This window comes from Actinomadura formosensis NBRC 14204 (genome assembly GCF_001552155.1).
GTDB lineage: Bacteria > Actinomycetota > Actinomycetes > Streptosporangiales > Streptosporangiaceae > Spirillospora > Spirillospora formosensis.
In genome coordinates, this window is the sequence record NZ_BCQQ01000040.1 from 1 (window position 1) to 51,845 (window position 51,845).

The 51,845-nt window shown below is 69.5% G+C and carries 52 protein-coding genes, 2 tRNA genes and 1 pseudogene; 33 read left to right on the forward strand and 22 right to left on the reverse strand.

Annotated features, from left to right (window positions below; genetic code table 11):
* The 3 genes and pseudogenes from AF1_RS35130 to AF1_RS13210 all read left to right on the forward strand — a co-directional run.
* A pseudogene (locus AF1_RS35130) lies at positions 1-292 on the forward strand (hypothetical protein); the annotation flags it as partial.
* Between the two features lie 294 nt (positions 293-586).
* Positions 587-1,210, forward strand: coding sequence for an RNA polymerase sigma factor SigM (gene sigM / locus AF1_RS13205; RefSeq protein ID WP_174548851.1), 624 nt, complete (start codon positions 587-589; stop codon positions 1,208-1,210).
* Positions 1,207-1,980: an anti-sigma factor family protein gene (locus tag AF1_RS13210; RefSeq protein ID WP_067797443.1), complete on the forward strand. Its 774-nt coding sequence runs from the start codon at positions 1,207-1,209 to the stop codon at positions 1,978-1,980. Before sigM ends, AF1_RS13210 begins: the two co-directional genes overlap by 4 nt.
* Before the next feature lie 191 nt (positions 1,981-2,171).
* Here AF1_RS13210 and AF1_RS37030 read toward each other — a convergent pair whose 3' ends face one another.
* Positions 2,172-2,402, reverse strand: a complete 231-nt coding sequence (locus AF1_RS37030) for a hypothetical protein (RefSeq protein ID WP_067797446.1) — start codon at positions 2,400-2,402, stop codon at positions 2,172-2,174.
* Positions 2,403-2,476: 74 nt separating this feature from the next.
* Positions 2,477-3,049 (reverse strand): dienelactone hydrolase family protein, encoded by a 573-nt coding sequence (locus AF1_RS13220; protein WP_067797448.1) that lies wholly within the window; start codon positions 3,047-3,049, stop codon positions 2,477-2,479.
* 141 nt (positions 3,050-3,190) lie between these two features.
* On the opposite strand from AF1_RS13220, the gene trxB reads away from it, so the two are divergent.
* Positions 3,191-4,144, forward strand: coding sequence for a thioredoxin-disulfide reductase (trxB, locus tag AF1_RS13225; RefSeq protein ID WP_067797450.1), 954 nt, complete (start codon positions 3,191-3,193; stop codon positions 4,142-4,144).
* Between the two features lie 253 nt (positions 4,145-4,397).
* The gene (gene trxA / locus AF1_RS13230; RefSeq protein WP_067797453.1) at positions 4,398-4,712 is read left to right on the forward strand and encodes a thioredoxin; all 315 of its coding nucleotides are present in this window, start codon (positions 4,398-4,400) and stop codon (positions 4,710-4,712) included.
* Between the two features lie 94 nt (positions 4,713-4,806).
* Here the strand turns inward: trxA and AF1_RS13235 are convergent, their stop codons facing one another.
* A complete protein-coding gene (locus tag AF1_RS13235) occupies positions 4,807-5,424 on the reverse strand; it encodes a GCN5 family acetyltransferase (protein WP_067797455.1) in 618 nt (205 codons plus the stop codon).
* Between the two features lie 263 nt (positions 5,425-5,687).
* Between AF1_RS13235 and AF1_RS13240 the strand changes: the two genes are divergently transcribed.
* On the forward strand, positions 5,688-6,920 hold the full coding sequence (locus AF1_RS13240; RefSeq protein ID WP_174548852.1) for an aminotransferase-like domain-containing protein: 1,233 nt from the start codon (positions 5,688-5,690) through the stop codon (positions 6,918-6,920).
* Positions 6,921-6,980: 60 nt separating this feature from the next.
* On the forward strand, positions 6,981-7,922 hold the full coding sequence (locus tag AF1_RS13245) for a D-alanine--D-alanine ligase family protein (RefSeq protein ID WP_067797463.1): 942 nt from the start codon (positions 6,981-6,983) through the stop codon (positions 7,920-7,922).
* A 661-nt stretch (positions 7,923-8,583) separates the two neighbouring features.
* Here the strand turns inward: AF1_RS13245 and AF1_RS13250 are convergent.
* From AF1_RS13250 to rsmG, 3 genes are all read right to left on the reverse strand, one after another.
* The gene (locus tag AF1_RS13250) at positions 8,584-9,561 is read right to left on the reverse strand and encodes a ParB/RepB/Spo0J family partition protein (RefSeq protein WP_067797466.1); all 978 of its coding nucleotides are present in this window, start codon (positions 9,559-9,561) and stop codon (positions 8,584-8,586) included.
* The gene (locus tag AF1_RS13255; RefSeq protein WP_067797555.1) at positions 9,558-10,373 is read right to left on the reverse strand and encodes a ParA family protein; all 816 of its coding nucleotides are present in this window, start codon (positions 10,371-10,373) and stop codon (positions 9,558-9,560) included. The genes AF1_RS13250 and AF1_RS13255 overlap by 4 nt, the downstream gene beginning before the upstream one ends.
* A gap of 323 nt (positions 10,374-10,696) precedes the next feature.
* A complete protein-coding gene (gene rsmG / locus AF1_RS13260; RefSeq protein ID WP_067797468.1) occupies positions 10,697-11,374 on the reverse strand; it encodes a 16S rRNA (guanine(527)-N(7))-methyltransferase RsmG in 678 nt (225 codons plus the stop codon).
* Positions 11,375-11,559: 185 nt separating this feature from the next.
* Between rsmG and AF1_RS13265 the strand changes: the two genes are divergently transcribed.
* Entirely contained in the window at positions 11,560-12,024 is a 465-nt protein-coding gene (locus tag AF1_RS13265; RefSeq protein WP_067797470.1) for a DUF6458 family protein, read from the forward strand.
* Positions 12,025-12,394: 370 nt separating this feature from the next.
* Here AF1_RS13265 and AF1_RS13270 read toward each other — a convergent pair whose 3' ends face one another.
* Genes AF1_RS13270 through rpmH form a run of 5 tightly spaced genes read right to left on the reverse strand, consistent with a single transcriptional unit; the run spans position 12,395 to position 14,822 of the window.
* Positions 12,395-12,880, reverse strand: coding sequence for a Jag family protein (locus tag AF1_RS13270; protein WP_067797558.1), 486 nt, complete (start codon positions 12,878-12,880; stop codon positions 12,395-12,397).
* 37 nt (positions 12,881-12,917) lie between these two features.
* Positions 12,918-13,907 carry a membrane protein insertase YidC gene (gene yidC, locus AF1_RS13275; RefSeq protein ID WP_067797471.1) on the reverse strand — a complete coding sequence of 330 codons (990 nt, stop codon included), beginning with the start codon at positions 13,905-13,907 and terminating at the stop codon, positions 12,918-12,920.
* Positions 13,900-14,307: a membrane protein insertion efficiency factor YidD gene (gene yidD, locus AF1_RS13280; RefSeq protein ID WP_067797473.1), complete on the reverse strand. Its 408-nt coding sequence runs from the start codon at positions 14,305-14,307 to the stop codon at positions 13,900-13,902. Before yidD ends, yidC begins: the two co-directional genes overlap by 8 nt.
* Positions 14,304-14,672: a ribonuclease P protein component gene (rnpA, locus tag AF1_RS13285; RefSeq protein WP_067797476.1), complete on the reverse strand. Its 369-nt coding sequence runs from the start codon at positions 14,670-14,672 to the stop codon at positions 14,304-14,306. Before rnpA ends, yidD begins: the two co-directional genes overlap by 4 nt.
* 12 nt (positions 14,673-14,684) lie before the next feature.
* The gene (rpmH, locus tag AF1_RS13290; RefSeq protein WP_067797480.1) at positions 14,685-14,822 is read right to left on the reverse strand and encodes a 50S ribosomal protein L34; all 138 of its coding nucleotides are present in this window, start codon (positions 14,820-14,822) and stop codon (positions 14,685-14,687) included.
* 247 nt (positions 14,823-15,069) lie between these two features.
* Here rpmH and AF1_RS34320 point away from each other — a divergent pair, with 247 nt between their 5' ends.
* The 13 genes from AF1_RS34320 to AF1_RS13350 all read left to right on the forward strand — a co-directional run bounded on the left by AF1_RS34320 (position 15,070) and on the right by AF1_RS13350 (position 30,422).
* On the forward strand, positions 15,070-15,321 hold the full coding sequence (locus AF1_RS34320) for a hypothetical protein (protein ID WP_131732681.1): 252 nt from the start codon (positions 15,070-15,072) through the stop codon (positions 15,319-15,321).
* A gap of 113 nt (positions 15,322-15,434) precedes the next feature.
* On the forward strand, positions 15,435-17,426 hold the full coding sequence (gene dnaA / locus AF1_RS13295) for a chromosomal replication initiator protein DnaA (protein WP_067797484.1): 1,992 nt from the start codon (positions 15,435-15,437) through the stop codon (positions 17,424-17,426).
* A 652-nt stretch (positions 17,427-18,078) separates the two neighbouring features.
* A complete protein-coding gene (dnaN, locus tag AF1_RS13300) occupies positions 18,079-19,221 on the forward strand; it encodes a DNA polymerase III subunit beta (RefSeq protein WP_067797487.1) in 1,143 nt (380 codons plus the stop codon).
* A 154-nt stretch (positions 19,222-19,375) separates the two neighbouring features.
* Positions 19,376-20,296, forward strand: coding sequence for a phosphogluconate dehydrogenase (NAD(+)-dependent, decarboxylating) (gene gnd / locus AF1_RS13305; RefSeq protein ID WP_067797490.1), 921 nt, complete (start codon positions 19,376-19,378; stop codon positions 20,294-20,296).
* Positions 20,297-20,414: 118 nt separating this feature from the next.
* A complete protein-coding gene (gene recF / locus AF1_RS13310) occupies positions 20,415-21,545 on the forward strand; it encodes a DNA replication/repair protein RecF (protein ID WP_067797493.1) in 1,131 nt (376 codons plus the stop codon).
* Between the two features lie 17 nt (positions 21,546-21,562).
* On the forward strand, positions 21,563-22,084 hold the full coding sequence (locus AF1_RS13315) for a DUF721 domain-containing protein (protein ID WP_067797496.1): 522 nt from the start codon (positions 21,563-21,565) through the stop codon (positions 22,082-22,084).
* Positions 22,085-22,441: 357 nt separating this feature from the next.
* Positions 22,442-24,379, forward strand: a complete 1,938-nt coding sequence (gene gyrB, locus AF1_RS13320) for a DNA topoisomerase (ATP-hydrolyzing) subunit B (RefSeq protein WP_084262848.1) — start codon at positions 22,442-22,444, stop codon at positions 24,377-24,379.
* An 85-nt stretch (positions 24,380-24,464) separates the two neighbouring features.
* A complete protein-coding gene (gyrA, locus tag AF1_RS13325) occupies positions 24,465-26,969 on the forward strand; it encodes a DNA gyrase subunit A (RefSeq protein ID WP_067797503.1) in 2,505 nt (834 codons plus the stop codon).
* Between the two features lie 42 nt (positions 26,970-27,011).
* Positions 27,012-27,983 (forward strand): DUF3566 domain-containing protein, encoded by a 972-nt coding sequence (locus tag AF1_RS36310; RefSeq protein WP_242608848.1) that lies wholly within the window; start codon positions 27,012-27,014, stop codon positions 27,981-27,983.
* 91 nt (positions 27,984-28,074) lie between these two features.
* Positions 28,075-28,151: transfer RNA gene (locus AF1_RS13335), tRNA-Ile, on the forward strand.
* 158 nt (positions 28,152-28,309) lie between these two features.
* Positions 28,310-28,792, forward strand: a complete 483-nt coding sequence (locus AF1_RS13340) for a hypothetical protein (RefSeq protein WP_067797506.1) — start codon at positions 28,310-28,312, stop codon at positions 28,790-28,792.
* A gap of 150 nt (positions 28,793-28,942) precedes the next feature.
* Positions 28,943-29,818, forward strand: coding sequence for an aminoglycoside phosphotransferase family protein (locus AF1_RS13345; RefSeq protein WP_067797510.1), 876 nt, complete (start codon positions 28,943-28,945; stop codon positions 29,816-29,818).
* A 244-nt stretch (positions 29,819-30,062) separates the two neighbouring features.
* Positions 30,063-30,422, forward strand: a complete 360-nt coding sequence (locus AF1_RS13350; protein WP_067797513.1) for a 5-carboxymethyl-2-hydroxymuconate Delta-isomerase — start codon at positions 30,063-30,065, stop codon at positions 30,420-30,422.
* A 167-nt stretch (positions 30,423-30,589) separates the two neighbouring features.
* Here AF1_RS13350 and AF1_RS36315 read toward each other — a convergent pair whose 3' ends face one another.
* The gene (locus AF1_RS36315) at positions 30,590-30,937 is read right to left on the reverse strand and encodes a hypothetical protein (protein WP_242608847.1); all 348 of its coding nucleotides are present in this window, start codon (positions 30,935-30,937) and stop codon (positions 30,590-30,592) included.
* A 259-nt stretch (positions 30,938-31,196) separates the two neighbouring features.
* Here AF1_RS36315 and AF1_RS13355 point away from each other — a divergent pair, with 259 nt between their 5' ends.
* The 5 genes from AF1_RS13355 (at position 31,197) to AF1_RS13375 (ending at position 35,485) form a co-directional block, all read left to right on the forward strand.
* Positions 31,197-31,901 (forward strand): bleomycin resistance protein, encoded by a 705-nt coding sequence (locus AF1_RS13355; RefSeq protein ID WP_067797516.1) that lies wholly within the window; start codon positions 31,197-31,199, stop codon positions 31,899-31,901.
* A gap of 557 nt (positions 31,902-32,458) precedes the next feature.
* Positions 32,459-32,692: a hypothetical protein gene (locus AF1_RS13360; protein WP_067797568.1), complete on the forward strand. Its 234-nt coding sequence runs from the start codon at positions 32,459-32,461 to the stop codon at positions 32,690-32,692.
* On the forward strand, positions 32,649-33,569 hold the full coding sequence (locus AF1_RS13365) for a helix-turn-helix transcriptional regulator (RefSeq protein WP_084262849.1): 921 nt from the start codon (positions 32,649-32,651) through the stop codon (positions 33,567-33,569). The genes AF1_RS13360 and AF1_RS13365 overlap by 44 nt, the downstream gene beginning before the upstream one ends.
* A gap of 94 nt (positions 33,570-33,663) precedes the next feature.
* Positions 33,664-34,599: a DMT family transporter gene (locus tag AF1_RS13370; RefSeq protein ID WP_242608846.1), complete on the forward strand. Its 936-nt coding sequence runs from the start codon at positions 33,664-33,666 to the stop codon at positions 34,597-34,599.
* Positions 34,600-34,840: 241 nt separating this feature from the next.
* Entirely contained in the window at positions 34,841-35,485 is a 645-nt protein-coding gene (locus tag AF1_RS13375; RefSeq protein ID WP_067797519.1) for a GNAT family N-acetyltransferase, read from the forward strand.
* 222 nt (positions 35,486-35,707) lie between these two features.
* Here AF1_RS13375 and AF1_RS13380 read toward each other — a convergent pair whose 3' ends face one another.
* Together AF1_RS13380 and AF1_RS13385 are read right to left on the reverse strand one after the other, a co-directional pair.
* Positions 35,708-36,499, reverse strand: a complete 792-nt coding sequence (locus tag AF1_RS13380; RefSeq protein WP_067797574.1) for an SDR family NAD(P)-dependent oxidoreductase — start codon at positions 36,497-36,499, stop codon at positions 35,708-35,710.
* 17 nt (positions 36,500-36,516) lie between these two features.
* A complete protein-coding gene (locus tag AF1_RS13385) occupies positions 36,517-36,726 on the reverse strand; it encodes a hypothetical protein (RefSeq protein WP_067797522.1) in 210 nt (69 codons plus the stop codon).
* Positions 36,727-36,932: 206 nt separating this feature from the next.
* Here AF1_RS13385 and AF1_RS35815 point away from each other — a divergent pair, with 206 nt between their 5' ends.
* Entirely contained in the window at positions 36,933-37,052 is a 120-nt protein-coding gene (locus AF1_RS35815; RefSeq protein WP_217999819.1) for a DLW-39 family protein, read from the forward strand.
* Positions 37,053-37,952: 900 nt separating this feature from the next.
* Positions 37,953-38,025, forward strand: a tRNA-Ala gene (locus AF1_RS13390).
* Positions 38,026-38,084: 59 nt separating this feature from the next.
* Here AF1_RS13390 and AF1_RS35135 read toward each other — a convergent pair.
* Positions 38,085-38,237 carry a hypothetical protein gene (locus AF1_RS35135; protein WP_169804032.1) on the reverse strand — a complete coding sequence of 51 codons (153 nt, stop codon included), beginning with the start codon at positions 38,235-38,237 and terminating at the stop codon, positions 38,085-38,087.
* Between the two features lie 126 nt (positions 38,238-38,363).
* Here AF1_RS35135 and AF1_RS13395 point away from each other — a divergent pair, with 126 nt between their 5' ends.
* The gene (locus AF1_RS13395; RefSeq protein WP_067797525.1) at positions 38,364-38,600 is read left to right on the forward strand and encodes a recombinase family protein; all 237 of its coding nucleotides are present in this window, start codon (positions 38,364-38,366) and stop codon (positions 38,598-38,600) included.
* Here the strand turns inward: AF1_RS13395 and AF1_RS13400 are convergent.
* On the reverse strand, positions 38,572-39,054 hold the full coding sequence (locus tag AF1_RS13400; protein WP_084262853.1) for a GNAT family N-acetyltransferase: 483 nt from the start codon (positions 39,052-39,054) through the stop codon (positions 38,572-38,574). The genes AF1_RS13395 and AF1_RS13400 overlap by 29 nt on opposite strands.
* Positions 39,055-39,880: 826 nt before the next feature.
* On the opposite strand from AF1_RS13400, the gene rsgA reads away from it, so the two are divergent.
* Together rsgA and AF1_RS13410 are read left to right on the forward strand one after the other, a co-directional pair.
* A complete protein-coding gene (gene rsgA, locus AF1_RS13405; RefSeq protein WP_255218800.1) occupies positions 39,881-40,729 on the forward strand; it encodes a ribosome small subunit-dependent GTPase A in 849 nt (282 codons plus the stop codon).
* An 80-nt stretch (positions 40,730-40,809) separates the two neighbouring features.
* Complete coding sequence (locus tag AF1_RS13410) at positions 40,810-41,322, forward strand: GNAT family N-acetyltransferase (protein ID WP_067797535.1); 513 nt, start codon at positions 40,810-40,812, stop codon at positions 41,320-41,322.
* 671 nt (positions 41,323-41,993) lie between these two features.
* Here the strand turns inward: AF1_RS13410 and AF1_RS13415 are convergent.
* From AF1_RS13415 to AF1_RS13435, 6 genes are all read right to left on the reverse strand, one after another.
* Entirely contained in the window at positions 41,994-42,536 is a 543-nt protein-coding gene (locus AF1_RS13415) for a DUF1707 SHOCT-like domain-containing protein (protein ID WP_067797538.1), read from the reverse strand.
* Between the two features lie 322 nt (positions 42,537-42,858).
* Positions 42,859-44,649: a thiol reductant ABC exporter subunit CydC gene (gene cydC, locus AF1_RS35820; RefSeq protein ID WP_207394071.1), complete on the reverse strand. Its 1,791-nt coding sequence runs from the start codon at positions 44,647-44,649 to the stop codon at positions 42,859-42,861.
* A complete protein-coding gene (gene cydD / locus AF1_RS35825) occupies positions 44,646-46,301 on the reverse strand; it encodes a thiol reductant ABC exporter subunit CydD (RefSeq protein ID WP_207394070.1) in 1,656 nt (551 codons plus the stop codon). Before cydD ends, cydC begins: the two co-directional genes overlap by 4 nt.
* Positions 46,298-47,314, reverse strand: coding sequence for a cytochrome d ubiquinol oxidase subunit II (cydB, locus tag AF1_RS13425; RefSeq protein ID WP_067797541.1), 1,017 nt, complete (start codon positions 47,312-47,314; stop codon positions 46,298-46,300). Before cydB ends, cydD begins: the two co-directional genes overlap by 4 nt.
* Positions 47,315-47,325: 11 nt before the next feature.
* Positions 47,326-48,744: a cytochrome ubiquinol oxidase subunit I gene (locus AF1_RS13430; RefSeq protein WP_067797544.1), complete on the reverse strand. Its 1,419-nt coding sequence runs from the start codon at positions 48,742-48,744 to the stop codon at positions 47,326-47,328.
* A gap of 177 nt (positions 48,745-48,921) precedes the next feature.
* Positions 48,922-49,797, reverse strand: coding sequence for a S1 family peptidase (locus AF1_RS13435; RefSeq protein WP_067797547.1), 876 nt, complete (start codon positions 49,795-49,797; stop codon positions 48,922-48,924).
* A 231-nt stretch (positions 49,798-50,028) separates the two neighbouring features.
* Between AF1_RS13435 and AF1_RS13440 the strand changes: the two genes are divergently transcribed.
* Both AF1_RS13440 and AF1_RS13445 read left to right on the forward strand, forming a co-directional pair.
* Positions 50,029-50,292, forward strand: coding sequence for a hypothetical protein (locus AF1_RS13440; protein ID WP_067797549.1), 264 nt, complete (start codon positions 50,029-50,031; stop codon positions 50,290-50,292).
* Positions 50,293-50,525: 233 nt separating this feature from the next.
* A partial coding sequence (locus AF1_RS13445) for a DEAD/DEAH box helicase (RefSeq protein ID WP_084262850.1) occupies positions 50,526-51,845 on the forward strand: 1,320 nt, incomplete at its 3' end.

Below are 51,845 nucleotides of genomic sequence, written 5' to 3' on the forward strand. Positions count from 1 at the left end.
AGTGACCGTCTGGACCTTCTGCAAGGCGGTCACGGTCAATGAGGTCAAGGCTCAGGTCCCCGTGGCCGCCGGGGCCACGATCCAGCTGAAGATCGGCGACACGGCCGCTCCGAACGCGATGCAGAAGGTCCAGACGGTCACTACTTCGGGGGGCAGCTTCGTCTCGTTCCAGCTCCCCAGCCCGCAGACCGCGCGATACGTGCTGCTCTGGTTCACCAGGATCTCCAACGGTTCGGACGGGCAGTTGCGCGCCGAGGTCAGCGAGGTCTCCGTCCTCGGTTCGTCGAACTGATCCGGCTTCGCACCCGCTGCGGGCCGGCGCGCCGGCTCCGCCGCGGCAGGCCGGTTCCCGCGCGGGCGGCGGGAGCGGGATCTCGGGGCGGCCGAGGCAGTCCCGGCTACCGGGTTACATCTTCGCGGCGGTTGGGGCGACGCCGAAGCGGCTGTGACGTGGAGTCTCGCTTGTCTGTATCGTGCCTCTGAGCAGAATGTCCCCTCGCCCCCAGGAATCTGTGGTGCAAACCCCAGCAGCCGGTCGCGGACGTCCGGCACCCACAGGGCGTCCCGAAGGAGAAAGCGGTCGCTCATGGCGTCGGTGAGCATGCATCGCGTCGGCGAGGTGCCCGACAAGGAACTCCTCGCCCGCCATGCCCAAGGGGACCCGCACGCGTTCGCCGAACTGGTCCACCGGCACCGCGACCGCATGTGGGCGGTCGCGCTGCGGACGCTCGGCGATCCGGAGGAGGCGGCCGACGCGCTGCAGGACGCGTGCCTTTCGGCGTTCCGCGCCGCCGCACGGTTCCGCGGGGACGCCGCCGTCACGACCTGGCTGCACCGCATCGTGGTGAACGCGTGCCTGGACCGCGTCAGGCGCAAGTCCGTCCGGCCGGCGACGCCGATGGGCGACGACGCGACGTTCGACGCCGTCGCCCCCAGGATGCCGGACCCGACCGACGCGCACGGGGTGTCGCTCGACGTCCGCACCGCGCTCGCGGAGCTTCCGTACGAGCAGCGGGCCGCCCTCGTCCTCGTCGACATGATGGGCTACTCCGTCGACGACGCCGCCCAGGTCATGGACGTCCCACCTGGGACGATCAAGAGCCGCTGCGCGCGGGGACGGGCCCGGCTCGCCCCCCTTCTCCGCCACCACCGGAACCGACGGGATCGCAAAAACGTCGGAGGTGTGGAAGGAGGTGGCATGCCCAAGTGAACCCCGCACACTATGACTACGACGTCCTGGCCGATCTGGCCGAGGGATTGCTCGAAGACGACGAAGCCGCCTCCGTCAACGCGCACCTCGACACCTGCGCTGAATGCCGGGAGCTGTCCGCCGACCTTGCGGACGTCTCCCGGATCCTGGCGGAGGCCCCCGTCCCGTCCATGCCCGCCGAGCTGGCAGAGCGCATCGATACCGCCATCGCCGCGGAATCGTTGAACAACGCCACCGTCGTGAGCATGGAACAGCGGCGCGGAAGGCGGCATTGGCGGATACTGTCGGCGGCCGCGGCGGCGGTGATCGTCGTCGGCGGCGGCGCGGCGGTCGGCTCGACGGCATTGGACGGGGTGAGCGGCGACCACGGCAAGGCCGCGACCCCCGCACAGGACAACCCCGACCAGTCCGGTTCGGGGCACGGGATGGCGCCGAACTCCGCCCCGGCCCCGGCGGCGACCTTCACGGTCACCCGCAGCGGTGCCTCGTACCGTGCCGGGACGCTGGGCCCGCAGGTCGGCCGGATGCTGGCCGACGCGCAGGAACTCCGGGGCCGGTCCGGCTCCCCGTCCGCTCGGCTCCAGGGGTGCGTCCGCGGCGTCACCCACGGCCAGACGCCCGCCCTCGTCGATCAGGCGACCTACGAGGGGAACCCGGCGACCGTCATCGCCACCCATGGGGACGGGTCGGGCAAGTGGAACATCTGGGTCGTCGGCCCGGACTGCTCAGCCCAGAACCAGCACGTCCTGAAGAAGCTGACCAACGCCTGACACGCGGCACACCGCTCATTTCCGCTCGCAGGCCCCGGCGCCATACCGCCACGCCGCTCCGGCGGCGCAGGCGCCGGGCCCGCGGCGAGACGAACACTCCCCGGGTCGCGAAACCCCACGGCCGACGCCGATCCCCCGCTCATCGACCCCGTACGGCCGACGATAAGACCGAGTCGAGAAGACCGGCGCCATCACCCAAGCGCACTCACCGGCGCCGGGCGCGCTCGGCCGTGCTGGGCAGCGAGGAAGACGCGTTGGAAGGCCGAGCGCCTGGTCTGGGTGCCCGCGTCCCTGGTGAAGGGCTTGGAGTTCGAGACGGTCGTCGTGACCGAACCGCCCACATCGTCCGCGGCGAACCGCGCGGACTGCACCGGCTGTACACCGTGCTCACCCGCGCCGTCAGCGCGCTGCAGATCGTCCATGCCGAGCCGCTCCCCCCACCGCCGAGCGGAGGGTGACGTGCCATCGGCGAACCTGGGCGACAGTGACGCCGCCCTTAGAGGGAGTCGAGGAAGGCGAGGGCGGTCGTCCAGGCGCGTTCGGCGGCGTCGGCGTCGTAGTCGGGCAGGTCGGGGTCGGTGAACAGGTGGCCGGCACCCCGGTAGCGGAAGACCTCGACGTCCGCGCCGGCATTGCGCATCCGCAGGTACCACGCGTTCAGCCAGTCGACGGGCTCCCAGGTGTCGGGGTCGGCGACGTGCAGCTGCACCGGGATTTCGGTGGACGCGTCGTCCGCCATGTCGGACGTGCCGTGCATCAGCAGCAGCCCGGCGGCCTTGTCGTCGGCCAGCGCGAGGTTCTGCGCGATGGAACCGCCGAGCGAGAACCCCGCGTACACGAGCCCGCCGTCGCCCGTCAGGGGGGCGGCGGCCGTGACGGCGCGGCGCAGCAGCTCGTCCCGGCCGATCTCGTCCTTGATCTCGATGCCCGCCTCGGGCGTGTCGACCACCCGCCCGTCGTACAGGTCGGGGACGTGGACCTCGTGGCCTGCCGCGCGAAGCCGGTCCGCCGCCTGGTGCACCGCCGGGCGCAGCCCGTACATCGAGTGGAGGAGCAGAATGCGTGCCATGTCCCACACCCTAGAGGGGTAGACCTGGGGGACGGCCGGTCGCGCGTGTCCCGGGGAATCATCCGGGCCTAGGATCGGTTGACGCGACTGGCAGGCCGAATCGTGCGGCCACCGGCGGCCAACGAGGAGAGGCACAGAACAGTGAGCGACGTCCGCAACGTCATCGTCATCGGGTCCGGGCCCGCGGGTTACACGGCCGCGGTCTACGCGGCTCGCGGTGACCTGAAGCCGCTGGTGTTCGAGGGGTCGGTGACGGCCGGGGGTGCGCTGATGAACACCACCGACGTGGAGAACTTCCCCGGGTTCCCGGACGGGATCATGGGGCCGGACCTGATGGACAACATGCGCAAGCAGGCCGAACGGTTCGGCGCCGAGCTGATCACCGACGACGTCACCGAGGTCGACCTCACCGCCGACCCGAAGGTCGTCAAGGCGGGTGACGACACCTATCTCGCCAAGACCGTCATCATCGCGACCGGCTCCGGGTACCGGGAGCTCGGCCTGCCGGACGAGAAGCGGCTGTCGGGACGCGGCGTGTCGTGGTGCGCGACCTGCGACGGGTTCTTCTTCCGCGAGCAGGACATCGCGGTCGTCGGCGGCGGCGACACCTCGATGGAGGAGGCGATCTTCCTGACGAAGTTCGCCCGCTCGGTCACGGTGATCCACCGGCGGGACGAGCTGCGCGCCTCCAAGATCATGCAGGACCGCGCGTTCGCCAACGAGAAGATCAAGTTCCTGTGGGACAGCGAGGTCACGTCCATTCAGGGCGACGACCGGGTGACGGGCGTGACCGTCCGGAACACCAAGACCGGTGCCGAGTCCTCACTGGAGATCACCGGGCTGTTCATCGCGATCGGCCACGACCCGCGCAGCGAGCTGTTCGCCGGCCAGCTGGAGACCGACGCCGACGGCTACCTGATCGTCGACGCCCCGAGCACCCGGACCAAGCTCCCCGGCGTGTTCGCCTGCGGCGACGTCGTCGACCACATCTACCGGCAGGCCATCACCGCCGCGGGCAGCGGCTGCTCGGCCGCCATCGACGCCGAGCGCTGGCTCCAGGACCACAACGCCGCCGAAACCGTCCCGCAGGCCTGACCGCCGCGAGCGGCGTCCACGGCCCGCATCCCGCCGATCCGCGGATCGGCCGCCACCCTCCGCCGGCCGGTCGCCGCGCGGCGACCGGCGGGCCGAGCGATCAAGTCGGCGTCGCCCCGCGGATGATCTCGTCGTCCGCGCCGCGGGAGCGACACACGAGGTGGCCGTTGCGCGGCGGGCGGCGGACACGTAGGAACGAACGACGGTATCGGGTGAAAGAGCGCCCCGGCCGAGTGAGAACAGAAGGAGAACCATGAAAGCCGTGACCGACGCCGACTTCGTGTCCGAGGTCCTCGACAGCGACAAGCCCGTCCTGGTCGACTTCTGGGCCGAGTGGTGCGGCCCGTGCCGGATGGTGGCGCCGATCCTGGAGGAGATCGCCAAGGAGCACGGCGACAAGATCGACATCGTGAAGCTGAACATCGACCAGAACCCGGTGGTGCCGCAGAAGTACGGCATCATGCAGATCCCGACGATGAACGTCTACAAGGGCGGAGAGGTCGTCAAGCAGATCATGGGCGCCAAGCCGAAGGCCGCCCTGCTGCGGGATCTCGCCGAGTTCATCTGATCCGCCTCCCGTCTCCCGCGGCGAGCGCGAAAGCGTGTGGCCCGCACTCCGGAATGGAGTGCGGGCCACACGCGTCATACCGCCTCAGAACGTCTCAGACGGGTCGTAGCGCCCCTTCCGGGGTCATGGACCCCAGCAGCCGCTCCAGGGCCACCTCGACGTCCTCACGCCACGACAGGGCCGACTTCAGTTCCAGCCGCAGCCGCGGATACCGGTGATGCGGCCGGACGGTCTTGAACCCCACCGACAGCAGATAGTCGGCGGGCACCATGCATCCGCCCTCTTCGTCCTTCAGGTCGCCGAACGCCTCGATCGCCTTCACCGCGCGGCGCGTCAGGTCTTTCGCGACGCCCTGGACGAGCATGCGGCCGAGCCCGCCGCCCGCGAACTCCGGCAGGATGTGCGCGGTCATCAGCAGCACCGCGTCCGCGCTGACCGGGCTCGTCGGGAACGCCACCGAACGCGGCACGTACAGCGGCGGCGCGTACATCACGAATCCCGCCGGGACATTGTCCACATAGGCGATCTTGCCGCAGCTGCCCCATTCGAGCAGCGTCGAGGAGATCCACGCCTCCTTCTCCAGACCCGGGTCGCCGCTCTCCAGCGCCCGGTCGCGGCTCACGGGGTCCAGCTCCCAGAACACGCAGCCGCGGCAGCGGTGCGGCAGATCATCGAGATTGTCCAGCGTGATGTTGACGAGACGACGCGACACCGGGCCGGCACCCCCTGCCTCGATCCTCGCCCGCCGGGCCTGGAACCCGTGCCGGCGGAAGTCCCGGCAACCGACCGGGCCCCGCAGGCATCGTATCGGACAGGAGTTTCTCCGGGCGGCACGGCGCGCCCCACCCGGGGGGTTCCGCCGCAGAGCTCATGTCGTACTTTGCAGGGAAGCCCATTTCACCTCGGAGGTGCCACGTGGAACAGCACTCGCGTACGGACGTCTACGCCGATCGCTACGCCGCCCGCGCCGCCGGCATGGTGCCGTCCGAGATCCGGGCGCTGTTCGCAATGGCCGCCCGGCCCGAGGTCGTCTCGCTCGCGGGCGGCATGCCCAACGTCTCGGCGCTCCCCCTCGACGCCGTCGGCCAGATGATCGGCGACCTCGTGGCGGGCAGGGGCGCCGAGGCACTGCAGTACGGCTCCGCGCAGGGGGACGGGCAGCTCCGCGAGCACATCTGCGAGGTGATGGCCCTCGAAGGCGTCCACGCCTCGCCGGACGACGTGGTCGTCACCGTCGGCGCGCAGCAGGCACTCGACCTCATCACCAAGATCTTCGTGGACCCGGGGGACGTCGTCCTCGCCGAGGCGCCGTCCTACGTCGGCGCGCTCGGCACGTTCGCGTCCTACCAGGCCGACGTCGTGCATGTGCCGCTGGACGAGGGCGGGCTCATCCCGTCCGCGCTCCGCGAGACGCTCTCCTCGCTCCGCCGGCAGGGGCGCAGCGTCAAGTTCCTCTACTCGGTCCCGACGTTCCAGAACCCGGCGGGCGTCACGCTCACTCCCGCGCGCCGCGCCCAGATCCTGGAGATCTGCGCCGAGTACGACGTCCTGATCGTCGAGGACAACCCGTACGGGCTTCTCGGTTTCGACGGCGAGCCCATGCGGGCCATGCGCGCGGACGACGCCGAGCGCGTCATCTACCTCGGCTCGTTCTCCAAGACGATCGCGTCCGGGCTCCGCGTCGGCTGGGTGCTCGCACCGCACGCGGTGCGGGCCAAGCTCGTCCTGGCCGCCGAGTCGGCGATCCTGTGCCCGTCGAACTTCTCGCAGCTCGCCGTCCGCGAGTACCTCGCCACGCAGCCGTGGCGGGAGCAGATCAAGAACTTCCGCGAGCTGTACCGGACCCGCCGTGACGCGATGCTGGAGTCCCTTGACCAGCTGATGCCGGACGGTTGCACGTGGACGCGTCCCGCCGGCGGTTTCTTTGTCTGGCTCACACTTCCCGAGGGGCTCGACTCGAAGGCGATGGCACCGCGCGCGATCGCCGAACGCGTCGCCTACGTCCCCGGCACCGGCTTCTACGCGGACGGCACCGGACACCGGCACATGCGTCTGTCGTACTGCTTCCCCGAGCCGCACCGGATCCGCGAGGGCGTCCGGCGGCTCGCGACGGTGGTCGAGCAGGAGATCCGGCTGCGGGACATGTTCGGCGGCGCGATCGGCGGCGCCTCCACGGGCGTCCAGGCTCCGGGGCCGGACGTCGTCTGAATGTTTCACGTGAAACGCGCGTCGGCCGACGCGCGCGACATCCTTGGAGAGGCACCTGCGTTGGAACTCGGACATGTCATCGTCCTCGCCGGAGGACTGTCCTACGAGCGCGAGGTGTCGCTCCGGTCCGGGCGGCGCGTCACCGACGCGCTGCGCGCCCGCGACATCCCGGTCGAGCTGCGCGACGCCGACGCGACACTTCTGGACTCGCTGACCGACGACCCGCCGGACGTCGTGTTCCCCGTCCTGCACGGCGCCGCGGGGGAGGACGGGGCAATCCGCGACGTCCTCGAACTCCTGGACGTGCCCTATGTCGGCGCCCGCCCGGACGCATGTCGCGTCGCGTGGGACAAGCCGACCGCCAAGTCCGTCGTCCGCCGTGCGGGCCTCCGCACGCCCGAGTCGGTCGCCCTCCCGAAGGAGGTCTTCCACGACCTCGGCGCCGCGTCCGTCCTCGACAAGATCGTCCGCGCTCTCGGCCTGCCGCTGTTCGTCAAGCCGACCCGTGGCGGCTCGGCCCTGGGCGCCTCCGCCGTCCATGAGGCGTCCGAGTTGTCCGCCGCGATGGTCGGCTGCTTCGCCTACGGCGACGCGGCACTCGTCGAGCGGTACATCTCGGGGATCGAAGTGTCCGTCAGCGTCATCGAACGCGACGGCGTACCCACGGCGCTTCCCGCCGTGGAGATCGTCGCCCCCGGCGGCCTCTACGACTACACGGCGCGCTACGACGCCGGCGACACCGAGTTCATCACCCCGGCCCGCCTCACCCCCGACGCGACGGCCCGCGCCACGTCCGCCGCCGTCACCGCCCACCGCGCCCTGGGCCTCCGCGACCTCTCCCGGACCGACCTCATCGTCTCCCCTGACGGCGAGGTCCACTTCCTGGAGGTGAACGTCGCCCCCGGCATGACCGAGACAAGCCTCCTCCCCCGCGCCGTCAGCGTCGCCGACCTGGACCTGGGCGAGGTCTGCGAGTCCCTTCTCCAGGCCCGCGTCTCCTAGAGTCATGATCACTGGGTGGCGAGGTCTCCGGTGTTGGAGGTCCAGCCGCCATGCCACGGCGCCTCCCCTGCCGGGGGCGCCCGGCATGAAGACGAGCGCCGCCGTGCTCCTCGCCCCGGCGTCTTCAATGGCCGGGAAGCTCGCCGATCACCGCACCTGACGGTCGGCCCACGGCGTGATGGCGGCGCCGCCCTGGGGGACGCGGCGGCTGTCGAGCACCTGGCTTCCCGGAGACCAACGATGCCGGTTGCCCAGGGGCATCGCCCGCAAGCTGCCCGGGGCGACCCGGCCGGCCGCCTCTGTTTCACGTGAAACAGAGGCGGCTCGGCTGCCCTCTCCCGCGCAGCACAAGGGCAAGCCTGCTCCAGGCACCCGCAGCTAGCGGCGGCGGATTGCATCGGACCGGACGGCGTTTCACGTGAAACCGATGCCGGGGCGAGCGAGGAGTGGCCCCAGGGCCACCGCTCCTTCCCCGGCTCGGCAATGGGGGGTGCGTCGGCCGGGAAGGAGAGCTCCCTCTCCCGGCAGGGGAACGCGCCCCGGCCTTGGGACGACTCGACCGGCCGCCCGATGTTTCACGGGAAACATCGGGGGAGCGGACCGCACAGAGAAGCGCCCCGGAAGCCGGCCGGCTTCCGGGGCGCTCCATACGAGGCGGACGTCAGAGCTCGCCTGGCCCCTCATCCGGGGCCATCGACTTGATGATGCGATCCAGATCTTCGAGCGTGGCGAACTCCACCACGATCTTGCCCTTGTTGCGGCCCATGTCGACGCGGACCCTCGTGTCGTACCGGTCGGAAAGGCGCTCGGCCAGTGCCTGGAGGCCCGGGGCGACCGGCTGCTTACGGCGGCCCTGCCGGGGCGCCTTGGGCTCGTCCTCGACCTCGCGGAGCGCGATCATCTCTTCGAGGGCACGGACGGAAAGGCCCTCCTGGACGATCCGCTGCGCCAGATGCTCCTGAGCCTCGACGCTGTCGAGGGAGAGGAGGGCGCGGGCGTGACCGGCGGACAGTACGCCGGCGGCCACCCGTCGCTGGACGGCGGGCGGCAGGTTCAGCAGCCGGAGCGTGTTCGTGATGTGCGGACGCGACCGGCCGATGCGTGCGGCGAGTTGCTCGTGGGTGGCGCCGAAGTCCTGCAGCAACTGCTGGTACGCGGCCGCCTCCTCCAGCGGGTTGAGCTGCTGGCGGTGGAGGTTCTCCATGAGCGCGTCACGGAGCAGATCGTTGTCGCCGGTGTCCCGGACGATCGCCGGAATGACCCCCAGGCCGGCCATCTTGGACGCGCGCAAGCGGCGTTCGCCCATGATCAGCTCGTAGTCGTGCTCACCCGACGCGGACTTGCGGACGACGATCGGCTGCAGAAGGCCGACGATGGCGATCGAGTCCGCGAGCTCCTGGAGCGCCTCGTCGTCGAAGTGCTCGCGCGGCTGCCGCGGGTTGACCGTGATGGAGCCGACGGGCAGCTCCGCGAAGTGGGCGCCGGCCACCGGTTCGGGGGCGGCGGTGCCGTTCGATACGGGGCCGCCCGGGAATCCGGGCTCGCGTGCGCCGCCCGGTTCGTCCGGGGCAGGGGAGGGCGGGGCGGTGGGGATGAGGGCGCCGAGCCCCTTGCCCAGACCGCGTCGCTGCTGGCTCACTGAACAGTTCCTCCGTGCGCCATTTCCGAGGCGGCTTCCCTGTAGGCGAGCGCGCCACTCGAACCGGGGTCGTAGGTGATCACGGACTGCCCGTAGCTCGGGGCCTCGGACACCCGGACACTGCGGGGGATCACCGTGTTCAGGACGACGTCCCCGAAGTGGCTCCGGACGTCCTCGGCGACCTGCGCGGCAAGGCGCGTCCGAGCGTCGTACATCGTGAGCAGGATCGTGGACACCTTCAGTTTCGGGTTGAGGTGCGCCTTGACGAGGTCGACGGTGCGGATCAGCTGCCCGAGCCCCTCCAGCGCGTAGTACTCGCACTGGATCGGGATGAGGAGTTCGTCCCCGCCGACGAGGGCGTTCACCGTGAGCAGGCCGAGCGACGGGGGGCAGTCGATCAGCACGTAGTCGAACTTCTCGATCTCGTAGGAGTCGAGTGCCCGCCGCAGCCGCGACTCGCGGGCCACCTTGGAGACGAGTTCGATCTCGGCGCCGGCGAGGTTGAGGGTCGCGGGCGCGCAGTACAGGTTGGGGATCTCCGGCGCCGGGACGACGATGTCGCCGAGCGGCATGTCCTCGATCAGCACCTCGTAGATCGACGGGACCTCCGCGTGGTGCTCGACGCCGAGCGCCGTGGACGCGTTGCCCTGCGGGTCGAGGTCGACCACGAGGACCTGTGCCCCGTGCAGGGCGAGGGACGCGGCGAGATTCACCGAGCTGGTGGTCTTGCCCACGCCGCCCTTCTGGTTGGCGATGGTGATGACGCGGCACTTGTCCGGCCGCGGCCACTCCCGGTCCCCTCGGCCCGGCACCGTCCTGACTCCGGTGGCCGATGTTTCATGTGAAACCTTGGCGTCCTTGAGCGCCTCGCGCACGAGTTCCGACTCCCCCTGTTTGCGTCCCTTGCGCGGTTCCGGCGGCTGTGCCCCGGTGTTCGTCGGTACGTATCCGACATTCTCCGCGGTACCGGACGTCGTGTTCCCCCACATCGCGTGCCCGGAAGGCATCGTCCCCTGGCCCGCACTCCCCTGCGTCCCACCGGCGGACGGCGGCTGCGCGTTCTCGTCCCTGCCGGACGGCTGCTCGTCGGGGGTTTCGGCGGCGCGGTCAGGCCGGCCCAGTCCTGGTCCCGTGCTCATGAAGACCTCTTCCTCGACCCTCTGGCACGCCGGGGCGCGCGCTGTCGTCGTTCGACAACCTCTCCTCGGCCGGCGACCACACGGACGAGTGTTGTCGGCGGATCGACCATACCGCGCCCAACTTGCAGCAGTTCCGCGGAGCGCGCCCCGAACCGCTTCAGGACGGGCTCCGCCTCGTCCAGTTCCACCTGGGCACGCTCCCCTTTGAGCGCGAGGAGTTCGCCGCCCGGACGCAGCAGCGGCAGGGCCCACTTCGCGAGGCGTTCGAGAGGTGCGACGGCCCGCGCGGTGACCACGTCCACCGAGAACTCCTTCGCCACCTCCTCGGCACGGGCACGGCGCACCTCGACGTTCCGCAGGCCGAGCATCCCGACGCACTCGTCCAGGAAGGCGGTGCGTCGCAGCAGCGGTTCGAGCAGGGTGACCCGCAGGTCGGGCCGGACGATCGCGAGGACGATGCCGGGGAGTCCCGCGCCCGAGCCGATGTCCACGACGTGCGCGTCCGCCGGGACGGCCTCGGACACCACCGCACAGTTGATCAGGTGGCGTTCCCAGAGCCGGTCGACCTCGCGGGGCCCGATGAGCCCCCGTTCGACCCCGGCCTCCGCCAGGAACGCCGCGTACCGCTCCGCGATCGGCAGCGCGTCACCGAATACCTCACGTGCTATCCCCACCAGACGAATCGTTCCACATGAACGGGCGGCGCCGTACACGCGGAACGTCCCCGCGCAGCGTCCGGGTCCCGGGGGTGGATGACCCTTGCGTTATGGCAAGAACCACATGACCCCCTGCATATTCGTGATCGGGCGGGTAGGGGTGCGGTGTCGCCCGACCGTCCCCCCGGAAGGAGCTCCGACACATGGGAATCGGAGTCAGTCTCGCATTCATCGCCGTGGGCGCGATCCTCGCGTTCGCCCTACGCGTCGACCTCAGTGGTATCGACATTCACCTGGTCGGCTGGATCCTGATCCTGGTGGGGCTTGTCAGCATGGGCTTCACCCTCAAGTACACGCGGCCCCGGCGCCGTGCCGGCCGAATCGTCGGCGTCGACCCCGCCTACGGGGATGAGCCGGGCACCATCGTCCGCGAGGAGCACATCATCGAGGAGCCCGCGCCCATGGGCCGGCCGGCCGAGCGTGTCGAACGTGTGATCGAGCATCCGGCGGACGAGGGTGTGACGCACGGGCACCTCGCGCAGGACCCGGCGTACGCCCAGGACCCCGCGCACGCACAGGATCCGGCGGAGGAGAACAGGCCGTCCGTCGTCGGCTCCGGCGATCGCATTCCGGAGCGCCGCAGATGGCGGCGTACCGCCCGCAGGTGATCACACGGACACGGATGCCTGCTCGGTGTGCCTGGGCGGCGGTGCACACCGAGCAACCGGGCCCCGCGCCGATCAAGGCGCGGGGCCCTTTCCGTCTCCGGAGGGGGTTGTCCACAGTTGCCCGTTCGTCTTCCCCTGAGCATGTGGGGGCTTGACCCTGGAGGTAAGCGGTCCGCCCCCGGGCGGGAGGGGCCTGCTTTTCAACGGGCGGCTCTTCCACGGCCCGGCGAACGTCTTCCGCGGCCCGGCGAAGGTTTTCCGCGGCCATGCGAATGGCCCCGGTGCGGGTGTGCACCGGGGCCATTCGGAGGTTCGGACGGGACGTCCCCTGTGGAGGGCTCGTCCACGCTCAACGCGACGAGAACGAACGTCAGGCGGGGTAGACGACGACGTAGCGGTCGGGTTCTTCGCCCTCGGACTCGCTGCGGAGACCGGCGGCGGCCACCGCATCGTGGACGATCTTGCGTTCGAACGGCGTCATCGGGGCGAGCGGCTTCGGCTCGCCGGCCTGCTTGACCTCGTCGGCGACGTCCGTGCCGAGCTTGGTGAGTTCGGCGCGGCGGCGCTCGCGGTAGCCGCCGATGTCGAGCATGAGGCGGGTCCGGTCGCCGGTCTGCCGGTGGACGGCCAGCCGGGTCAGTTCCTGCAGCGCCTCCAGCACCTCGCCGCGCTTGCCGACCAGTTCGTCCAGGGAGGCACCGACGACGGCGACGATGGCGCGCTCGCCCTCGACGTCCATGTCGATGTCGCCGTCAAAGTCACCGATGTCCAGCAGACCCTCGATGTAGTCGGCGGCGATCTCGCCTTCCTGTTCGAGCGCCTGGACGTCGACCTCGGTCGTGTCGGTCTGGCTCAACGGGGTCTCCTTCTCCGGCACATGCTCGGGATTCAAACTAGCGCTTCTGGGTGCCGCTGCGCTTGCTGCGCGGCTTGCGGGTCGGCTGGTTGCGCGCGGCCTTCGGCTTGGCCTCGGCCTCGGGCTCGGGGACCGGCTCCGCTTCCTTCTTCAGCTTCGCCTTCATGCCAGAGGGGGACTGGCCGTTCTTGGACAGCGCCGCCTTCGCACCGCCCGCCTTGGCGCCGACCTTGGCGGTGGTGGTCGGTGCGGCCTCGCCGTTCGTGCCGGGCGGCGGGTACTTCTTGTAGATGTAGTGCTGCTGCGCCAGCGTCCAGCTGTTGGACGTGACCCAGTACATGAGGACGCCCAGGGGGAAACCGAGGCCGAACAGGCCGAACAGCGGCGCGAGGAAGACCATCATCTTCTGCGCCTGCATCATCGGGTTGGCGTCGTCGGTGACGGGCTGCCGCTTCATGCTGGCCCGGACGGTGAAGAACGTCGTGATGGAGCTGATCACGACGGCGATGCCGGTGACGACGATCGCGCTCCAGACCTTGGGGTTGGCGCCCCAGGCGTTCAGGAACGTGTCCGGGATGTGGGCGCCGAAGATGTTGGCGTTCTGGGCGCTCTGCACCAGATCCCACTTCATCGCGAAGACGTCGTGGCCTTCCTCGGCGTCCGAGATCCGCTTGAGGGTCTGGAACAGCCCGATGAAGATCGGCATCTGCACCAGGAGCGGCAGGCAGCCCGACAGCGGGTTGGCGCCGTTCTCCTGGTAGAGCTTCATGACCTCCTGGTTGAGGCGCTGCTTGTCGTTCTTGTACTTCTTGCGCAGCGCCTGGACCTTGGGGTTCAGCTCCTGCATCTTCCGCGAGGCGTGAATCTGCTTCACGAAGAGCGGAACGAGCAGAAGCCGCAGCAGGACGGTCAGCAGGATGATGGAGCCACCCCAGGCCCATCCGCTGTCCTCGGGGACGACGACGCTCAGCCCCGTGTGAATCCACACGATGAGCTGAGAGACGATCTCGTACAACCAATCAAGCACCGGGCAGCTCCTTGGACTCTGCTAGGGCGTGGCCGCTCTCCTCGCGGCCGGAGTTCGAGGACGCCGCGGATCGCCGCTGAGGGGGCGTCCCCTCAGCTCCCCCGGAGAAGCCCGCCGCGGCGGGCTTCTTCGGCGGCACCGGGTCGTAACCCCCGGGATGGAAGGGATGGCACCGCGCGATCCGGCGGGCCGTCAGCCATGTGCCGCGCGGCGCCCCGTGCACCTGGAGCGCCTCCAGGCCGTAGGCGCTGCAGGTCGGGTGGAAACGGCACTGCTGCCCGAGCAGGGGACTCAAGAAGCGGCGATAGGCGCGGATGAGAAGGATCAGCACGGCCGCGACGGGACCTGGGCGGCCCGTCCTGTGCTGCGCGGGGGACTGCGCCCCCTGCCGACTTCTCATCTTCGCCCCTTGGACGCGGGCCGCAGCAGCCGGTCGAGTGCCGACTCCAGATCCGCGGCCAGTTCGTCTGGACGCGCTTCACCCGCGCGGGGATTGGCGCGCACTACGAGCAGGCTACCCGCTGGGAGCCGGTCGAGGTGCGGGCGCACCAGGTGGCGGAGCCGGCGCCGCACCCTGTTGCGGACGACGGCGTTGCCGACGGGACGCGCCACGATGAACCCGACCAGCGGCGGCGCGGCCGCCGCGGGGGGCTCGTCCGGGTGAAGCAGGTGAACCACGACGGTTGGCCGTCCGGTGCGGCGACCGCGCCGGACGGCCAGCGTGAAGTCGTCCCGCCGCCGCATCCGGTTACCGGACGGCAGCACGGTGCGGGAGGCTCAGACCGCGATGCGGGTGCGGCCCTTGGTGCGCCGGTTGGCCAGGATCGCGCGGCCGGCACGTGTGCGCATGCGCAGCCGGAAGCCGTGCTTCTTGTGGCGACGACGGTTGTTCGGCTGGAAAGTACGCTTGCTCACTTGGGGCTCCAGTGCTGCGGTCGGTTCGTCTTCAGGCGTCAGGCTCGAAAGCTCGCATCGAGGTCCGCGTCCGGTCCCCCGCAGCGGGGGCCCACCCGGACTCGCCTGAGGGGCTGCCGGCGGGCACGCGGCATCTCCGTCGATGCGACTCGACCTCAGCACGTTACGGGCTCCCCGGGTACCCGGTCAAACGGAGGCCCCCACCGCCGCCGGGCCGGAGAAGCACGCCTGTGGACGGAGCCGGTTCGTGTTGCGGGTGATGGCGGCAGCGATTAAGGTCGTCTGGGCGAGCCGACGCTCCTTCGACCGATTCGACGACTTCGACGACCTGATGTCGGCACTCCGCCCCCTCAAGCCCCCCGTTCCAGAGCGCCCCAGTACCGGCCGAGAAAAGGCCGGGGTCTTCCCGACCTCGTTTCCAGAAACCCGCCTCACGGGTTTTACACAGGTGCCGCATGTCTATGCACAGCATGTGGACAACTCTGTGGACAACTCGTGAGAGAGTAAGTCTTCCGCGTCGCGGCGTGCCCCCTGAGGCGGGCCGTATCCCGTGGGAGAGCCGGGCAGTCAGGTACTCCGTACGGCGGAGTCGGTGGGAGGGGGACCTTGCGCATGGACGGTCAGGAGCTCGGATCGGTCTGGGCCCGCACCCTCACCAAACTGTCCGAGAGCGATCTGTCTCCGAGCTACCGCGCATGGCTGCCGATGGTCCGCCCGCTGGCGCTCGTCGAGGGGACGGCGCTGCTGGCCGCACCGAACGAGTTCGCCAAGGACGCCCTGGAGACCCGGCTCCGCAACCTCATCACGCAGGCCCTTTCCCATGAGCTGGGCAGGGAGATCCGTGTCGCGGTGACCGTCCAGCCAGAACCGCCTGGAGGGCCGGCCGCGGGACCTGGCGCAGGCCCCGGTTCGCGGTCGGGGGAGCCGCTTTCCGCGCCGGTTCCTGGGCCCGGTGCGGGGCTCGGCAGGCACGAGTCTCCTTCTTCTTATGGCGAGTCTTACGGTGAACGGCCGCATGACGACCGTGACCGGGATCGTCCCTACAACACGGACCAGTCCTACGGTGACTCGTCCTATGTGGAGAGGTCCGACCGTCCGTATCCGGAGCAGCCGTACAACGACCAGGGATACCGGCCGCAGTCGGGAGTTACCCACAGTCCCGGCCCGCCCGGAGGTTATCCACAGGCTCAGGATGATGAGCGCGGTACATATCCACCCGCGTCCCGTCCACCGTCCTATGGGTCGGGCCCCGGAGGCCGCCCGTTCGAGGGGCGCGCCTATCCCGGCTACGGGGGTCAGGAAGGTTTCGGTGGCGAGGGCCAGGGACGGCCGCCGCACTCTCATCTGAACGACCGCACGCTCGGCCCGCTGAGGGGCCGCTCAGAGCAGCAGGGTCATGAATCCCAGCACGGTGGGAATGAGCCACCGCTCGGGCACGCGGACGACTTCCAGAACGGGGAGTCCTCCTTCTCCGGTGGAGAACAGCAGTACCGCGGCGAGGGCGCCTACCGGGACGAAGAGGGCTCCGACCCCCGCGCCCCCGCCCAGGGAGCGGGCGCCTCCGAGCACGCCCGCCTCAACCCCAAGTACACGTTCGAGACGTTCGTCATCGGCTCGTCGAACCGGTTCGCGCACGCGGCGGCCGTCGCGGTCGCCGAGCAGCCGGCCAAGGCGTACAACCCGCTGTTCGTCTACGGCGACTCCGGTCTCGGCAAGACGCACCTCCTCCACGCGATCGGGCATTACGCGCAAAGCCTCTTCAATGGGGCGCGTGTGCGTTATGTGAGCTCCGAGGAGTTCACGAACGACTTCATCAACTCGATCCGGGACGGCAAGGCCGACGGGTTCCGCCGCCGCTACCGGGATGTGGACATCCTCCTCGTCGACGACATCCAGTTCCTTGAGGGCAAGGAGCAGACGCAGGAGGAGTTCTTCCACACCTTCAACACCCTGCACAACGCCAGCAAGCAGATCGTGATCTCCAGTGACCGTCCGCCCAAGGAGCTGGTCACGCTGGAGGACCGGCTGCGCAACCGGTTCGAGTGGGGGCTGACGACCGACGTCCAGCCGCCCGAGCTGGAGACGCGGATCGCGATCCTGCAGAAGAAGGCGCGCCAGGAGGGCCTCGCCGCGCCGCCGGACGTGCTGGAGTTCATCGCCTCGCAGATCGCGACGAACATCCGCGAGCTGGAGGGCGCGCTGATCCGGGTGACGGCGTTCGCGAGCCTGAACCGGCAGTCGGTGGACATGAAGCTCGCCGAGATCGTCCTCAAGGACCTGATCCCCAACGACTCCGGCCCCGAGATCACCGCCGCGATGATCATGGCGCAGACCGTCGAGTACTTCGGGACGACGATCGAGGACCTGTGCGGGCCGTCCCGGTCCCGGATGCTCGTCACCGCCCGGCAGATCGCGATGTACCTGTGCCGGGAGCTGACGGACCTGTCCCTCCCCAAGATCGGCCAGCAGTTCGGGGGGCGCGACCACACCACGGTCATGCACGCCGAACGCAAGATCCGGTCGCTGATGGCCGAGCGCCGTGCCATATACAACCAGGTCACCGAGCTGACCGGGCGCATCAAGCACCAGGTCCGCAAGCGCTGACCGGCGCTTTGTACACACTGTGGGCAGACCTATGCCAGCCCTGTGGACAAGACGCCTCCCGGTCATCCACAGCCTGTGCAAGGCAAAGAACCGACAAAATGCGCGCTTCCCCAGAGAACCGAAGCCGCTACTCACAGGTTGTGGAAAACCCTGGGGATTTTCGTGGATAACCCGGTGGACGACCGTTGGAAAAGCTGAGGATGAAGGGTGGACGGATGTGGACCGGCTGTGCACCCGTGGCGTCCTCCTGGGGAAAACCGGTGGACGACCTGGGGACGGACCTGTGGGCGGAGGCCGGTGATCATGCCCGCTCTGTACACAGGCCGCCGAACCGCGGGACATACCCGTGGACAACTCGTGGAAAACCTGGGGATGGCATGGGGATGAGGTGTGGGGACAGTTTCGCCGTCCCCAGGCGTTCCCGCTCCGTCCACCGTCCATGCACAGCCCCGGTGGATAGAGAAACGGGGTCTGACCTGCGAAAACAGGGTCTGTCCACACTATCCACCGCCCCTATTACTAGTACTGCACTACTTCTCTATCCAAGAAAAGATCCATCTCAAGTCAGGGCCTGGGGACAACGCGCCCCGAGCTCCCGGCCCCGGCCGAGATCACCGCACCCTTGTCCGACACCTGCAGGAGGCTGGTCCCTGTGAAGTTCCGCATCGACAGAGATGCCCTGGCCGACGCCGTCGCGTGGACGGCGCGCACGCTGCCCGTCCGTCCCCCGGTGCCCGTCCTCGCGGGCATGCACCTCGTCGCCGGCGGCGAGGGCAACGACGACCGGCTGAAGCTGTCCGCGTTCGACTACGAGGTCTCCGCCCAGGTGTCCACGGAGATCGACGTCGAGGAGGCCGGGACGGCGCTGGTGTCCGGGCGGCTCCTGGCCGAGATCTCGCGCAGCCTTCCCCCCCACCCCGTGGAGGTGACGACGGACGGCGCGAAGGTGATGCTCCGCTGCGGCAGCGCGAAGTTCACACTCCTCACCATGCCTGTGGAGGACTACCCGACGCTGCCGGAGATGCCGCCGGCCGCGGGCTCGGTGGGCAGTGACGAGTTCGCCGCCGCCGTCTCCCAGGTCGCGATCGCCGCGGGCAAGGACGACACGATCCCCATGCTCACCGGCGTCCGGGTGGAGATCGAGGGCGAGACGGTCACGCTGGCGTCCACCGACCGCTACCGGCTGGCCGTCCGGGAACTGCACTGGAAGCCCGAGCGTCCCGACTTCTCCTCGGTCGCGCTCGTCCCGGCGCGGACGCTCGCCGACACCGCCAAGTCGCTGACCGCCGGCGCCGAGGTGTCGATCGCGCTCGGCGGGACGGGCGGCACCGGCGAGGGCATGATCGGTTTCGAGGGCGGCGGGCGCCGCACCACGTCCCGCCTGCTGGACGGTGACTTCGTCAAGTACCGGTCGCTGCTGCCGAGCGAGTACGCCGGCCTCGCCGAGATCCAGACCGCCCCGTTCATCGAGGCCGTCAAGCGCGTCTCCCTGGTCGCCGAGCGGAACACGCCCGTCCGGCTCTCGTTCAGCCAGGGCGAGGTCGTCCTGGAGGCGGGGACCGGGGACGAGGCTCAGGCCGTGGAGGCCTTGGAGGCGTCCCTGGAGGGCGAGGACATCGACATCGCGTTCAACCCCGCGTTCCTCCTGGACGGGCTCTCAGCGATCGGCTCGGACGTGGCGCGGCTGTCGTTCACGACGCCGACGAAGCCGGCCGTCCTCACCGGGAAGCCGCCGCAGGACGGGGAGAACCCGAACTACCGTTACCTGATCATGCCCGTCCGGCTGTCCGGGTGAGGTGCGCGCTCTGGGGCATGCCCCAGGGCGCGCCGGGGACGATCACCCGTGGGGTGCCGCTCTCGTGCGGCCGCACACGCGCGCGGTCGGCCGCGTAGTAAGGCACGGGCAGTCGCGTAGTAAGGCAGTTACGCACAGGGGAGAGTGAGCTTTCATGGAGCTTGGGATCATCGGCCTGGGCAAGATGGGCGGCAACATGGCCGAACGGCTGCGCCGCGGCGGCCACACGGTCGTCGGCTATGACCGCGACCCGCAGGTCACCGACGTGGGGTCGGTGGAGGAACTGGTGGAGCGGCTGTCCCCGCCGCGCGCGGTGTGGGTGATGGTGCCCGCCGGCAAGCCCACCAAGGACACCGTCCACAAGCTGGGGGAGGTCCTCCAGCCGGGGGACATCGTCGTTGACGGCGGTAATTCACACTATGTGGACGACCAGAGGCACGGCGAGGAACTCGCGGCCAAGGGCATCGGGTTCATCGACTGCGGAGTGAGCGGCGGGGTGTGGGGCCTGGAGAACGGCTACGCGCTCATGGTCGGCGGCGACGACGACAACGTGAAGCGGCTGATGCCGATCTTCGAGACGCTGAAGCCGGAGGGGGAGTACGGCTTCGTCCACGCCGGCAAGGTCGGCGCCGGGCACTACGTGAAGATGGTCCACAACGGCATCGAGTACGCGATGATGCAGGCGTTCGGCGAGGGCTACGAGCTGATCGAGGCCAGCGACCTGGTGACCCGCGTGCCGGAGACGTTCCTGAGCTGGCAGGAGGGCACGGTCATCCGGTCCTGGCTGCTGGACCTGCTGAACCGCGCCCTCGCCGAGGACCCGGAGCTGGACGACCTGCGCGGCTACGCCAACGACTCGGGCGAGGGCCGCTGGACGGTCCAGGCGGCCGTCGAGCACGCCGTCCCCCTGCCCGCGATCAGCGCCTCCCTGTTCGCCCGTTTCGCCTCCCGCCAGGACGACTCCCCCGCCATGCGCGTCGTCGCCGCCCTCCGCAAGCAGTTCGGCGGCCACGCCGTGGAAGCCGTCGGCGACGGCGACTCCCCCGGTGCCGACGTGATCCCTCCCAAGGTCTGATCGCGAAGTTATCCACAGAAGTGGGTGCCGGCCCCGGCTCTCGGCGGCCTGTTGGATGCTGGGAGTGGGGTCGGCCCCCCGGGCGGGTGGGGGCCGGGAGGCTCTACGCTCGGATCTCGTGCATGTCGCCCACCTTTCGTTGCAGGACTTCCGCTCCTACCCGGCCGCCGAGGTCGCGTTGGAGCCGGGGGTCACGGCGTTCGTGGGGCCCAACGGGCAGGGGAAGACGAACCTGGTCGAGGCCATCGGGTACGTCGCCTCGCATGGGAGCCACCGGGCGGCGACCGATGCGCCGCTCGTCCGGCATGGGGCGCCGCGTGCGATCGTCCGGGCGGGGGTCGTGAAGGACGACCGTAAGGCGCTCATCGAGCTTGAGATCAACCCGGGTAAGGCGAACCGGGCACGGCTCAACCGGGCACCCGTCCCCAGGCCACGCGAGATTCTGGGAATGTTGCGGACGGTCTTGTTCGCCCCAGAAGACCTGGCGCTCGTGAAGGGCGACCCGGGGGAGCGCCGTAGGTTCATGGACGAGCTGCTGACCACGCGGGCTCCCCGCTTCGCCGGTGTGCGTTCCGACTATGACCGCGTCCTCAAGCAACGCAACGCCCTGTTGAAATCGGCGGCCGCGCATAGGCGCTCCCCCGGGCCGGAGGTACTCGCGACCCTGGACGTCTGGGATTCGCATCTGGCGCGCACTGGAGCCGAGCTACTGGCGGGCCGGTTGAACCTGGTTGAAGCTCTACGGCCGCTTGTAGCGCGGGCCTATGCGGCGCTTGCGCCGCACAGCGGCGCGGCCGACCTCGTCTACAAGAGTTCGCTGGGGGACGTCGAGTTGTCCACAGACCGTGGACAACTCGCCGAGCAACTGATGGCCGCTGTCGGTGAGTCACGTAAGCAGGAGCTGGAGCGGGGTGTGAGCCTCGTCGGCCCGCATAGGGACGACCTCGTCCTGCGCCTGGGGGAGCTGCCGGCGCGCGGTTATGCCAGCCATGGCGAGTCGTGGTCGTTCGCGCTCTCGCTGAGGCTCGCCGCCTTCGAGTTGCTGCGCGCCGACGGGGACGATCCCGTCCTCATCCTGGACGACGTGTTCGCCGAGCTCGACACCGGGCGCCGCCGCCGGCTCGCCGAGATGGTCGCGCCCGCCGAGCAGGTCCTGATCACGGCGGCGGTCCCCGCCGATGTGCCGGCCGAACTGACGGGGGGCTCGTATACCGTCTCCGACGGCCGGGTCGTCCGGGACCAGCGGTGACGGGGAGGGGCGAGCGCGTGAGTGATGATCCACAGGATGTGCACGACTCCCCCGGGGCAGGGGAAGGCCCGGCCAAGTCGGGGATCGAGCTGGCGCGCGAAGCTCTCGCCCAGGCGAAGGCGGACGCTCTCAAACGCGGCACGCTGCCCGGCCGGAAGGACAGGCGCAAAGGCACCGGACGTGTCGTCCGGGTCAGCGAACCCGGGCGCGGCGGCGACCCCAAGCTGTTCGGCGCGGCGATCCGCGACCTGCTGGCGTCCCGCGGCTGGGAGCAGCGGGCGGCCGTCGGCGGTGTGTTCGGCAACTGGGCGGGCATCGTCGGCGACGAGCTGGCCGAGCACACCCGCCCCGAACGCTTCGAGGACGGCGAGCTCACCGTCGCCGCCGATTCGACGACGTGGGCGACGCAGCTGCGGCTGCTGTCGTCCACGCTCGTCCGCCGGCTGAACGAGGAACTCGGGCACGGCACCGTCCGCCGGGTGAAGGTGGTGGGCCCGTCGTCCGGGCCGCGCCGCACGGGCGCCTGGCGGGTGCGGTGAGCGGTGCGGCGAGGGGCCGCGGAGTGTCGGTGGCGGGTGGGAACATCTGTTCGGGACACGGGGACCCCGGTTCAGCGGCCAGCGCCACGTAGGCCAGAGAACCCCCCGGGACCTATGGGGGGATGTGGCTCCAGGCCCGAGCGGCCGCCACACGCGCACACAGCGCTCGTGAGTACCACTTTCCGTCGCGTCACCCGGTAGAATGAATCCGGGTTCAGGATGCTGCGCCGCCATGGGGTGCCCGGGGCTCTGAGCAACGTGAACAGAGCACGACCGGGTGCCCTGATGTGTGTTACGGGGCACACCGCGCCTCCTTCGGGCGCGGAGCGGCAGACATCCCCGGCAGGAGGATCTCCTTTGGCGTACGACGCTAGTTCGATCACTGTCCTTGAAGGGCTTGAGGCGGTTCGCAAGCGCCCCGGCATGTACATCGGATCGACCGGTGAGCGCGGCCTGCACCACCTCGTCTACGAGATCGTGGACAACGCGGTCGACGAGGCCCTCGCCGGCTACGCCGACGACATCGTGGTGACGCTGATGGCCGACGGCGGCGTGAGCGTCCTCGACAACGGCCGCGGTATCCCGGTCGGCGAGCATCCGGTGGAGAAACGCCCGGCCATCGAGCTGGTGCTCACCACGCTGCACGCGGGCGGCAAGTTCGACGGCAAGTCCTATGCCGTCTCCGGCGGCCTGCACGGTGTCGGCTCCGCCGTGGTGAACGCGCTGTCCACCCGGATGGAGGCCGAGGTCCGCACCGACGGCCACGTGTGGCGCCAGTCGTACACGTGGCGCGGCCCCGAGACCGAGCTCCGCCAGGGCGAGGAGACCGACGAGACCGGCACCCTCATCAGCTTCTGGCCGGACCCCGGGATCTTCGAGACCACCGAGTGGAACTTCGAGACCCTCTCCCGCCGCATGCAGGAGATGGCGTTCCTCAACCGCGGCCTGTCCATCACGCTGCGGGACGAGCGTCCCGACCACTCCAACGGCGAGCCGCACATCGTCCGGTACCACTACGAGGGCGGCATCGAGGACTTCGTCCGCTACATCAACGCGCGCAAGGACGCCGCGCACGAGTCGGTCATCTACTTCAGCGACGACACCACGGGCATGTCGATCGAGATCGCCATGCAGTGGAACTCGTCCTACGCCGAGTCCGTCCACACCTTCGCCAACACCATCAACACGGCGGAGGGCGGCACCCACGAGGAGGGCTTCCGGGCGGCGCTCACCACGATCGTCAACCGGTACGCCCGCGACAAGGGCCTGCTCCGCGACAAGGACGACAACCTCACCGGCGAGGACGTGCGCGAGGGCCTCACCGCCATCATCTCCATCAAGCTGGCCGACCCGCAGTTCGAGGGCCAGACCAAGACCAAGCTCGGCAACACCGAGGCCAAGTCGTTCGTGCAGCGGGCCTGCAACGTCTACCTGCGCGACTGGTTCGAGGAGAACCCGGGCGAGGCCAAGGAGATCATCAGCAAGGCGTCGCAGGCGGCGCGCGCGCGGGTCGCGGCCAGGCAGGCCCGTGACCTGACCCGCCGCAAGAGCCTGCTGGAGTCGACGTCCCTGCCGGGCAAGCTGTCGGACTGCCAGTCCACCGACCCGGCCAAGTCGGAGCTGTACATCGTCGAGGGCGACTCGGCGGGCGGCTCGGCGAAGGGCGGCCGCAACCCGCACTTCCAGGCGATCCTCCCGATCCGCGGCAAGATCCTGAACGTGGAGAAGGCCAGGATCGACAAGATCCTGAAGAACAACGAGGTGCAGGCGATCATCACGGCGCTCGGCACCGGCGTGCACGACGAGTTCGACATCACCAAGCTCCGCTACCACAAGATCATCCTGATGTCGGACGCCGACGTCGACGGCCACCACATCAACACCCTGCTGATGACGCTGCTGTTCCGGTTCATGAAGCCGCTGATCGAGGCCGGGCACGTGTACCTGTCCCAGCCCCCGCTCTACAAGATCAAGTGGGATGCGCGCGGCAGCGACGCCGACTACGCCTACTCCGACGCCGAACGCGACGCGATCATCGAGGCCGGCATCGCGGCGGGCAGGCGCGACCCCCGTCCCCGCGACCAGGTGCAGCGCTTCAAGGGACTCGGCGAGATGAACGCCAACGAACTCTGGGACACCACCATGGACCCCGACAACCGGGTCCTGCTCCAGGTCCAGCTGGACGACGCCGCCCAGGCGGACGAGCTGTTCAGCGTGCTCATGGGCGAGGAGGTCGAGCCCCGCAGGGAGTTCATCCAGCGCAACGCCAAGGACGTGCGCTTCCTCGACATCTGAGGTACGCCCCTGGGCAGGGCTCCCATCGGCCTGACTCCCGCAGGCGGCAGTACTTCCTTCCCACCGAGCAGAAGAGGTCTTCAGAGTGACTGACCTGACCACAGAGGGCGGCCACCAGGGCGAACGGATCGAACCGGTCGACATCCAGGTCGAGATGCAGAAGAGCTATCTCGACTACGCGATGTCGGTCATCGTCGCCCGCGCGCTGCCCGAGGTACGCGACGGCCTCAAGCCCGTCCACCGCCGCGTCCTGTACGCCATGTACGACGGCGGCTACCGGCCCGACCGCGGCTACTTCAAGTGCGCCCGCGTCGTCGGCGACGTCATGGGGAACTACCACCCGCACGGCGACAGCGCCATCTACGACGCGCTCGTCCGGCTCGCGCAGCCCTGGTCGATGCGGTACCCGCTGGTCGACGGCAACGGCAACTTCGGCTCGCGCGGCAACGACCCCGCCGCGGCCATGCGGTACACCGAGTGCCGTATGGCGCCCCTCGCGATGGAGCTTCTGCGCGACATCGACAAGGAGACCGTCGACTTCTCCCCCAACTACGACGGCCGCTCGCAGGAGCCGGACGTCCTGCCGTCCCGGTACCCGAACCTGCTGGTCAACGGGTCCGCGGGCATCGCGGTCGGGATGGCGACGAACATCCCGCCGCACAACCTGCGCGAGGTCGCCGACGGCGTCAGGTGGTATCTGGAGAACTACGGCGCCTCCGACGAGGAACTGCTCGAAGCGCTGGTCGAGCGGGTCAAGGGCCCCGACTTCCCGACCGCCGGCCTCATCGTCGGACGCAAGGGCATCGAGGACGCGTACCGCACCGGCCGCGGCTCCATCACCATGCGGGCCGTCGTCGAGGTCGAGGAGATCCAGGGCCGCACCTGCCTCGTCGTCACCGAACTCCCGTACCAGGTCAACCCGGACAACCTCGCCCTCAAGATCGCGGACGGGGTCAAGGACGGGAAGCTCGACGGCATCGCCGACGTCCGCGACGAGACGTCCGGCCGGACCGGGCAGCGGCTCGTCATCGTCCTCAAGCGGGACGCCGTCGCCAAGGTCGTCCTGAACAACCTGTACAAGCACACCCAGCTGCAGGAGACGTTCGGCGCGAACATGCTCGCGCTGGTGGACGGTGTGCCGCGCACCCTGCGCATCGACCAGTTCGTCCGGCACTGGGTCGCGCACCAGATCGACGTCATCATCCGCCGCACCCGGTTCCTGCTCCGCAAGGCCGAGGAGCGCGCCCACATCCTGCGTGCGCTGCTCAAGGCGCTCGACCGGATCGACGAGGTCATCGCGCTGATCCGGCGTTCGCCGTCCGCGCAGGAGGCGCAGCGGGGCCTGATGGGGCTGCTGGAGATCGACGAGATCCAGGCGCAGGCCATCCTCGACATGCAGCTGCGCAAGCTCGCCGCCCTGGAACGCCAGCAGATCACCGACGAGTACGACAAGCTCATGGCGGAGATCGCCGACTACAACGACATCCTCGCCTCGCCCGAGCGGCAGCGGCGGATCGTCGGTGAGGAGCTCGACCCGATCGTCGAGAAGTACGGCGACGACCGGCGCACCCAGATCATCCCGTTCGACGGGGACGTGTCGTACGAGGACCTCATCGCCGAAGAGGACGTCGTCGTCACCATCACCCGCGGCGGCTACACCAAGCGCACCCGAACCGACCAGTACCGGGCGCAGCGGCGCGGCGGCAAGGGCGTCCGCGGCGCGCAGCTCAAGCAGGACGACATCGTCGACCAGTTCTTCGTCACCTCGACGCACAACTGGATCCTGTTCTTCACCAACAAGGGCCGTGTCTACCGCGCCAAGGCCTACGAGCTGCCCGACTCCGGCCGTGACGCGCGCGGCCAGCACGTCGCGAACCTGCTGGCCTTCCAGCCGGACGAGCACATCGCCCAGGTCCTGGCCCTGCGCGACTACGACGTCGCCCCCTACCTGGTGCTCGGCACGAAGAAGGGCCGGGTCAAGAAGACCGCGCTGCGCGACTTCGACTCGCCCCGCACCGGCGGCATCATCGCCATCAACCTCGTCGAGGGCGACGAGGTGATCGCGGCGCGGCTCGTGTCGGCCGACGACAACCTGCTGATGGTCTCGACGGGCGCGCAGGCGATCCGGTTCCACGCCGACGACGAGTCGCTGCGGCCGATGGGCCGCGCCACCTCCGGTGTCATCGGCATGCGGTTCGACGGCGACCAGGAGGTCCTCAACATGCTCGTCGTGCGGGACACCTCGCACGACGTCCTGGTGGCCACCGAAGGCGGCTACGCCAAGCGCACTCCCGTGGACCAATATCCGCTGCAGGGGCGTGGGGGTAAGGGGGTCCTCACCGCTAAGATCGTGCAATCTCGCGGGATGTTGGTAGGGGCTCTGATGGTCGGCCCGGACGACGAGGTGTTCGCGATGACGTCCAACGGGGGCGTCATCCGTACCACCGCCGCCGAGATCAAGCAGTCCGGTAGGCAGACCATGGGCGTCCGCCTGATGAACCTCGCCGACGGGGACAGCGTGGTGGCCATCGCGAGGAACGTAGAGTCCATGGAGGACTCAGACGATGCCGAAGGGGACGACGGTGAGTGACGTATCCTGCATCGTCACCGAGCCGCTAGGCCAGGAGGACACGTGAGCACCGAGCCCGGCAAGAGCAAGGGCGGGTCCGGCGAGGCTGCTTCGGGGGCGGGTGGCACCGGCAGGAAACCCGGCGCCAAGCAGGGCAAGACCGGGGGCAAACCGGCCAAGATCGTCTCCGCCGCGTCCGCCAGGTCCGGACGGGACGAGACGACCGTCGACATCGAGTCCGCCAAGCCCGATTCGGACGGTGCCGACAGCACCAGGATCGACCTGGCGAAGATCGAGGAGAAGCCGGCCGAGGACGCCGCCCTGCCCGAGATCGCCCCGGCCGAGGACACCGCGGACGACAAGCCCGCGGGCGGCTCGCCGTCTTCGTCGTCGCCCTCCGGCTCGGCGGGCTGGGCCAAGCCCGCCGAGCCGTCCAGGTCGGTCTCGGCAGGACGTACGGAGAACGCCGGCGCATCGTTCAACGCGTCGAGCGCGGCATCCGGGAACTCGCCGTCGGTGCCGCCCCCGTCCCCGTCTTCGTCCCCGTCTTCGTCCTCGTCCTCGGGCGGTTCGGGCCGGGGCTTCGCCGGTACCGTCCTGAAGGACCGCCCGTCCACCGCGGTGGCACCGGCGAACTCGGCCAAGCCCACCGGCAAACCGGCGCGCAAGGCCCAGCTCCAGCTCGCCCGGCTCGAACCGTGGTCGGTGATGAAGTTCAGCTTCGTGATGTCGCTGGTCTGCTTCGTCGTCCTGCTCGTCGCCGTGATCGTCCTGTACACGATCCTCGCCGGCCTCGGCGTGTTCGACGCCATCAGCGACACGATCAACAGCCTCACCAAGGAACAGGGCGAAACGACCGGCAGTGTCGATGCGGGCAGCTGGTTCTCCTTCATCCGTATCTTCGGCTACACCGTCCTCGTGGGCGCCCTGAACGTCATGCTCATCACCGCCCTCTCCACGGTCGGCTCCGTCATCTACAACCTGGCCGCGGACCTGGTCGGCGGCGTCGAGGTCACCCTCAAGGAGGCCGAGTAGCCCCCTCCCGCCGCCGCCCGGCAATCGATTTCCGGTTGCCCGCCCAGATGGGGTAACCTCTCGTTGCGCCGCCAGGGCGGCGGCACACTCCGGGCCTATAGCTCAGTCGGTTAGAGCGCATCCCTGATAAGGATGAGGCCGGTGGTTCAAGTCCACCTAGGCCCACCAGACCAAAGACCCCCGCCGGGTACCGGCGGGGGTCTTTTGGTGGCGGCAGTGACGGCAGCGGCCCTGGCCTTCCGAGTCGCCGAACAGTTCCCCGGCCCCCGGCGGCGCACTCGTGCCGGGTGCGGGAACCGGCGATCGGCATCCACCGTCTCAGCGGCATGAGCGTGTCGACGACCATCCTGCCGCTGGCAGGAGTGGCTCTCGGTTCCGCCGGAACCCTGATCGGTCAATACCTCTCCACACGTGTGGAGGCACGACGCGCGCGGTTCGAGCAGGCCAGCGCGGAACGCGCGGAGCGCAAGGAAGCGCTCATGGAGTTCCTGTCCGCGGCCCAACAGGTAGAACTGTGCTTGGATCGCCTCTCCATGGGAGAGCGGCTTGAGGAGTCCGAGAAGTGGCAGCACCTGCACACGCTTTGGCTCGCCAAGAAGGTCCCGGAACTCGTGTGCACCCCTCCAGTCGCCCAGGCAGCCCACGACTACACTCTCGCCCTCCACGCGCTGCTTCGGGGACAAGCCACCGAAGAGGGCGCACTGCCCAAGCGTGAACTCCGCTTCGCGTTCATAGAGGCCGCTCGCCAAGAACTCGGTATGGCAGGCGAGCCCATGAGGAGGGATCCCCCCATACGAGAACTCAGCTAGTAGCCACCCCCGGTTGAGTCGTCGGCGGCAGTGAGGGCAACGCTGACGGCAGCACCAGCGGACGCGTGGCCGGGGCCATGACCCGTGCCGCGCAGACCGTGGTCGGGGTGGTCCATTGCCAAGGCCGGCTGCGCATGGAGACTGGGCCATGTGATCGAGATAACCGCCGGCGTGGTCCACGCTTTGATCCGCGAGCAGTTTCCCGAGTGGAGCGACCTTCCGATCCAGCCCGTTGCCCGTCAGGGCTGGGACAACCGGACCTTCCGGCTCGGCGATGAACTCGCCGTCCGCTTGCCCAGCGCCGAAGGTTACGTGGCCGGCATCGAGAAGGAGGACGGCTGCCTGCCGATCCTGGCCGGGTATCTGCCGTTGCCGGTGCCGTCGCCGGTCGCGACCGGCCGACCGACCGCCGACTACCCTTTTCCGTGGTCGGTCCGACGCTGGATACCCGGGCGAACGGTCGAAAGCGCCGCCGACGTCGATCGGCGCCGGCTGGCACGCGACCTTGGCGCCTTCTTGGCCGCACTTCGCCAGGTCCCGGTCGGGTCGGGGCCGGTCGGCGGTCCTCACTCCTTCTTCCGGGGCTGCCACCCGAGCGTCTACGGCCACCAAGTCCAGGCCGCGCTCGACATGCTCGCCGGCGTGGTCGATGTCGCCGCCTGCCAGGCCGTCTGGGCGGACGCACTGACCTCGGCGTGGCCGGCGGCGCCGGTGTGGTTCCACGGCGACATCGCCACCGGCAACCTCCTCACCACCGATGGGGTGTTGTCCGCGGTCATCGACTTCGGCACCTGCGGTGTCGGAGACCCCGCCTGCGACCTGGTCATGGCGTGGACCTACTTCGCCGATGACGAGCGGAAGGTCTTCCACGAGGCGATCGGCCTGCCCGGCGACACATGGCGGCGGGCGCGCGGATGGGCGCTGTGGAAAGCACTCGTCACCATGGCCGGCCTTTCCAGTCCAGCCTCCGCGGACTTCCAAAACCAGGTCCTGGCCCGTGTCCTCGCCGACCCGGTCGCACACTGACACCCCACGTGCTCTGCGTATTCACGTGGTCATCACCAGCTGAACGTCCGGCCACACCTGGGCCGTCCGAGACGCGGCGCCGTCACGACCTCGGGGAGGGGCACCTCCTTCGCCCGAAACCCGAGACCGGCTGTTCCTCGCTGTCTGCGACGAGACGATCCGGTTCGACATCACGTTTCACCACCCACAAGCGGGGCGGCGGTGGGTTTGCCCCGCCCTGCGGGCAGCCTCGACAATGCGCGGTATGCCGCAGATCACCGTGGAGTATTCCGAGGTCCTTGCGGAGGCATTCGATCGGCGCGGATTCGCGCTGACACTGCACTCTGCCGCGGCCGAGCTGATCGGCAGCCCGCTGCCCGACTTCAAGACCCGGTTCCATGCGATCAGCGAAGCGGTCATCGGCGGCGGCGCGGCCGGGGAGGCGATGATCCATGTCGATCTGGCGATCCTGCCCGGCCGCGCCCCCGAGATCAGAGCCCGTCTCGGAGATCTGACCCTCGCGACGTTGTGCGACCACATCAAGCCCGGCACAGGGGTGAACACCCAGGTCACTGTTGAGGTTCGGGAGATTGCGGGCTACCACAAACGCGTCCTGGAACCCTGACTGCTCCTCGTCTTGGTCACTCCACCCGTTAGGTGCATGCGCCGGACGGCAGTGACGGCACCAGCAGATGGGGATCGCCTCATCACTCCTCAGCCGGCCGGCCATCTGCTTGGGGCGCGCAGGCGGAGGCAGCCGTCCGACTGGGTGCCCCGGGTCGATTACGGCACTCATTGTGGACGGGGATCGTCTGCGCTGGTCAGCGGGTGGTTATCCCAAGACTGAAGGGGTTTCTCCACAGATTGTGGATAACTTGCTGCACAGTGGCGGGGACGTGTTACCTCCTCGAACCTCGTCACATAACCCGACCCGGGTGCGGGCACGTTCCAGTCGCGGGCGATCTCGGTTGCGTACTCCTCATTGAGGACCGGGGAGAAGATCGGCTGGTGGGGCAGGCGCGGGCGGAGGGCCTGGACGCCATTGCGGGCGGCCTCCTCTTCGTCCGCATGCCGGACGGAATCGGCGCTGCCGTCCGCGAAGATGCGGGGTGTCAACGGTGCATGCTGGTCCGCCTTCACGATGAAATGGACGGGACGGCGGGGATGACGTCCGGTGGTCTCCGAGCCGTCCGACCGAACCCTTCACGGGGACCGGGCAACGGATGGCAGGACCGTGCGAGAACAGCCCCATTGTCCACAGTCTGTGGATAACTTCTGGATTGTGGGGAGCCTCACCCCGAGACAGACGCACTCCATTCTCTTCTGCGCCCGGTGGGGTGGCGGCATTGGCATGTAATCAAGGTTGACTACTTTCCTTGATCGGCTTACGGTCGCGGGCATGGGTGAGAAGGTGATGCCGATCTTTCCGTGCCGATCGATCGAGGTGACCTGGGAGTTCTACCGGGTCCTCGGCTTCGAGCAGTCGGCCTGGCAGCGGCGTCCCAACCCCTACCTCGGCGTCCGGCGCGGGGACGTCGAGCTGCATTTCTTCGGGTGGAGGAAGCACGACCCGGCCGCGTCCATGAACATGTGCTACATCGTCACAACGGCCGTGGATGACCTGTATGAGTCGTTTCGAGGCGGGCTCAGGCAGGCCCTCGGCCGGGTGCCCGCGCGCGGGCTGCCGAGGCTGAGCGCGTTGCGGGACACGTCATATGGAGTCCGGCAATTCCTCCTCAACGACCCGGACGGTCTCCAACTCCGCATCGGCCAGCCGATCTCGGAGCCGACGCATGCACCCGTCCCGACGGAGACCGTGGCCAAGGCGCTCCACATGGCCACGGTGCTGACGGAATCGAAGGGGGACCACCGCGCCGCCGCCAGAATCCTCGACCACCTTCTGGCATCCGGTGAGCCCCTGACCGCCGCTGAACGCCTCAAAGCCCTGGTCCTGCGCGCCGACGCCGCCGTCCACATGGGGGAATGGCCCCGCGCTCGCGCGCTGATCGCCGAAGCTCGCGGCGTACCCGCCGGAGGGTCGGCCGGCCATGCGGACGATCTCCGCCGGCTCGCGGACCTGGAGGAGGCCGTCCCCGCCCAGTAGGTCTGGGGATTCCAGCCGGGGGTTGGGGACGTGGCTGGGGATTATCGGTGGGTAACGCTGTCCACCGATGCGCCGGGGCTGTGGAGGACGGTCGCCCACAGGCTGTGAATGGGGTGTGTACAGTCCCGGCTCAGGACGCCCTTAATCCCTGGTCAGCAGGTTTTCCACGTCGTGGACAACCGGTTGTGCCGCCTGGGGAAGAATGGTGGACATGGAGTCGGCCGGTTGTACCCAGGTTGTGCACGGAAGTTATCCACAGGCTGTGGATTCCGTGTACACGGCCGCGGTCGGGTGGATGATGAAGCAAGCGGTGTCCGATGCGCCGCACGGACCGTGGAAAGCCCGGCTGTTCTGGGGATCCGCCTGTGGACGCGGCCTCCAGATCGCCTGCTGGCGGGATGGAGGGGGTGTGTGCGAACGTTACCCACAGCCTGTGGACGAAGGTCTTCCCGGGCCTCTTCACCGCGACTGTGCGCACGTACGGCGGCCTGGACTCGGGGAGGCAAAAGCCCTTCCAGCCTGCGAACATCAGTTCGAACGCGTGCTACGCTCCCGCCATGGGGCAGTTGCTGAACGAGCCGGTCCGGACGGAGCACGATCCGGCGGGACGGCTCACCGCGTACGAGTGGCGGGGGTCGCGCTACGCGGTGGACGAGGTGCTGAAGACCTACGGGACGGGCCGCGAGGGCAGGGTCTACCGCGTGCGGGTCACCGGTGCCGAAGGCGTGGCGGTCGCGGAGCTCGGTCGTGACGAGGACCGCTGGCGGCTCCGGCACGTCTTCTCGGCCTGACCGCCGGGGCGGTCCGGCGGCCGACCGGACCAGCTGGACGCGGGTCGGCGGAATCCAGGGGGCACCGCTCGACCTGCTGGCGGCCAGGATCGGCCGCCGGCACTACGCGCCGCACACCCATGACGAGTACGCCATCGGGGTGACGGTCGACGGCCTGGAGACGATGTGCTACCGGGGCGAGAGGATCTACTCGGCGGCCGGGAGCGTCGTCGTGGTGGAGCCGGGCGAGGCGCACACCGGCGGCCCGGCACATCCCGAAGGGTTCGCCTACCTGTGCGTTTACCCGGGCGCGGAACTGCTGGGCGCGGCGACGTCCGCGGATCCCGGTCCGGTGGCCGCGGAACCGCACTTCCGCGAGCCGATCATCGACGATGCCGGTCTCGGTGACGCGCTGCGGCTGGCCCACCGCGCCCTCCGGCTCGGGCAGGACCCACTGGAGGGAGAATCCCGGCTGCTCGCGGTGCTCGGCATGCTCGTCCGGCGCCATGCGGTGCATGGGCGCGGAGCGGTCCCGCAGCGCGGCAATGCCGACGCCGGGCGGATCGCGCGCCAGGTCACGGCCCGCCTCTCCGACGAGCTGGTCGCCCCGCCGACGCTGACCGAGATGGCCGCCGACCTGGAGCTTTCCCGCTACCAGTTGCTGCGCGCCTTCCGCCACGCGATGGGCATGCCGCCGTACGCGTGGCTCGCCCAGCACCGGGTGACGCGGGCCCGTGCGCTGCTGGACGTGGGGTACCGGCCGGCGGAGGCCGCGACGCTCGTCGGGTTCGCCGACCAGGCGCACCTGACCCGCTGGTTCCGCCGCGTGCTCGGCGTCACGCCCGGCGTGTACCGCAACAGCGTTCAAGACAGCGCGATGCGCCGTCCCGCATCCTGAGCAACGTCCGCCCCACGAAGCCGGCCGCGTCGGCCGAGCCGCCGTGTAGCGCCGCTCGTCCCATGTCCGGCGACGGCGGACAGGAATGGAGGTCGTGTTGAGTCGCCGTGGCTGGATTCTGTTCACGCTGATGAGCGTGCTGTGGGGCATCCCCTATCTGTTGATCAAGGTGGCGGTCGAGAACGTCTCGGTGCCCACGGTGGTGTTCGCGCGGACCGCGCTCGGCGCCCTCGTCCTGCTGCCGCTGGCGCTGCGGTCCGGGCGACTGGACGTCGTCCGCCGGCACTGGCGTCCGCTGCTGGTGTTCACCGCGGTGGAGATCATCGGCCCGTGGGCGCTGCTGTCGGACGCCGAGAACCAGCTGACCAGTTCCATGTCCGGGCTGCTGGTCGCCGCCGTCCCGATCATCGGGGTGGTGCTGGCGATGCTCACCGGCGACGCGGAGCGGCTCGGCCCGGTGCGATGGGCGGGGCTGCTGGTCGGGCTGGCCGGGGTCGGCGTCCTCGCCGGACCGCACCTCGGCGGCGGCAGCGCGTGGGCGATCGGCGAGGTCATGCTGGTCGCGCTCGGCTACGCGATCGCCCCGTTGATCGCCCTCCGCCGCCTCCAGGACCTGCCGAGCCTGCACATGGCCGCGTTCGCGCTGGGCATCGCCGCGCTCGTCTACACCGGTCCCGCGATCGCCACCTGGCCGGAGGAGATGCCGGGCGGACGCGTGCTGGCCGCGCTCATCGCCCTCGGGCTGATCTGCACGGCACTGGCGTTCATCGTGTTCTTCGAACTCATCCGCGAGGTCGGCACGTCCCGCGGAATGGTGTTCACGTACGTGAACCCGGCCGTGGCGGTCGCCGCCGGTGTCGCGTTCCTCGGCGAGCCCCTCACCGGGACGATCCTCGCCTCCTTCGCGCTGATCCTCGGCGGCTCCGTCCTGGCAACGGCGCGCCGGGCCCCGTCCCCCGCAGCCGCGCCCCCGGTCGAGGACGAGCGGGCCGGCGACGCGAAGGCCGAGCCCGAACCCGCCTCGGGATGAGGGGCACCGCGAACTTCGCCGCCTTTCTGATGTCGGCGGACGGGGTGATCGCTCGGTATTCGAGGGTGCGGCGGCCTTTGCCGGGCTTGCCAAGGCGATGAAAGGGCCGTCCGTGGGGAACAGCCGGGGTGTTCCGCTGATGCTTGGGATCGCATTCGGCCAGGTACCGGCTCGACATCGTCCGCTGAATTCTCGAAGCGGGTAGATCGCCTCACCGAACTCGGGGGGAAGGGCTGCCGGGGTGCTCACGCTGACGGAGATCGCCGAGGATCCGCTCGTCCTGACGCGCCGCCTGCGCCTGCGCGACGGTTCGGAGGTCCTCTTCCGCCCCCTCGCACACGCCGATGCGGCGCACCTGGCCCGCTTCCTGGAGGCCCTGTCCCCCGAGTCGAGGCGCCTCAGCACCTTCGACGGGTACGACTTCGCGGCCGCCCGGGAGTTGTGCGCCGCGATCGCGCGCTACGACAAGCTTCGACTCGTGCTCGAAGAAGTGCGGTCCGGCAGGATCGTCGGCCTTCTCGAATTCAGCCTCGATCTGACTTCGGCGGACATCGCGCGGTACCGCGAAGCCGGGGTCCGCCTCGCAGAGACCACCGACTGCCGGTTCGGCCCCACTCTGGCCGATGACTACCAGGACAGGGGCGTCGGAACGCTCATCTTTCCGCTCGTCACGGAGGTCGCCCGGCGGCTCGGCAGGACGAGGATCATCCTGTGGGGCGGCGTCCTCGGCGATAACCCTCGCGCCATTCGCTACTACGAGAAGAACGGCTTCCAACCGGTCGGCTCCTTCATCGGAGAAGACGGCCTTCGGTCGCTCGACATGATCCTGGACCTTCACGTGGTACCGGATCAGGCGAGCCCGTTGCCGCGGCGCAGTAGTTCGTAGCGGGCCGCTCAGGTGTCCGGTGAGATGCGCGCGGAACTTCGGTATGCAGCCGTCCCCGAAGCGCTTGGCGGCGTCATCGGTTCCAGGACGGTCTCGATCCCGGCCGTTCACGTGCGCAGATCCCCATTACGAAGGTGTACGCGGCAGAGGGGGCGACCGGAGGCTGCGCCCGGCCCACCCCGCTGATCAAGCGGGACACGCCCGGAGTATCGGGATTTGCCGCTACCTCTTGTCGCGCTGGCCGTTCGCGAGGCCCTGCACGATGCGCCGCCCGCCCGCGCGCCGTTGCACGGCCGCCGACAGGACCGGGGCGACCCCGCCGATCCGGGCGCCGAGCCGCAGCCCGAACGGTGCGACGTCGATCTCCGCGATGTTCCGTTCGATGGCCCGGACGGTCGCGCGCGCCACATCCCGCGGCGAGCGCGTCCCGATGCCTCTGGGCAGCGTCACGCCGGCGTCCGCGAACATCCCCGCATCCCGGATGAACCCCGGGAAAACGGTCGACACGCCGACACCGTGCGGACGCAGATCCTCCCGCAGCGCCAGAGCGAATCCCCGCATACCGAACTTTGTCGCGTTGTACAGCGATGCATGGCCGGACGCCGTCTTGCCGGCCAGCGACGACACGAACACCAGATGCCCGCGGCCACGGGCGGCCATCTGCGCGGCGGCGAGCCTTGCCATCACGATCGGCGCCCGCAGGTTGACGTCCAGCGTCCGGTCGATGTCGGTGGTCGAGTAGTCGCTCAATAGCCCGGACCCCGGCAGTGCCGCGTTCGCCACCAGCACGTCCACCCGCCCGGCCTCGTCCAGCAACTTCTCTGCCGCGTCGCGATCGGCCAGGTCGGCGACGATGGCGCGGCCGCCGAGCCGGTCGGCCAGCGGCTCCAGGACCTCCGCCCGCCGGCCCGTCAGCACGACCCGTCCACCATGCTCGGCCAGCGCCCTCGCCAGCGCCTGCCCGATCCCGCCGGTCGCCCCGGTCACCAGGACGTTCGCTCCGCGCAGATCCATGCCGAGATGATGGCGGATCACATGCCGATCCGCCACAGCAGCAGGACGACCGAGGACAGCACCAGCCCCGCCGCGCCGAGCGGCACATCACCCATCACGATCAACGCGGCGCATCCCATGGCGACCAGCCCCGCGACCAGCACCAGCCCCCCGCCCCCGGGCCTGCCCTCCTGCGACACGCCCGGGTCCAACTCCCGTTCCCAGCGCCGGAAGTCGTCCTCTGCCATCGGCACTCCCGAAGGTCGTCCCCCCGGAACATGCGACTGGCCCGCCGTCCCGGCCGGACGTTTCATCGGACACGAAGTCCGATAACGGCGAGCGGGTGCGGATCGCCCGGCAACGATTGCTAGGCTGCGAAGAGCCCGGGGGAAGCAGATGCTGATGTATACATCCCCGGGATCTGACTTCATAGTCGAGGTGAAGGGGTCCCACCGTGAAGAAGCTGCTCATTCTCGCTGTTGTCGCACTCGGTGGTTTCGCCGTCTGGCGCCGGATGCAGCAGGACCGCGCCGAGCTGGACTTGTGGACCGAGGCCACGTCGTCCGACAACTGACACGCCGACGACAGGCCCCGGCGTGACCGACGCGGCGCCGATCACCGTTGCCCGCATCGATCTCGCCGGGGACCCCCGTCGCTGACGGCGGCACCGTCGAAACCGCCTACGTCGAAGCGATTCCCACCCTGGGGATCATCTACGGCACGGCGGCGTGCGGTTGTGCCCGCTTCCGTAACGCGCACGTTTGATCAGCATTTCCCGCAGGGCTTCAACCCGAGCTCCGCTGTTCATGACGCGGATGATCGCGGTGTCCCGCCGGTTCTCGAAACCGTCGCCCCCGCAGACGCGCAGCTCGCCGTCAGTAAGCGGCAGGAACACGTTTCGGGGACGTTCGGCTTGTCTCACGGGTGACCGGGGACGGCGCGGTCCACTTGTCTTCGCGGACGAGCTAGTAGAACTGGGTTCGCAGCATACGGAAGTGCTTGTGCACGTCCCCGGATGATGCGCCAATAGCCGATGTAGCGGCGGGCCACGGCCCGGGTAATGTGCTCGACGCCCGGCCTCTGGCCGCAGCCGACAGGGCATGCGACCTTGCCCTCGGAGGTCGCTGCTGCGCGGCCCCATGCGTCCTCGCCGGCGAGCCACGCGACGAACGACCGGACGACGAGGAGGTACACCTCGACCGTGCGGGTCGAAACATTGCATGCCTCCCGCGCGATGAGCCAGGAGTCCCATGCGGCCATGAGCGACATGGTCAGGCGCTGTCTGGTCGATGGCCGCGACCTTGGAACGGTCCCGGCCACGCGGGCGGCGGGATGGATGACTCCCCTGACGGCCTCCGGAGGGGTAGGCGGATGCCCCAGCCCTGTCCGGAAAGCCTGTGCTTGTTCCTACGGTGTACGATCGACATCGGTTGCGCCCCTCCGGCGTCACCGCAGGTCACAAGCAAGATGACCAGGGGCCTTAGCTCAGTTGGTAGAGCACCGGCTTTGCAAGCCGGGTGTCAGGGGTTCGAATCCCCTAGGCTCCACCGGCGAAGACGTCCTCATCCTGATCATGGATGAGGGCGTTCGTGCAATTAGCGTGCAATTAGGCCGCCGGGACGAGCACGCCGGTAGGGCCGCCGTCCCGCTCCGCTTCGATCTTGTTGTTGAGTGCGTCGGCGATCGCCTTACCCGCTTCGGACGTCCCGTGCTGATAGATCAGCGCCGTCCGCACGTTCTCATGCCCTATCCGGCCCATGAGGTCACGCAGACTCGCCCGCTCTGCGCCGCAGGGCGTGAAACCGCACGTCCTTGAGCCCCGCCTTGCTGCCTGGAGTGCTGTCGAGTCACGGCTACCGGACACCAGTAGGCGCGATCACGCCATTTGGGACAAGGGGACCCGCGCGCCTCGGCCGGCCAGTCGGCCGCGTACGTGCTGAGCGTCGTCAAGCAGCTGCGCGAGCGCGGAGTGCGGATCGTGTCGCTGACCGAGAACTTCGACCTGGATACCAAGGAAGGCCGGTTCATGTTCGCCGTGCTCGCCGCGGCGGCCGATGGGGCCCTGGAGGCATCGCCTCCAGGGCCCTGGGGAGTCAGCGCCGTTCGGGGTCCGGACGCGTGATCCTGAACCGGGCTGTGTTCTCCTCGGCGGCCCACCGGTGGAAGCCGGCCTTTTCGAGCACTCGGATCGAGGACGGGTTCGACAGTTCCACGTTCGCGGACACGGTGTGGACGTCAGGGGCAGTGAGGGCGAACTCCGTCAGGGCCTGGGTGGCCTCGGGAGCATAGCTCCGGCCGCGGCGGGAGGCCACGATGCCGTACCCGATCTCGAGAACGCCCTCGCTGGGCGGCCAGAACAGGCCGATCGAGCCCACCACCAAGCTGCTCTCGCGCTCGATGATCAGTCGGTGGCCGTATGCGCCGAGCCAAGCCGGGTGCTGATCGAGAAGGCCCGCGATCACACGATCGCCTTCGGCGGGAAAGTCGTCCGCCCAGTGAGCGGAGTGGGTGTCATCGAGGACCGCAGTGGCCTCGCTCGTGGTCCAGGGCCGCAGGATCAGGCGCTTGGTGATCACGTCGGCGGGGGTGGGCAAAGAAGAGGAAGATACGTGTCTCTCCTGGTCGTTGGAACGACCCGGGCCGTGCTCTGCTATCGCGCGGGCCGGATGAGGGCATACCGATGAGGGCCGACGACGGCCATATTCATCAACCTCCCCATCCCGCGATCACGCGTCTGTCGCGCTGGCGTGACGGTAATCGCCGCTCCCCGTCCTAGGCAACACATATTCGGACCACTGACCCGTAGCTCGCTGAAGGTCGTATCTCTTGGATGGGGCCCCAGATCGAGCTCCGATAGAGGTAGGCGACGCTCGGAGTGCTCGGGGCCAGGGAGATGTAGATTTCGGCCCTGACCCAACGGTCCAGGAGCGCCGCAGGTACGTGGTATGGTCCCTCCATATCGGCGACGTCGATATGTGGTGTGGATCGAGGATGAGAGGGAGGTGGGGTTGATGACCGCGAAGGTGGCCGCTGTCGAATGCGGCGTTCGGACCAACCTCGTTTCCCGGGTCTCGGCCGGACTCAGCTGAGTCGACCCGCCCAGCGGGATCGTCCATCCTTCGGTGGGTTTCTTCTCGTTTCAGCCGAGGCCCCTTATCGCAAGGGTCTCCTTCGTTGTCTTCACCATTCTCCAATTCAGCCTCGCCCGAAGACGTCCTGAGCGCCTACGGGTGGGATGAGGCGTATGAGAACGCCTTCACCGCTCACCGCTCCGCCGGTCTGTCGCCCGGGCGCGTCGCCCGTGTCGACCGTGGCCACGCCACCGTCGTCACGGCGAACGGTTGGGTGCGCGCCGTCTGGTCCGCGCCCGCCGGATCACCATGTACCGGGGACTGGGCCGCGGTGCGGCCCGGCACACGACCAGAGCTGGCAGCGTTGCTGCCCCGGCGGACCGCCATAGTGCGCTCCTCGGCGTCCCGTACCTCCCACTCCCAGGTCCTGGCCGCGAACGTCGATACCGTCGTGGTCGCCGTGTCGCTTGCCGCCGCCGCGCCTGCGGGCCGGATCGAGCGCATGCTCGCCCTCGCCTGGGAGAGCGGTGCTGTACCGGTCATCGTCCTGACCAACGCCGACCGGCCGGAGCGGCCCGTCACCGTGGTGCGGGACGAGGTGGCGGCACTCGCACCCGGGGTCGACACTCTGGTGGTCAGTTCCGTCACCGGCGAGGGCATGGATGTTCTTGCGGCGGTCCTCACGGGGACGATCGTGCTGCTGGGGCCGTCCGGTGTCGGCAAGTCCAGCCTGGGCAACGCCCTGCTCGGTACCGATCTGCTGGCGACCGGTGAGGTCCGTGCGCGCGACGGCAAAGGCCGCCACACCACGGTCCACCGCGAACTGATCCGATTGCCGGGCGGCGGTGTCCTCATCGACACCCCGGGCCTGCGCGCCGTCGGCCTCCACGACAGCCGAAGCGGTATTCAGCAGGTCTTCGCCGAGATCGAGGACCTCGCCGTCGACTGCCGGTTCTCCGACTGCACCCACGTGAGTGAACCCGGCTGCGCGGTGCACGCCGCGATCGCCGCGGGCAGCTTGCCGCAGCGACGCCTGGACAGCTACCGCAAGCTGCTCCGTGAATCCGCCTGGGCCGCCTCTCGCGAGGACGCGCGCCTGCGCGCGGAGCGCGACAACCAGCGCAAGGCCATCAGCCGCCACCTGCGCGCGACCTACAAATTCCGGGACCGGCGGTCATGAACGCTCATCCCCCACGCTCCGAAGCAGTCCCCGGATCTCCCGACACGCATCCGCACACCGATAAGGAATCTCACGCCGGCATGACCACCTGGACCACCCGTCTCGAGACCGGCCACCACGACCGCCATGCGATTCGAGAGATCAACCTCGCGGCGTTCCCCACCGCGCTGGAGGCCGACCTCGTCGATGCGCTGCGTCAGGACCCGGACGCATGGTTGCCCTGGGGCTCCTGGATCGCGGAAAGCCCTGACGGCACCGCGACCGGCTTCGCACTCCTGACCCGCTGCCATGTCGACGGCGTCCCGGCCCTCGCGCTCGGGCCATGCGCCGTGCCTCCGGAACATCAGAGCATGGGTGCCGGCTCGGCGGCGATCCGCGCAGCGCTCGACGCGGCCCGTAGCGCAGGCGAGAATCTCGTCCTCGTCCTCGGCCACGCCTCGTACTACCCCAGGTTCGGGTTCACCCCGGCCTCCCGGCACGGCATCCGGCCGCCCTTCGAGGTACCGGAGGAGAACATGATGGCACTGACATTCGACCCCGCCCGCCCCATACCGACCGGTACCATCCGTTACGCCGCACCGTTCGGCGTCTGACACGGCCGATACCGCCTCACGCCTGTGGGCAAGCGGTGTACCGCTTGCCCACAGGCGACGGTGCCGGGTTGATTCGTCGATCTCCTGCGCAGACGTCTTTGCCGCACCTATCTCGTGATCGACCTGACCGGCGACTTTCTCCGACTCCAGACCGGCGCCAGGGACTGGCGCCGTGGAGCAACGGCTTTCCGCAACTCTCGTACCTACGGTGACGGGCTGTACCCCCTGTCCGCCCACCTACCGAACAAGACCGCCTGTCACGAGTTCCGATGGCCGTCGGCAATGGGTAGTGCAGTATTGCCAACCTCGCTCCCAGGACGGATACGCCCTAACAGCTTGGCCGGCTTGCTCACTGCAAAGAGCCGCGCCTATCGGCTTTGCGGGTCGGACGTCAGGGGGTCGAATCCCCTGGGCTCCACCTGCAAACACCCTCATCTCGATGATGGATGAGGGTGTTCGTGTAATTAGGCCACTGGGGCAAGGGGCGCGCCGCCGGCCTTTGAGGGGGTCGTTGACCGGCTCGATCAGCTGGTGGACTTTGGGCGGGTGCTCGCCGGGCCAGGGCTGCTCCCCGCGCATCGCGACACGGCCGCTGCCCTGCCTCGACGCAGCAAGGCGGGGGAAGAACGGCGACTAAGCCGCACGCTCACGAGTCGTGGCCATGAAGTGCTTCAACGCCGTGCGTGGCGGATCTTCAATCGTCCGAACCCCATGGTTCCGGAGATCCGGATTTTCGGCCCGCCGGGGCGAGAGCGTCGCCGAGTCTTGTGCAGGGCGGCCTTCCACACGGTGCGCAGATCCTCGAAGTCGATAACCGCGTCGCGAGGCACCGTGATCTTGGCCTTGCCGGTGCCGACCTGCAACTCGATGTCGACGACCGGGTGTTCGATGACCGCCCGGGACAGGTCCAGATGCACCCTTCCGAAGGCGGACTCGACCTTGAGGGTCCGAGGTACTCGCCATGCGCCACGCCGCCGGATCCGTCCGCTGAGGGCGGCAATCGTGGACGTCGTCCCCGCACTTTCTCCCGGGAGCGATGCCAGCGCCGACATAAGCTCGTCGTGCGTCTTGGCGGTGAGCGCCTTGTGGAGGCGCTCGTCCAATTCATCGTGCGAGATATGCCCTTTGGCGTACGCCTCCTGCAAGCGCTTCACGGCCGTATCGCGGTCGTCTTCGCCGGCCGGTGGCGCTGGATCTTTCGGCAGGGAATTCACCTTTTTACTCTAGCGCCGTGCTTGGGCGAGGGGAACGTGTGGAAGTCCGCAGCGGGCAAGGCATCCGATGGCAGCCCGGCCGCTCCTCATCATGGCGTTGATCGCTCACCCAGCGAACGGATGTGGTCAGGCACCAGCAGAGGGCGCGGGCCAAGGCGATGCGCTTCGTTTCGGCAAGAACCTGGCCACATATGGGGACGTGTGTCGTCGCGTCCGCCGGGTTTCCGCAAGTGCCGCAGGTCGCTTGTCGCGTGTGAGAGCGCATGAGCGAGTGCGGTCAGGGGTTTGGTGGCAGGGCCGGGGGCGGGGGCCTTTCAGGCTTTCACGAGGCGGAGCCGGAACGTTGGGGGGTGGGGGCGCATTCGCGGTGCCAGAGGGTGCGGTAGAGGCCGGGGCGGGAGATCAGGTCGGTGTGGGTGCCGCGGTCGGTGATGCGGCCCTTGTCGAGGACGATGATCTCGTCGACGGCGTCCAGGCCGGCGAGGCGGTGGGTGACGAGCAGGGTCGTCCGGCCCTCGGTGGCGGTCAGGAGGTCGGCGGTGAGTTCGTCGGCGGTCGCGATGTCGAGGTGCTCGGCGGGCTCGTCCAGGAGGAGGATCGGGAAGTCGGCGAGGAGGGCGCGGGCCAAGGCGATGCGCTGGCGCTGGCCACCGGAGACTTGGGCGCCGTGCTCACCGACGTGGGTGTCGAGGCCGCGGGGAAGGGAGTCGACCCAGTCGAGGAGTCGGGCGCGGCGTAGGGCGTCCCGGATCTCGTCGTCGGTGGCGGTGGGACGGGCCAGGCGGATGTTCTGCCCGATGGTCGAGTCGAACAGGTGGGCGTCCTGGGCGCACAGACCGATGACCTTGCGGACGTCGTCGCCGGTCAACGCGCGGAGGTCAACGCCGTTCAGCGTCACCTCGCCGGAGGCGGGGTCCAGGAAGCGCAGGAGGACGGAGGTCAGGGTCGTCTTGCCCGAGCCGCTCGGTCCGACGATCGCGCAGCGGCGGCCCGGGGTGAGGTCCAGGGAGATGCCATCGAGGGCGTAGGGGGCGGAGGGCGTCCACCGGGCTCGGAGGTTCTCGACCTTGAGCGTGTACGGGGACGCGGGGAGCGGCGCCGGGTCGGACGGGTCCTCGATGGGGACGGGTGCGTCCAGGACGGCGAAGATCCGCGTGGCCGAGCGGCGGACCCGCTCCAGGTACTGCGCGGCCAGGGGGAGGCCGGCGACGACCTCGAACGCGGCCAGCGGAAGCAGGACGATCACCGCGAGCAGCACCCCGTCGAGCGCTCCCGAGCGGACCGCCGGCACGCCGACGGCGAGGCTCCCCCAGACGGCCAGGCCGCCGGCGAGGGCGGAGATGGCCGCGCCCAGGCCGGCGGTGGTGGCGGAGCGGGCCGCGGCGCGGGTGAAGTCGCGGTCCAGGCGGGTGGCTTCGGCGAGGTGGGCCGGGGCGGCGCCGTAGGCGATGAGTTCGGGGGCGCCCTGGAGGGTGTCGACGACGTGGGAGGTCAGTTCGCCGCGCAGGTCGGTGGTCTGGCGTTCGGCTCGGCGTGCCATGGCGGACGACAGCCACGGGGCGGCGACACCGGCGGCCAGCAAGGCGAGCAGGAGGACGACGCCCGCTGAGGGGAGCAGCGCCCAAGCCAGTCCTACCGAAGCGCCACCGACGACGGCGGCGACCGTGTACGGCAGCAGAACGCGGAGGAAGAGGTCCTGCACGGCGTCGACATCTGCGACGAGGCGGTTCAGGAGGTCGCCGCCACGGAACGCGGGGAGCCCGCCGGGTGCGAGTCGTTCCAGCCGTTCGTACACGCGCGCGCGCAGATCGGCCAGGATGCGGAAGGTCGCGTCATGGCTGACGAGACGTTCGATGTAGCGGAACACGCCGCGGCCGAGCCCGAAGGCGCGGACGGCCACGATCGCGACCATCAGTATGAGCACGGGCGGGTGCTGCGCCGCACGCGAGATGAGCCACGCGGAGGTCGCCATGAGCCCGACCCCGCTGCCCAGCGCCAGAACGCCGAACACGACGGCGAGGGCGAGCCGTCCCCGGGCCGGCCGGGCGAACCCGATCAGCCGGAGGAGCGCGCCGCGCGAGCGGAAGGTTTCACGTGAATCATCGGCGGTCATGCCGTCACCGTCTCGGGTTCCACCGTCACCACGCGGTCCGCCAGCGGGAGCAGGGTCGGACGGTGGGCGACCAGGACGACGGTCCGGCCGGTTTTCAGGCGTTGCACGGCGTCGATCACGAGGGCTTCGCTTTCCGCGTCCAGGTTCGAGGTGGGCTCGTCCAAGAGGAGGAGTGGCGCGTCGCGGAGGAAGGCGCGGGCGAGGGCGATGCGCTGCCGCTGGCCGGCCGACAGGCCGGAGCCGCGCTCGCCGAGGGGGGTGTCGAAGCCCGCGGGCAGGGCCTCGATGAACTCCAGCGCGTTCGCCGCCTCGGCGGCGGCCCGCACCGCTGCCGGCGACGCCTCCGGGCGGCCCAGCCGGATGTTGTCGGCGACCGTCCCGGCGAACAGGTGGGGACGTTGCGGCACCCAGGAGATCATGGCGCGCCAGGCGTCCGGGGAGAAGCCGGCGAGGTCGTCCCAGTCGACCAGGACGCGTCCCGAATCGGGCTGGACGAATCCGAGCAGCACCGACAGCACGGTCGACTTCCCGGCACCGCTCGGCCCGACCAGGGCGACCGTCTCCCCCGGATGGACGGTCAGCGAGAAGCCGTCGAGGGCCGGGACGTCGCGTCCGGGATAGGTGACCGTCGCCCCGTCCAGGCGGACGGTCGCGTGGGAAAGGTCGGGAATGTCCGTCCGGGAACCGGTGCTGGGCACGGGGGTTTCGAGGACCTCGAAGATCCTCGCCGCGGCGGTGAGGCCCTCGGCGCTCGCGTGGTACTGCGCGCCGACCTGCCGCAGCGGAAGGTACGCCTCCGGCGCCAGGATCAGGACGAGCAGCGCGGTCTCCAGCCCGAGCCCGCCCTCGACCAGCCGCAGCCCGATCGACACGGCGACGAGCGCGACGGAGAGCGTCGACAGCAGTTCCAGCACGAGCGCGGACAGGAACGCGATCCGCAGCGTCGACATGGTCGCGCGCCGGTGCCGGTCGGTGACCTCGCGGATCTTCGCCGCCTGCGCCCGCGCCCGGCCGAAGATCTTCAGCGTGGGGAGCCCGGCGACGACGTCCAGGAAGTGCGCGGCGAGGAGGGAGAGCGTCCGCCACTGCCGGTCCATCTTCCGCTGGGTGGTGAGCCCGACGAGGATCATGAAGACGGGGATGAGCGGCAGCGTCGCCGCGATCGTCACGGCGGACAGCCAGTCGCCGAGCAGGATCCGGAACCCGACGGCCGCCGGGACGATCACCGCGAGGACGAGCTGCGGCAGGTAGCGGGAGAAGTAGTCGTCCAGCGCGTCGATCCCGCGGGTGGCGAGGGTGGCGAGCTCGCCGCTGCGTTCGCCGGACAGCCAGCGCGGCCCCAGCGCCAGCGCGCGGGCGAGCAGCCGGCCGCGCAGCTGCGACTTCACCGCGGCGGACGAGCGGTGCGCGGCGACCTCCTGCAGCCAGGCGACCAGCGTCCGGGTGAGGACGACGGCGAGCAGCAGCAGGAGCGGGGTGCGCAGGCCGGCGAGCGACGCGCCGCGCAGGAACGCCCGCGTGAGCATGTCGGCGAGCAGCGTCGCCTGCGCGATGATCAGCCCGGCGGTGGCGGTGCCGAGCGCCACGGACGACACGAGGAAGACCCGTGTCGTCCGGGCGTACTTCAGCAGCCTCGGGTCGAGGGGTTTCACGGCACCGGCTCGGGCTTTTTCGCGGGCGGGATGCTGGAGGTGCCGATCCGCTTGCGGAACACCCAGTATGTCCACCCCTGGTAGATCAGCACGATCGGGGTGAACACGACCGCGACCCACGTCATGATCTTCAGCGTGTAGCCGGTCGAGGCGGCGTTCTGCGTGGTCAGGCCGCCGGAGCCGAGGGTGGACGGCATGACGTCCGGGAACAGCGCGGTGAACAGGGTCGCGACGGCGAGCACGATCGCGGCTCCGGTGCCGATGAAGGCCCAGCCCTCGCGTCCGCGCCGGTTGGCGACGGCGGCGACCAGCAGCCCGGCGGCGGCGCCCCCGGCGGTCAGCCAGGTCACCGGCTTGCCGTGCTGGAGCTGGGTGATCAGCAGGAAGCTCCCGCCGGCGGCGATGGCGGCGACGACCGCGACGGTCGCGACGCGGCGGGCCTGCGTCCGGATGTCGCCGGACGTCTTGAGCGCCAGGAACACCGCCCCGTGCAGGACGAACAGGATCGTCGTGGTGAGCCCGCCGAGCAGCGCGTACGGGTTGAGCAGGTCGAGAAGCGTCCCGGCGTACTCGTGGTCGGCGGCCAGCGGCACGCCCCGGACGATGTTCGCGAACGCGACACCCCACAGGAACGCGGGCAGCAGGCTCCCCCAGAAGATCGCCTTGTCCCAGCGGGACCGCCACCGTGCGTCGTCCTTCTTGCCGCGGTACTCGAACGCGACGCCGCGCACGATCAGCGCGAGCAGGATCAGCAGGAGCGGCAGGTAGAAGCCGCTGAACAGGGTGGCGTACCACTCGGGGAACGCGGCGAACGTGGCGCCGCCGGCGACGAGGAGCCACACCTCGTTGCCGTCCCAGACGGGGCCGATGGTGTTGATGAGGACGCGCCGTTCGACGTCGTCACGGCCGAGGGCGGGCAGCAGGATGCCGACGCCGAAGTCGAAGCCCTCCAGGAAGAAGTAGCTCGTCCACAGGAAGGCGATGATGATGAACCAGACGGTGGTGAGTTCCATGACCAGGGTCCTCAGTAGGCGAACGCGAGCGACCGCTCGGAGTCGGAATCGGAGTCGTCATCGTCGGCGGGCGGCGGCAGCACCTCGTCCTCGGACGGCGGCCCGGCCTTCGCGTACCTGATCATCAGTCCGGCCTCGATGACCATGAGGATGCCGTACAGCGTGGTCAGCGAGATGACGGAGATGAGCATCGACGTGGGGGTCACGCCGGGGGAGACGCTCGCGGAGGTCTTCAGCACGCCGAAGACCGACCAGGGCTGCCGGCCCATCTCGGTGAAGATCCAGCCGGCGGAGTTGCCGATGAACGGGAGGCTCAGCGACAGCACGCCGATCCGGTAGACCCAGGGGCTGGACGGCATCCGGCCGCGCCGCAGCAGCCACAGCCCGGCGAGCGAGACGAGCGCGGTGAGCGCGCCGACCCCGACCATGATCCGGAAGTTCCAGTAGGCGACCGGGATGATCGGCCGGTAGTCGCCGGGCCCGTAGCGCGCCTGCTCGGCGGCCTGGACGTCGTTGATGCCCTTGACCTCGCCGTCGAAGCTGCCGGTGGCGAGGAACGACAGGACGCGCGGCACCTTGATCCCGAAGACCTCCTCGTCGCCGTTCAGCGTCCCGATGGTGAAGATGGAGAACGAGGCGGGCTGCTCGGTCTCGTAGAGGGCCTCGGCGGCGGCCATCTTCATCGGCTGCTGGTCGGTCATGACCTTGCCCTGGACGTCGCCGGTGATGGCGACGCCGATCGACGCGATCGCCGTGACGACGAGGGCGAGCTTCAGCGAGGGGCGGAAGACCTCGACGTTCTTGCGGCGGGCGAGGTGCCAGGCGCTGACGCCGGCCATGAACAGGCCGCCGGTGACGAACGCCGCGGTGATCGTGTGCGGGAACGAGACGAGCTGCGTCGAGTTGGTCAGCACGGCCCAGAAGTCGGTGAGGACGGCCCGTCCGGTCTCGTGGTCGATCCGGTAGCCGACGGGGTGCTGCATCCAGGAGTTGGCGGCGAGGATGAAGTACGCCGACAGCAGGGTCCCGATGTGGACGAGCCAGATGCTCGCGTTGTGCAGCTTCTTCGGCAGCCGGTCCCAGCCGAAGATCCACAGGCCGAGGAAGGTCGACTCGACGAAGAACGCGAGCAGTCCCTCGATGGCGAGCGGCGCCCCGAAGATGTCGCCGACGAACCGGGAGTAGTCACTCCAGTTCATTCCGAACTGGAACTCCTGCACGATGCCGGTGACGACTCCCATCGCGAAGTTGATCAGGAAGAGCTTGCCCCAGAACTTGGTGGCGCGCAGGTACTTGGTCTTCCCCGTGCGGATCCACGCCGTCTCCAGGCCCGCGACAAGTGCGGACAACCCGATGGTCAAAGGAACGAAGAAGAAGTGGTACACGGTGGTGATTCCGAACTGCCACCGTGCGATGTCGACCGAGTCCATGGCCCAGGTGCCTCTCCGGCTAACTACTACAAGCTGTAGTACTACATCCTGTCAGAGATACTACGGGCTGTAGTACTACGGTACGTCGTAAGATCGCTCACAGCGCTGACCTGGGATCCGGCGGACATGACGGGACCCGCGACCGATGCCGGCCGCGGGTCCGTGGGAATCAGTTCGTCAGCCGCGTGGAACGAGACATCCCGGACGGCTGAAGTCGATCACGCTGCCGGCCGCGATGCAGGCGGCCAGCATGTAGGTCTCCTGCGCGTACCCGATGTGCGGGTGCACGGTGACGTTGCCCGCCTCGTCGACCTCGCAGGGATTGTTCAGCGTGCACTGGCCGCCGTTCTCGTTGATGGTGTTGTTCGCGCCGATGACCTTGCCGGACGCGGCGTCGATGACCGGCGACCCCGAGGTGCCGCCGATGACGTCGCACTCGGGCGTGTAGCGCAGCGAGTCGTTCCACGTCCACTGGTCTTCGCGGAGCCGGTGGGCGAACCCGTCGAGGCCGCAGGAGTAGATGCGCCGCCAGTAGCCGGAGACGACGCGCAGGTCGGTGCCGGCGGTCGGGTGCTGCAGCGACAGTTCCAGAGCGGGCGTGTTGTAGGTCCGGCGGATGCTGGCGTAGCTCCTGTTGAGCCGGTACAGGGCGACGTCCGTGTCGGTCATCGTCGCGTACAGCATCGCCGACGCGCGCAGGGTGCCGAGCGAGCGCTGGCCGCTGGGGTCGAGCAGGCTGAACGAACGCCTGGACGGCTGGTCTGTGATCACCTGCCCGGGGGCGGGCTCACCGCCCTCGTAGCAGTGGCCGTTGGTGAGCACGAGCGCGGGATCGCTGTCCGCGGCGGTCGGGGTGCGCACCAGCGAGCCGGAGCAGTTGCTGAGCGCGACGATCCCGGTGAAGTCGACGGCGACCTTGGGCGGCGCGGGGGCGGCGGGAGCAGCGGGGGCGGCGGGAACGACGGGGGCGGCGGACGCGGTGGACGCGGCGGCGGTCAGCGTCCCGGCCCCGAGGAAGGCGGCGACGAGCACGCCCAGGATGCGTCTTTGCATGGCGGGGGGTCCTCTCAAGGTGAGGCTGGCGGGGGGCAAGCGCCAACGGCGGCGAGTGCCCGGGAGCACATTGGCACCCGTCACCGGACGCGCAGCGCGATGCTAACCGGACCACCGGCCCAGCGGAAGCACCGTGCCCCCCGAGCCGCGAGAACCCGGTAGATCCGGCAGGCATTGCCGAACGGCGCCGTGCCGGCCTCATGTGCGGGGTGTGCGCCTTAGAATCGCGGGATGGAACTCAGGGACGCGGCGCGCATGATTCTTTCCGAGTCGGCGGGTCACCCGGAGCTGCTCCGGGTGACCCGGGCGGCGCATGACCGGCTGTCCCGTGGTGAGCGGGTCGCGCACACCGACCTGAGCTGGATGCTCAAGGAGGCCGCGCGCAAGAACGTCTATCCCGCGCTCCACGCCCGGTACGGTGCCGCGGCCTTCGACGAGATGGTCGTCGTCCTGAGCCGCGAGATCGACCGCCAGGCGCCGGTGCGTTCCCGGTAGGGAACGCGTCCACGGGCCGTCTCCCGGCCTGGCCGAGCCGGGGGTGACGCATGTTCCTGCGGGGACGGGGCATAAGAAGGCACCCCGGCAACGTTAGACTCTAGGAATCACTCTCGACGCCCCCTGGCGTCCGGCTCGTCCTTGCAGGCCACGCACATCGTGACGCCTCCCGAGACGTGCCCCCTCTCGGAAGGTAATGCGTGACCACAGCTGCCGCTGCACAGAACCCGTCCATGCCCGCTACCGCGGACGAAGAGCGGGTTCCCACCTTCGCCGAGCTCGGCATCCCGCCGGTGCTGGTGAACGCCCTGGAGCGCCAGGGCATCGAGGCCCCGTTCCCCATCCAGGCCGCCGCGATCCCCGACGTCATGGCGGGACGTGACGTCCTCGGACGCGGTAAGACCGGCTCCGGCAAGACCCTGGCGTTCGGCCTGCCGATGCTCAGCCGCCTGTCCGGCCGCAAGGCCGCCCCGAAGCGTCCGCTGGCGCTGATCCTCGTGCCGACCCGCGAGCTCGCCCAGCAGGTGCAGACCAACCTGGAGCCGCTCGGCCGCGGCCTCGGGCTGCGCTTCAAGACCGTCATCGGCCAGACGTCCATGTTCAAGCAGATCGACGCGCTGCGCCGCGGCGTCGAGGTCCTCGTCGCCACCCCCGGCCGGCTGAAGGACCTGATGCGGCAGAACGCCTGCGACCTGTCCGACATCGAAATCACCGTGCTGGACGAGGCCGACCACATGGCCGACATGGGCTTCCTGCCCGACGTGACCGACATCCTGGACGCGGTCAAGCCAGGCGGGCAGCGCCTGCTGTTCTCCGCGACCCTCGACAAGGACGTGGACGTCCTGGTCAAGCGGTACCTGAACGACCCGGTCACGCACGCGATCGGCCAGGTGGACGAGTCCGTCGCCACCATGGAGCACCACCTCCTCCTCGTGGCGCCGAAGGAGAAGAGCGCCATCACGGCGGAGATCGCCAACCGCGAGGGCCGGACGATCCTGTTCGCCCGCACCAAGCACGGCGTCGACCGGCTCGCCAAGCAGCTCGTCCAGGCCGGGGTCCGCGCGGCGGGCCTGCACGGCGGCAAGAGCCAGGGGCTGCGCACCCGCACGCTCGCCGAGTTCCGCGAGGGCTCCATCAGCGTGCTGGTCGCCACCGACGTCGCCGCCCGCGGCATCCACGTGGACGACGTGTCCCTGGTGATGCACGTCGACCCGCCCGCCGACCACAAGGACTACATGCACCGTGCGGGGCGCACCGCCCGCGCCGGTGAGCGCGGCACCGTCGTGACGCTCGTGCTGCCGCACCAGGTGCGCGCGACGTCGGCGATGACGCGCCGGGCCGGCATCAACGCGCCCCGCGTCCGGGTGAGCACGGGCGACGCCGAGCTGACGAAGCTGACCGGCGCCCGTCCGCCGTCCGGCATCCCGATCGAGGAGCCGATCATCCCGGAGCGTCCCCGCCGCGAGGGCGGCCGGGGCCGCCAGGGTGGCCGCCGTGGCCGCGGCCCGCGCTCCTTCGACCGCCAGGACGGCGGCCGCCGCCGCGACGGCGAC

Bases quoted from the DNA above. Each gene is read 5' to 3' on its own strand.
- dnaA (WP_067797484.1), top strand. From the start codon at position 15,435: ATGGACGGTCAGGAGCTCGGATCGGTCTGGGCCCGCACCCTCACCAAA.
- trxA (WP_067797453.1), top strand. From the start codon at position 4,398: ATGAAAGCCGTGACCGACGCCGACTTCGTGTCCGAGGTCCTCGACAGC.
- AF1_RS13265 (WP_067797470.1), top strand. From the start codon at position 11,560: ATGGGAATCGGAGTCAGTCTCGCATTCATCGCCGTGGGCGCGATCCTC.
- cydB (WP_067797541.1), bottom strand. From the start codon at position 47,314: ATGGAACTCACCACCGTCTGGTTCATCATCATCGCCTTCCTGTGGACG.
- AF1_RS13430 (WP_067797544.1), bottom strand. From the start codon at position 48,744: ATGGACTCGGTCGACATCGCACGGTGGCAGTTCGGAATCACCACCGTG.
- cydC (WP_207394071.1), bottom strand. From the start codon at position 44,649: ATGACCGCCGATGATTCACGTGAAACCTTCCGCTCGCGCGGCGCGCTC.
- AF1_RS13340 (WP_067797506.1), top strand. From the start codon at position 28,310: ATGAGCGTGTCGACGACCATCCTGCCGCTGGCAGGAGTGGCTCTCGGT.
- AF1_RS13360 (WP_067797568.1), top strand. From the start codon at position 32,459: ATGGGGCAGTTGCTGAACGAGCCGGTCCGGACGGAGCACGATCCGGCG.
- AF1_RS13355 (WP_067797516.1), top strand. From the start codon at position 31,197: ATGGGTGAGAAGGTGATGCCGATCTTTCCGTGCCGATCGATCGAGGTG.
- AF1_RS13380 (WP_067797574.1), bottom strand. From the start codon at position 36,499: ATGGATCTGCGCGGAGCGAACGTCCTGGTGACCGGGGCGACCGGCGGG.
- AF1_RS13440 (WP_067797549.1), top strand. From the start codon at position 50,029: ATGGAACTCAGGGACGCGGCGCGCATGATTCTTTCCGAGTCGGCGGGT.
- AF1_RS35135 (WP_169804032.1), bottom strand. From the start codon at position 38,237: ATGGGCCGGATAGGGCATGAGAACGTGCGGACGGCGCTGATCTATCAG.
- yidD (WP_067797473.1), bottom strand. From the start codon at position 14,307: ATGAGAAGTCGGCAGGGGGCGCAGTCCCCCGCGCAGCACAGGACGGGC.
- sigM (WP_174548851.1), top strand. From the start codon at position 587: ATGGCGTCGGTGAGCATGCATCGCGTCGGCGAGGTGCCCGACAAGGAA.
- AF1_RS13240 (WP_174548852.1), top strand. From the start codon at position 5,688: ATGGTGCCGTCCGAGATCCGGGCGCTGTTCGCAATGGCCGCCCGGCCC.
- AF1_RS13350 (WP_067797513.1), top strand. From the start codon at position 30,063: ATGCCGCAGATCACCGTGGAGTATTCCGAGGTCCTTGCGGAGGCATTC.
- AF1_RS37030 (WP_067797446.1), bottom strand. From the start codon at position 2,402: ATGGACGATCTGCAGCGCGCTGACGGCGCGGGTGAGCACGGTGTACAG.
- AF1_RS13220 (WP_067797448.1), bottom strand. From the start codon at position 3,049: ATGGCACGCATTCTGCTCCTCCACTCGATGTACGGGCTGCGCCCGGCG.
- gnd (WP_067797490.1), top strand. From the start codon at position 19,376: ATGGAGCTTGGGATCATCGGCCTGGGCAAGATGGGCGGCAACATGGCC.
- AF1_RS13435 (WP_067797547.1), bottom strand. From the start codon at position 49,797: ATGCAAAGACGCATCCTGGGCGTGCTCGTCGCCGCCTTCCTCGGGGCC.
- AF1_RS13410 (WP_067797535.1), top strand. From the start codon at position 40,810: ATGACCACCTGGACCACCCGTCTCGAGACCGGCCACCACGACCGCCAT.
- AF1_RS13385 (WP_067797522.1), bottom strand. From the start codon at position 36,726: ATGGCAGAGGACGACTTCCGGCGCTGGGAACGGGAGTTGGACCCGGGC.